The sequence below is a fragment of the Caulobacter sp. GW821-FHT09A05 genome (assembly GCF_059418465.1).
In genome coordinates this window covers 108,690-155,358 of record NZ_JBWKPX010000012.1, presented here as the reverse complement: position 1 = coordinate 155,358, position 46,669 = coordinate 108,690, and the positions used below count along the sequence as shown (strand labels likewise).

51 protein-coding genes and 1 riboswitch (1 of these 52 running past the window's edge) are annotated in these 46,669 nt (G+C 70.1%); of the genes, 33 read left to right on the top strand and 18 right to left on the bottom strand.

What is annotated here, in order from left to right:
• The first annotated feature begins 272 nt into the window (after window positions 1-272).
• The 11 genes from AC07NX_RS13825 (at window position 273) to AC07NX_RS13775 (ending at window position 9,320) form a co-directional block, all read left to right on the top strand.
• Window positions 273-698, top strand: a complete 426-nt coding sequence (locus tag AC07NX_RS13825; protein ID WP_494642488.1) for a Dabb family protein — start codon at window positions 273-275, stop codon at window positions 696-698.
• Between the two features lie 61 nt (window positions 699-759).
• Window positions 760-1,224: a hypothetical protein gene (locus tag AC07NX_RS13820; protein WP_494642487.1), complete on the top strand. Its 465-nt coding sequence runs from the start codon at window positions 760-762 to the stop codon at window positions 1,222-1,224.
• Window positions 1,221-1,505, top strand: coding sequence for a DUF1294 domain-containing protein (locus tag AC07NX_RS13815; RefSeq protein WP_494642485.1), 285 nt, complete (start codon window positions 1,221-1,223; stop codon window positions 1,503-1,505). Before AC07NX_RS13820 ends, AC07NX_RS13815 begins: the two co-directional genes overlap by 4 nt.
• A gap of 122 nt (window positions 1,506-1,627) precedes the next feature.
• The gene (locus AC07NX_RS13810) at window positions 1,628-1,828 is read left to right on the top strand and encodes a hypothetical protein (RefSeq protein ID WP_494642483.1); all 201 of its coding nucleotides are present in this window, start codon (window positions 1,628-1,630) and stop codon (window positions 1,826-1,828) included.
• On the top strand, window positions 1,825-3,294 hold the full coding sequence (locus tag AC07NX_RS13805; RefSeq protein WP_494642481.1) for a hypothetical protein: 1,470 nt from the start codon (window positions 1,825-1,827) through the stop codon (window positions 3,292-3,294). Before AC07NX_RS13810 ends, AC07NX_RS13805 begins: the two co-directional genes overlap by 4 nt.
• Window positions 3,295-3,559: 265 nt before the next feature.
• Window positions 3,560-4,222, top strand: a complete 663-nt coding sequence (locus tag AC07NX_RS13800; RefSeq protein WP_494642480.1) for a glutathione S-transferase family protein — start codon at window positions 3,560-3,562, stop codon at window positions 4,220-4,222.
• A 224-nt stretch (window positions 4,223-4,446) separates the two neighbouring features.
• Entirely contained in the window at window positions 4,447-4,920 is a 474-nt protein-coding gene (gene greA / locus AC07NX_RS13795; RefSeq protein WP_018061146.1) for a transcription elongation factor GreA, read from the top strand.
• Between the two features lie 90 nt (window positions 4,921-5,010).
• The gene (locus AC07NX_RS13790; RefSeq protein WP_494642478.1) at window positions 5,011-6,306 is read left to right on the top strand and encodes a mitochondrial fission ELM1 family protein; all 1,296 of its coding nucleotides are present in this window, start codon (window positions 5,011-5,013) and stop codon (window positions 6,304-6,306) included.
• A gap of 218 nt (window positions 6,307-6,524) precedes the next feature.
• Window positions 6,525-7,238: a cytidylyltransferase domain-containing protein gene (locus AC07NX_RS13785; RefSeq protein ID WP_494642477.1), complete on the top strand. Its 714-nt coding sequence runs from the start codon at window positions 6,525-6,527 to the stop codon at window positions 7,236-7,238.
• 94 nt (window positions 7,239-7,332) lie between these two features.
• Window positions 7,333-8,409, top strand: coding sequence for a UDP-2,4-diacetamido-2,4,6-trideoxy-beta-L-altropyranose hydrolase (pseG, locus tag AC07NX_RS13780; protein WP_494642475.1), 1,077 nt, complete (start codon window positions 7,333-7,335; stop codon window positions 8,407-8,409).
• Window positions 8,410-8,456: 47 nt separating this feature from the next.
• Window positions 8,457-9,320 carry an SDR family oxidoreductase gene (locus AC07NX_RS13775; RefSeq protein ID WP_494642474.1) on the top strand — a complete coding sequence of 288 codons (864 nt, stop codon included), beginning with the start codon at window positions 8,457-8,459 and terminating at the stop codon, window positions 9,318-9,320.
• Between the two features lie 27 nt (window positions 9,321-9,347).
• Here the strand turns inward: AC07NX_RS13775 and pseI are convergent, their stop codons facing one another.
• Window positions 9,348-10,400 carry a pseudaminic acid synthase gene (gene pseI, locus AC07NX_RS13770; protein ID WP_494642472.1) on the bottom strand — a complete coding sequence of 351 codons (1,053 nt, stop codon included), beginning with the start codon at window positions 10,398-10,400 and terminating at the stop codon, window positions 9,348-9,350.
• A gap of 72 nt (window positions 10,401-10,472) precedes the next feature.
• Window positions 10,473-10,847: a hypothetical protein gene (locus AC07NX_RS13765; protein ID WP_494642471.1), complete on the bottom strand. Its 375-nt coding sequence runs from the start codon at window positions 10,845-10,847 to the stop codon at window positions 10,473-10,475.
• A 68-nt stretch (window positions 10,848-10,915) separates the two neighbouring features.
• Here AC07NX_RS13765 and trxB point away from each other — a divergent pair, with 68 nt between their 5' ends.
• The gene (gene trxB / locus AC07NX_RS13760; RefSeq protein ID WP_494642470.1) at window positions 10,916-11,923 is read left to right on the top strand and encodes a thioredoxin-disulfide reductase; all 1,008 of its coding nucleotides are present in this window, start codon (window positions 10,916-10,918) and stop codon (window positions 11,921-11,923) included.
• A 50-nt stretch (window positions 11,924-11,973) separates the two neighbouring features.
• Here the strand turns inward: trxB and AC07NX_RS13755 are convergent, their stop codons facing one another.
• Together AC07NX_RS13755 and AC07NX_RS13750 are read right to left on the bottom strand one after the other, a co-directional pair.
• Window positions 11,974-13,209 (bottom strand): cell wall hydrolase, encoded by a 1,236-nt coding sequence (locus tag AC07NX_RS13755; protein ID WP_494642468.1) that lies wholly within the window; start codon window positions 13,207-13,209, stop codon window positions 11,974-11,976.
• 22 nt (window positions 13,210-13,231) lie between these two features.
• Window positions 13,232-13,711, bottom strand: a complete 480-nt coding sequence (locus AC07NX_RS13750; protein ID WP_494642466.1) for a Dps family protein — start codon at window positions 13,709-13,711, stop codon at window positions 13,232-13,234.
• 74 nt (window positions 13,712-13,785) lie between these two features.
• On the opposite strand from AC07NX_RS13750, the gene AC07NX_RS13745 reads away from it, so the two are divergent.
• The 9 genes from AC07NX_RS13745 (at window position 13,786) to AC07NX_RS13705 (ending at window position 22,785) form a co-directional block, all read left to right on the top strand.
• Complete coding sequence (locus tag AC07NX_RS13745) at window positions 13,786-16,203, top strand: hybrid sensor histidine kinase/response regulator (protein ID WP_494642465.1); 2,418 nt, start codon at window positions 13,786-13,788, stop codon at window positions 16,201-16,203.
• Window positions 16,204-16,408: 205 nt separating this feature from the next.
• On the top strand, window positions 16,409-17,506 hold the full coding sequence (nadA, locus tag AC07NX_RS13740) for a quinolinate synthase NadA (protein ID WP_494642463.1): 1,098 nt from the start codon (window positions 16,409-16,411) through the stop codon (window positions 17,504-17,506).
• A complete protein-coding gene (locus AC07NX_RS13735) occupies window positions 17,506-17,823 on the top strand; it encodes a hypothetical protein (RefSeq protein WP_494642462.1) in 318 nt (105 codons plus the stop codon). Before nadA ends, AC07NX_RS13735 begins: the two co-directional genes overlap by 1 nt.
• The gene (locus tag AC07NX_RS13730; protein WP_494642460.1) at window positions 17,820-19,343 is read left to right on the top strand and encodes an L-aspartate oxidase; all 1,524 of its coding nucleotides are present in this window, start codon (window positions 17,820-17,822) and stop codon (window positions 19,341-19,343) included. Before AC07NX_RS13735 ends, AC07NX_RS13730 begins: the two co-directional genes overlap by 4 nt.
• Window positions 19,344-19,372: 29 nt before the next feature.
• A complete protein-coding gene (locus AC07NX_RS13725) occupies window positions 19,373-20,011 on the top strand; it encodes a Uma2 family endonuclease (protein ID WP_494642459.1) in 639 nt (212 codons plus the stop codon).
• A 47-nt stretch (window positions 20,012-20,058) separates the two neighbouring features.
• Window positions 20,059-20,859 (top strand): carboxylating nicotinate-nucleotide diphosphorylase, encoded by an 801-nt coding sequence (gene nadC, locus AC07NX_RS13720; protein WP_494642498.1) that lies wholly within the window; start codon window positions 20,059-20,061, stop codon window positions 20,857-20,859.
• 67 nt (window positions 20,860-20,926) lie between these two features.
• Window positions 20,927-21,601: a DUF4328 domain-containing protein gene (locus tag AC07NX_RS13715; RefSeq protein WP_494642457.1), complete on the top strand. Its 675-nt coding sequence runs from the start codon at window positions 20,927-20,929 to the stop codon at window positions 21,599-21,601.
• A 120-nt stretch (window positions 21,602-21,721) separates the two neighbouring features.
• On the top strand, window positions 21,722-22,315 hold the full coding sequence (locus tag AC07NX_RS13710) for a response regulator (protein ID WP_494642456.1): 594 nt from the start codon (window positions 21,722-21,724) through the stop codon (window positions 22,313-22,315).
• Window positions 22,312-22,785, top strand: coding sequence for a hypothetical protein (locus AC07NX_RS13705; RefSeq protein WP_494642455.1), 474 nt, complete (start codon window positions 22,312-22,314; stop codon window positions 22,783-22,785). The genes AC07NX_RS13710 and AC07NX_RS13705 overlap by 4 nt, the downstream gene beginning before the upstream one ends.
• Window positions 22,786-22,798: 13 nt before the next feature.
• On the opposite strand, the gene AC07NX_RS13700 is transcribed toward AC07NX_RS13705, so the two are convergent.
• A complete protein-coding gene (locus AC07NX_RS13700) occupies window positions 22,799-23,923 on the bottom strand; it encodes an acyltransferase family protein (RefSeq protein ID WP_494642497.1) in 1,125 nt (374 codons plus the stop codon).
• A gap of 158 nt (window positions 23,924-24,081) precedes the next feature.
• Window positions 24,082-24,429, bottom strand: a complete 348-nt coding sequence (locus AC07NX_RS13695) for a gamma-glutamylcyclotransferase family protein (protein WP_494642453.1) — start codon at window positions 24,427-24,429, stop codon at window positions 24,082-24,084.
• Window positions 24,430-24,563: 134 nt separating this feature from the next.
• On the opposite strand from AC07NX_RS13695, the gene ygiD reads away from it, so the two are divergent.
• The gene (gene ygiD, locus AC07NX_RS13690) at window positions 24,564-25,337 is read left to right on the top strand and encodes a 4,5-DOPA-extradiol-dioxygenase (protein WP_494642452.1); all 774 of its coding nucleotides are present in this window, start codon (window positions 24,564-24,566) and stop codon (window positions 25,335-25,337) included.
• Between the two features lie 50 nt (window positions 25,338-25,387).
• Window positions 25,388-26,125 (top strand): glutathione S-transferase, encoded by a 738-nt coding sequence (locus AC07NX_RS13685; RefSeq protein WP_494642451.1) that lies wholly within the window; start codon window positions 25,388-25,390, stop codon window positions 26,123-26,125.
• Between the two features lie 141 nt (window positions 26,126-26,266).
• Here the strand turns inward: AC07NX_RS13685 and AC07NX_RS13680 are convergent, their stop codons facing one another.
• From AC07NX_RS13680 to AC07NX_RS13670, 3 genes are all read right to left on the bottom strand, one after another.
• A complete protein-coding gene (locus AC07NX_RS13680; RefSeq protein ID WP_494642449.1) occupies window positions 26,267-26,728 on the bottom strand; it encodes a DUF2147 domain-containing protein in 462 nt (153 codons plus the stop codon).
• An 87-nt stretch (window positions 26,729-26,815) separates the two neighbouring features.
• Entirely contained in the window at window positions 26,816-27,226 is a 411-nt protein-coding gene (locus tag AC07NX_RS13675) for a hypothetical protein (RefSeq protein WP_494642447.1), read from the bottom strand.
• A gap of 38 nt (window positions 27,227-27,264) precedes the next feature.
• Window positions 27,265-27,963, bottom strand: coding sequence for a DJ-1/PfpI family protein (locus AC07NX_RS13670; RefSeq protein ID WP_494642445.1), 699 nt, complete (start codon window positions 27,961-27,963; stop codon window positions 27,265-27,267).
• Between the two features lie 95 nt (window positions 27,964-28,058).
• On the opposite strand from AC07NX_RS13670, the gene AC07NX_RS13665 reads away from it, so the two are divergent.
• Window positions 28,059-29,033, top strand: a complete 975-nt coding sequence (locus AC07NX_RS13665) for a GlxA family transcriptional regulator (protein WP_494642443.1) — start codon at window positions 28,059-28,061, stop codon at window positions 29,031-29,033.
• A 39-nt stretch (window positions 29,034-29,072) separates the two neighbouring features.
• Complete coding sequence (locus AC07NX_RS13660) at window positions 29,073-29,582, top strand: DUF6196 family protein (RefSeq protein ID WP_494642442.1); 510 nt, start codon at window positions 29,073-29,075, stop codon at window positions 29,580-29,582.
• Here AC07NX_RS13660 and AC07NX_RS13655 read toward each other — a convergent pair.
• A complete protein-coding gene (locus tag AC07NX_RS13655) occupies window positions 29,542-30,105 on the bottom strand; it encodes a DUF1003 domain-containing protein (RefSeq protein WP_494642440.1) in 564 nt (187 codons plus the stop codon). The two genes, AC07NX_RS13660 and AC07NX_RS13655, sit on opposite strands and share 41 nt — an antisense overlap.
• A 140-nt stretch (window positions 30,106-30,245) precedes the next feature.
• Here AC07NX_RS13655 and AC07NX_RS13650 point away from each other — a divergent pair, with 140 nt between their 5' ends.
• Both AC07NX_RS13650 and AC07NX_RS13645 read left to right on the top strand, forming a co-directional pair.
• The gene (locus AC07NX_RS13650) at window positions 30,246-30,425 is read left to right on the top strand and encodes a YegP family protein (protein ID WP_035074511.1); all 180 of its coding nucleotides are present in this window, start codon (window positions 30,246-30,248) and stop codon (window positions 30,423-30,425) included.
• Between the two features lie 115 nt (window positions 30,426-30,540).
• The gene (locus tag AC07NX_RS13645) at window positions 30,541-31,350 is read left to right on the top strand and encodes an SDR family oxidoreductase (RefSeq protein ID WP_494642438.1); all 810 of its coding nucleotides are present in this window, start codon (window positions 30,541-30,543) and stop codon (window positions 31,348-31,350) included.
• Here AC07NX_RS13645 and AC07NX_RS13640 read toward each other — a convergent pair.
• Complete coding sequence (locus tag AC07NX_RS13640; protein WP_494642436.1) at window positions 31,307-32,446, bottom strand: cell wall hydrolase; 1,140 nt, start codon at window positions 32,444-32,446, stop codon at window positions 31,307-31,309. The two genes, AC07NX_RS13645 and AC07NX_RS13640, sit on opposite strands and share 44 nt — an antisense overlap.
• A gap of 386 nt (window positions 32,447-32,832) precedes the next feature.
• Between AC07NX_RS13640 and AC07NX_RS13635 the strand changes: the two genes are divergently transcribed.
• Entirely contained in the window at window positions 32,833-33,012 is a 180-nt protein-coding gene (locus AC07NX_RS13635) for a hypothetical protein (RefSeq protein WP_494642435.1), read from the top strand.
• A gap of 12 nt (window positions 33,013-33,024) precedes the next feature.
• On the opposite strand, the gene AC07NX_RS13630 is transcribed toward AC07NX_RS13635, so the two are convergent.
• The 3 genes from AC07NX_RS13630 to AC07NX_RS13620 all read right to left on the bottom strand — a co-directional run bounded on the left by AC07NX_RS13630 (window position 33,025) and on the right by AC07NX_RS13620 (window position 36,145).
• Window positions 33,025-34,008 (bottom strand): HAAS signaling domain-containing protein, encoded by a 984-nt coding sequence (locus AC07NX_RS13630; protein ID WP_494642434.1) that lies wholly within the window; start codon window positions 34,006-34,008, stop codon window positions 33,025-33,027.
• Between the two features lie 14 nt (window positions 34,009-34,022).
• A complete protein-coding gene (locus AC07NX_RS13625) occupies window positions 34,023-34,355 on the bottom strand; it encodes a PadR family transcriptional regulator (protein ID WP_494642433.1) in 333 nt (110 codons plus the stop codon).
• A 170-nt stretch (window positions 34,356-34,525) separates the two neighbouring features.
• Window positions 34,526-36,145 (bottom strand): sensor histidine kinase, encoded by a 1,620-nt coding sequence (locus tag AC07NX_RS13620; protein WP_494642431.1) that lies wholly within the window; start codon window positions 36,143-36,145, stop codon window positions 34,526-34,528.
• 184 nt (window positions 36,146-36,329) lie between these two features.
• Window positions 36,330-36,559, top strand: a riboswitch (cobalamin riboswitch).
• 117 nt (window positions 36,560-36,676) lie between these two features.
• Here AC07NX_RS13620 and metE point away from each other — a divergent pair.
• Both metE and AC07NX_RS13610 read left to right on the top strand, forming a co-directional pair.
• Window positions 36,677-39,019: a 5-methyltetrahydropteroyltriglutamate--homocysteine S-methyltransferase gene (gene metE / locus AC07NX_RS13615; protein ID WP_494642430.1), complete on the top strand. Its 2,343-nt coding sequence runs from the start codon at window positions 36,677-36,679 to the stop codon at window positions 39,017-39,019.
• Window positions 39,020-39,119: 100 nt separating this feature from the next.
• Window positions 39,120-39,518 (top strand): DUF1801 domain-containing protein, encoded by a 399-nt coding sequence (locus AC07NX_RS13610; protein ID WP_494642429.1) that lies wholly within the window; start codon window positions 39,120-39,122, stop codon window positions 39,516-39,518.
• A 20-nt stretch (window positions 39,519-39,538) separates the two neighbouring features.
• On the opposite strand, the gene AC07NX_RS13605 is transcribed toward AC07NX_RS13610, so the two are convergent.
• Window positions 39,539-39,970 carry an Lrp/AsnC family transcriptional regulator gene (locus tag AC07NX_RS13605; protein WP_494642428.1) on the bottom strand — a complete coding sequence of 144 codons (432 nt, stop codon included), beginning with the start codon at window positions 39,968-39,970 and terminating at the stop codon, window positions 39,539-39,541.
• A 114-nt stretch (window positions 39,971-40,084) separates the two neighbouring features.
• Here AC07NX_RS13605 and AC07NX_RS13600 point away from each other — a divergent pair, with 114 nt between their 5' ends.
• The 3 genes from AC07NX_RS13600 to AC07NX_RS13590 all read left to right on the top strand — a co-directional run bounded on the left by AC07NX_RS13600 (window position 40,085) and on the right by AC07NX_RS13590 (window position 44,383).
• A complete protein-coding gene (locus AC07NX_RS13600; RefSeq protein ID WP_494642427.1) occupies window positions 40,085-41,497 on the top strand; it encodes an FAD-binding oxidoreductase in 1,413 nt (470 codons plus the stop codon).
• 168 nt (window positions 41,498-41,665) lie between these two features.
• Window positions 41,666-43,186 (top strand): L-piperidine-6-carboxylate dehydrogenase, encoded by a 1,521-nt coding sequence (amaB, locus tag AC07NX_RS13595; RefSeq protein ID WP_494642426.1) that lies wholly within the window; start codon window positions 41,666-41,668, stop codon window positions 43,184-43,186.
• Window positions 43,187-43,354: 168 nt separating this feature from the next.
• Window positions 43,355-44,383 carry a 2-oxoadipate dioxygenase/decarboxylase family protein gene (locus AC07NX_RS13590; RefSeq protein ID WP_494642425.1) on the top strand — a complete coding sequence of 343 codons (1,029 nt, stop codon included), beginning with the start codon at window positions 43,355-43,357 and terminating at the stop codon, window positions 44,381-44,383.
• Between the two features lie 39 nt (window positions 44,384-44,422).
• Here AC07NX_RS13590 and AC07NX_RS13585 read toward each other — a convergent pair whose 3' ends face one another.
• The 3 genes from AC07NX_RS13585 to wrbA form a co-directional block, all read right to left on the bottom strand.
• The gene (locus AC07NX_RS13585; protein ID WP_494642423.1) at window positions 44,423-44,806 is read right to left on the bottom strand and encodes a response regulator; all 384 of its coding nucleotides are present in this window, start codon (window positions 44,804-44,806) and stop codon (window positions 44,423-44,425) included.
• Window positions 44,803-45,915: a sensor histidine kinase gene (locus AC07NX_RS13580; RefSeq protein ID WP_494642422.1), complete on the bottom strand. Its 1,113-nt coding sequence runs from the start codon at window positions 45,913-45,915 to the stop codon at window positions 44,803-44,805. Before AC07NX_RS13580 ends, AC07NX_RS13585 begins: the two co-directional genes overlap by 4 nt.
• Window positions 45,916-46,140: 225 nt before the next feature.
• Window positions 46,141-46,669, bottom strand: partial view of an NAD(P)H:quinone oxidoreductase gene (wrbA, locus tag AC07NX_RS13575; protein WP_035074551.1) — the 3' portion only. It continues 71 nt past the right edge of the window; 529 of the gene's 600 nt are visible here — the last part of the coding sequence; the start codon falls outside the window, past its right edge; it ends in the stop codon at window positions 46,141-46,143.

The window sequence follows — 46,669 nt, the reverse complement described above, 5'->3', positions numbered from 1 at the left end:
GTCACCGCCACGGGCCGGGCCATGCCCCGGCCCGTGGCGACCACAACTCTGACAGATCCCGGACACACAAGGGGTCGAAGACCAGATCCGCCGCGATCCGCCGAAAGGCTGGTCGCGGCGGCTTTCGTTCGCGGGCCGCGCCAAGGTTATCCACGCAGGCGGCTGTGACGGGGACGCAGCCCAACAATCCCCAGGGCGTCGGTTGTCTCGGCGCCGCCTGTGCGATAGGCCTGGGATCCGAGCGCCGAACCCTTCATTGGAGCCTCGGAACCATGCCGCCCCTCGACCGCCGCGTCTTCCTGTCCGCGGCCCTGACCACCGCCGCCGGCTCGGCCCAGGCCGCGCCAATCGAGCCCGCGCCCGTCCAGCCCGCGCCCAGGAAGGCGAGCCATCCCGTGATCCACCACGCCCTCTTCTGGCTGAAGAACCCGGACTCCAAGGAAGACCTGAACCGTCTGATCGAAGGCGTGCGGACCTTGAAGGCGGTCGAGGTCGTCCGCCAGCTGTACGTCGGCACGCCGGCCTCGACCGAAAAGCGCGACGTCGTGGACAACAGCTATCACGTCTCGGAGGTGATGATCTTCGACAGCGTCGAGGACCAGGCCGCCTACCAGGTCCACCCGATCCACCAGAAATTCGTCAAGGACTGCGGCCACCTCTGGGCCCGCGTGGTCGTCTACGACAGCATGACGCTCTGACGACGGACCGGCGCTCGACCGCCCGATTGAGCCCCGCGCCGCGCCACGCTATGCCACAGCCATGTCCCACGCCCCCTACACCGACGCGGAAGTCGCAGACCTGGTCCGCCGCCTGCTGGACCACAGCCTGCCCAAGGCCGAGTGGACCCATGCCGCGCACCTGACCGCCACCCTGCGGCTAGTCCGCACCCGCGACGGGGACCTTGAGCGCGACATGCCGCGCATCATCCGGACCTACAACGTCGCGGTCGGCGGGGTGAACGACGACCACAACGGCTATCACGAGACCATCACCCAGGCTTACCTCGCCGCCATCCGGGCCTTCGTCGCCACCCTGCCGGCGGACGTCGGCGACGGCGAGGCCTCGGCCCGCCTGCTGGCCACGCCGATGGGCGACAAGGCATGGCCGCTGACCTTCTGGTCGCGCGAGCGGCTGTTCAGCGTGGAGGCCCGTCGGGGCTGGGTGGAACCGGACCTGCGGCCGCTGGACGCGCCGCCGCTCCACCTCGTGGACGCGCCCGCGTGATCGCCCTGGCCGCCCTGGTCCTGGGCGTCCTGAACCTTCTGACCTTCCTGGTCTTCGGCTGGGACAAGCTGGCCGCCGTCGACGGACGGTCACGGATTCCCGAGCGTCTCCTGCTGCTGCTGGCCGCCCTCGGCGGCAGCCCCGGCGCCCTGCTGGCCCGGCCTATCTTCCGCCACAAGACCCGCAAGCAGCCGTTCGGCGCCTGGCTGACGCTGATCGTGTTCGTGCAGGTGGTAGCGGTCGTGGCGGGAGCGACGGTATGGTTCAGCCGCACCGCCTGACCGGGGTCCAGCGACGCCTGCCTGGGACGCGGAGGCACGTTCGGGCGTAAAAACGCCGCCCATCGAAACCCTTGGTTTACGGACAGGGAGCCACATCTTAAGCTCGGGCGTTGGAGATCATCATGTCAGTCGTGACGACCACGCGAGAGCAGAACAACGCCGCCCGCCTGGCGCGTCGCGTGGGCGGCTACAGCGAACTTATCCGATTGGCCGCCGAGCGCGGTCGTATTGCCGGCGCCGTGCGGATCGAGCGCGACCAGAACGGTCGCCTCACGATTCTCGCCGTCGGAAACAGGCAGCCCGTCGGCCCGTCTGATCGGTGAATTTCACCGTCGGCCTCATCGCGGGCCTGGCCTTGATGCTGCCGGGCCTAAGCGCGCTGGCAACTTGGAATTTCCGCGCGTCGCGTGAAGGCGCCGTTCGACCGGAACTTCCCCTGACTTCCGTTACGGCGCTTTTCCTGGCCATCGGAGTGGCGGCGGCCCTGCATCTCGTAGGCTTCGCCGTGACCCATGCGCTCTGGCCGGCCGTCGAGCATCTCTTGGCGCCGTCTTGGTGGATTCGTCCGCCGCTCGCCGACAATCCCTACGACGCGCTTTGGCGACTTGTGCGCAAGGACGATGCGTCGATCCAAGACCTTATGGTGGTGGCGGCGGCGATCGCCGCCGAATGCGTCCTCGCGGCCGCCATCGTCGCCAGCAGGGGATTCTACCTACTGCTCGATGGCGCGGATCTGCGGGCGCAGGGTTGGGTTCACCAAAACATACTGCGACCCAAGCGCAACGGATACGACCCCTACGCCTATGTCTTGACCACGCCGGCGCAGGGCGATTTCGGCCTGGGGTACGAGGGCATGGTCGCCGACATCCGCCAAGGCGCGGATGGCGAAGTCAAGACGATCTGCCTTAGTCAGCCACAGGCTTTCGTCTACGAAATCAGAAATCCGCGTGCGGCGGAGGGCAGTCCGAAGATCAACCTTGCCCGCCATCGCAACGCCAATCTCAAACGTCACCACAAGCGTTGGATGGGTGGGGTGCTCGCGCTGGAAGCCAGCACGATCCGCAACGTCGTGATCCACAACGTGCCATCCCAGTTCAATCGCGAACTCGTCGAGCTGCTCGCCAGTCTACCGGAGGACGACCCCGCGAACGCGATCTTCGCCGATGAGACGCAGGCTTCCAGCGAGCCGCTCCCCGGCGAAGAGCGGGACGAGGGCCCCATCCCCGAGCGGTCTAGGAAGTCCCCCCGGACGGCAGGTCTGACTTCGCTCCAGCGGATGTGCGACCCGGTGATCCGTTTGGCTCTGGATAACTGGCCAATTATCATGGCGGCGACGATTGGCGTCGTCGTGGCCTTCAATTGGCGTGAGCCCTATCGCCTGCCACGCGAGTGGCTGTTCAACATGGCGCCGGCGTTGTGGCTGAGCGCGGTGGTCGCGTTGATCTGGATGGGATGGCTATGGATCGTGCGCATAGCCGACCTCTTCTGGATGGTGCTTCTCCGGCCTCGGACGACTCTTCCCCTGTTGTTCATCGCGACCTTGGCCATCCTCGTTGTTGCGACGGCGGCGTGCGGCGTCGACGCCGCTGTCGCGCTGGCCCTCTATTTCGCCCCCTTCGTGACCTATCCCGTGGCCAACCTCGCCATCTGGTGGCTGCAGGAACCCGCCGACCGCGCCCCGATCCGCGGGGCGTGGCGTGCGACCGCGTTCAACGTGCAGCAGGCGCGCACCAGGGCCGCCTTCATTCCGGCCCTCACCCTGAAACCCGACGCCGCCTACGACGATTGAGCCCGGTGCTCCTCTCGCGGGGCTTGTCCGCGCGTCTCCCGGCGTCCGGGACGGCATGCGGTCCCTAGAGCGCGTTGGGCGAAAGTGTGAGCGGTTTCGCCCAACGCGCTCTAAATGTTTGAATCTAGAGCCTGTTCATCGGGATCAGATGATTCCATCTGATCCCGATGAACAGGCTCTAGCGGCCAGCACTGATCGCGACGCCCTCTTGACTGACGCGCGGGTACGCCCCGCCAATGACCCTCCAGCCTCGGGGCACCAACGCATGATCGTCGTCCACCACCTGAACAATTCGCGCAGCCAGCGGGTGCTGTGGCTGCTGGAGGAGCTGGGCGTTCCCTACGAGGTCAGGCGCTACCAGCGCGACGCCCAGACCATGCTGGCCCCGCCGGAGCTGCTGGCCGTCCATCCGCTGGGCAAGTCGCCGGTGATTACCGATGGCGACAAGACCCTGGCCGAGACCGGGGCGATCGTCGAATACCTGGTCGAGACCCACGGCCAGGGCCGGCTGGTCCCCGCCGCCGGGACATCCGAACGCCTGCGCTGGACCTACTGGCTGCACTACGCCGAGGGCTCGGCCATGACGCCGCTGCTGCTGAAGCTGGTGTTCACCGCCCTGCCGGCCCGCGCGCCCGGCCTGCTGAAAGGCCTGGTCAAGGCCATCGCCGCCAAGGCCCAGACCAGCTTCGTCGATCCGCAGCTGAAGAGCCACATCGACTACTGGGAGGCCGAACTGGCCAGGAGCGAATGGTTCGCCGGGCCGGAGTTCACCGCCGCCGACATCATGATGAGCTTCCCGCTGGAAGCCGGCGCCGCGCGGGCCGGGGCGGCCTCGCGCCCGCACGTGAAGGCGTTCCTGGACCGCATCCACGCCCGTCCGGCCTACCGCCTGGCGCTGGAGCGCGGCGGCCCCTACGACTACGCCTGAGCCGAAACAGGGACAGGCCCACGAGCCGGTCCCCAGCCATCGCGCCCTCGGTGGAACAAGGACCGCGCGAGCGCGCTTGATCCACGCCGCCAATAGGATCAAGCTTCGCCTTACGGGCGGGTACTTGCTTATCGCTAACGCGGCGCCTATCCTCTCAGCCCCCGGTCGTCGCGCCAACGTCCGGGAGTCTTCCTCCCTTTGGGCGAACCGAGCTAAAATCCGCAATGGAAAAAGTGCCGATGACCGCCGGGGGTTACCAGACCCTCGACGAAGAACTGAAGCGTTTGAAGACTATCGAACGGCCGGCGGTGATCGCCGCGATTTCCGAGGCGCGGTCGCATGGCGACCTGTCGGAGAACGCCGAGTATCACGCCGCCAAGGAACGCCAGGGCTGGATCGAAGGCCGCATCGCCGAGATCGAGGACAAGATCGCCCGGGCCCAGGTCATCGACGTCTCGAAACTGTCGGGCAAGCAGGTGAAGTTCGGCGCGACGGTCAGCGTCGTCGACGAGGACACCGAGGAAGAAGCCCGCTACCAGATCGTCGGCGAGCACGAGGCCGACGTGAAGTCGGGCCGCATCTCGCTGAGCTCGCCGCTGTCGCGCGCCATGATCGGCAAGGAAGTCGGCGAGGTGGTCGAGGTCAACACGCCCGGCGGCGTGAAGGCCTACGAAATCCTCAAGGTCGAGTGGGTCTAGCTTAAGCCCCATTCCAGGGACATTGCAGACGACGCGCCGGCCGCTGAAGCTTGGCCGGCGCGTCGCTTTGCTGTGGCCGGGATCACCGACGTGGTTGAAAAGAAAACACTCGAGGCGACGGAGCCGAAGCCGGCGCGCAAGACCGCCCGCAAGGCTCCGGCCAAGGCGGCCGTCGCGCGCGACGGCGCCCCGAAAGCCGCCTCCCGAGCCGTCATGCCGCCCAAGGCCCCGGCGTCCGCCGAGGCCGACGCCGCGTCCAAGCCCCGCGCGGCCGCCCGGCCGAGGTCGCGTCCGGGCTCGGTGGAGACCGAAATCCCGCCCGAAGCCGAGGTCGAGGCCGCCGCCGTCGCGCCAGCGCCAGAGCCCGTGGCTGAGCCCGCGCCCGAGGTCCCCGCCCGCGCGCCGATCACGATCTGGGCGATCTCGGACGGACGGGCCGGCATCGAGGCCCAGGCCGTGGGCCTGGCCGAGGCCGTGGCCCGCCAAGTCCCCGCGACGATCGTGGTCAAGCGGGTGGGCTGGAGCGGCCGGACCGGCCGCCTGCCCTGGTGGGCCAACTGGCTGCCTCGGCGCTGGCTGACGCCCGAAAGCGAGATCCAGCCGCCCTGGCCCGACCTGTGGATCGCCGCCGGCCGCGCCACCCTGCCCCTGTCGATCCGGGCTCGGCGGTGGTCGGGCGGCAAGACCTACGTCGTCCAGATCCAGGACCCGCGGGTCCCGGCCCACATGTTCGACCTGGTGATCCCGCCCAAGCACGACCGCCTGTCCGGCGACAACGTCCTGCCGATCACCGGCTCGCCGCATCGGGTGACCACCGCGCGGCTGGAGGCCGAATACGCCAAGTTCAAGGACCAGATCGACGCCCTGCCCCGCCCGCGGGTGGCCGTGCTGCTGGGCGGCAAGTCCAAGGCGTTCGACCTGTCGGCCGTGCGGGCCGCCGAGATGGCCCACCAGATCCAGCTGCCGCTGGAGCAGGAGGGCGGCAGCCTGCTGATGACCTTCTCGCGGCGCACGCCCGAACAGGCCAAGGCCTTGCTGACCGCCCGCCTGCGCCACCTGCCGGGGATCATCTGGGACGGCCAGGGCGCCAATCCCTACTTCGCCTTCCTGGCCGCGGCCGACTACATCCTGGTCACCGAGGATTCCACCAACATGGCCGTCGAGGCCGCCTCGACGGGCAAGCCGGTGTTCGTGCTGAAGATGGACGGCCAGAGCCTGAAGTTCCGCCTGTTCCACCAGGAACTGGAGGGCATGGGCGCGGCCCGGCCCTATGGCGGGGCCTTTCACGGCTGGACCTACGCGCCCGTCGACGAGACCGGCCGGGCGGCGGCCGAGGTCGTGGCGCGGATGGACGCGCGGGGCGGAGCGGGCGCAGCAAGCGCCTGAGGCGAGCTGCATCGCCTATTGCGCGCACCGGTTCTTTCGCCATCGCGGGGTTCATTGCACTGCAGGGCGTCGCCCATTATGTTTTGAACCGAGTGGAGGACTGAAGATGGATCCGGTCATCTACATGGTGCTGATCGCGCTGTCGGGTATGGCGCTGACGCTCGGTGTTTCCTGGGTCGTCGGCAAACTGTTCCGCCGCTGACGCCTCCCCTGAACCCTTGATCCTCGCCGTCCTCCAGGCCCGCATGGGCTCCGAGCGCCTGCCGGGCCGGCCGTCGATGCCGCTGGCCCGGGCGCCGCTGATCGTGCGCCAGATCGAGCGGATGGCGCGAGCCCGGCGCGTGGACCGGATCGTGGTCTCGACCACCACCGATCCGGCCGACGACGCCCTGGAGGCCGTGGTCCGGCGCGAGGCGATCGCCGTCCATCGCGGCCCGCCGCAGGACGAGCTGGCCCGGCTGGCCGGGACGCTGGAAGCCCACCCCGCCGACCACGTCGTGCGGATCGGCGACGACAGCCCCCTGGTCGACCCCGAACTGATCGACGCCACGATCGACCTGCACCTGTCCGAACGCGCCGACCACACCACCAACCGCTCGCCCGGCGCGGCCTTTCCGTCCGGCCAGGGGGTCGAGGTGATCACCGCCGACGGCCTGCGCCGCCTGGCGGCCGAAAGCGTGGCGTTGCGGCTGCGGACAGGGGATGGGCGGGAGCCGCCACCGCCCGTCCGCTGGTCGTCCCTGGCCCTTCTGGCCCAACCCGACCAGGGCGAGGTGCGCTGGGCGGTCGAGGGGCCGGCCGACTACGCCTTCGCGGCGGCGGTCTATGACGCCCTTTACCCGGCCAACCGCGCCTTCACCTCGGCCGACGTGCGGCGGCTGCTGGAACAGCGGCCGGACCTGGCGACGTTCGGGGGCGTGAGGCGGCTGTGAGCGGTTTGGGTCGCGATCTTCACCCGGAATTTTCAACCGTCATTCCCACCACAAGGGCGGGAATGACGGCGCGAAAGGGGGCTAGGTGGCGGCCATGACTCCCTATCCCAGCATCCCCAGCATCCTCTTCCTGCCCGACGCCGGCCCCAGCGTGGGCGGCGGCCACATGATGCGCAGCCTGACCCTGGCCCGGGCGCTGGAGGACGAGGGCGCGATCTGCCAGTTCCTCGTCACCCCGGCGGGCAAGGCTGTGTTCGACGCCTTCGGCGGCGGGATTTCGCATATCGAGACCTACGACATCACCCAGGCCGAGCTGGTCGAGTGCGCGGCGAGCGTCGCCCGCAACCACGACGCCGTGGTCATCGATCATTACGGCCTCGCCGTCCCCGAGCACCGCGCCATCGCCGCCGGCCGCCCGACCCTGGTCATCGACGACCTGGCCGACCGCCCGCTGGCCGCCGACCTGGTGCTGGACTCCGGTCCGACCCGCCAGGCGGCGGACTATGACGGCCTGGTCCCGCCGCACGCCGAGCTGCTGCTGGGCCCCAACCACGCCCCCGTCCGCCCCGCTTTCGCCGCCCTGCGCAGGGAGGCCCTGGCGCGCCGCGCCGACGCCCCGCCGGCGCGGCGCATCCTGGTGTCGCTGGGCCTGACCGACGTGGGCGGGATCACCGGCCGGGTCGTGGACCTGATGCTGCCGCGCCTGGGGCGGGGCGGGACGGACGAGGTCGGGCTGGACGTGGTCCTGGGCTCCGGCGCTCCCAGCCTGGCGCGCCTGACCACCCTGGCGGAGACCGAACCCCGCCTGGTCCTGCATGTCGACAGCCAGGACATGCCCCGCCTGGCCCTGGAGGCGGACCTCGCCATCGGCGCCGGCGGCTCGAGCAGTTGGGAGCGCTGCGTCCTGGCCCTGCCGACCCTGCTGCTGGTGCTGGCCGCCAACCAGCGCGAGGCGAGCCAGGCCCTGGCCGAGGCCGACGCCGTCCTGGCCCTGGACGTCGCCGATCCGGACTTCGAGGCGGCCTTCGCGGCCCAGCTGTCCCGCCTGCTCGGGGACCCGGCGTTGCGCGACCGTCTGTCGGCCGCCTCGGCCGCGGTCTGCGACGGACGCGGAGCGGCGCGCGTGGCGGCGCATTTCCTGGACCTGATCGCGCGGAAACAGGCTGGATAACAGCGTTCACCTAGCTCATCCTGCCCGCCAGCAGGGGAGCCAGCAGCATGAACGGCCAAGCCCAGGGATCCGTCGTCGTCACCGGCGCCTCCACCGGCATCGGCTGGGCCGTGGCCCAGGTGCTGACGCAGCGCGGGCTCCACGTGTTCGGCAGCGTGCGCAAGGCCGCCGACGCCGAGCGGCTGACGGCGGCGTTCGGGCCGGCCGTCACCCCGCTGCTGTTCGACGTCACCGACGAGGTCGCCGTGCGCGCGGCGGCCGCCATGGTCGAGGCGACGCTGGACGGGCGGCCCTTGGCGGGCCTGGTCAACAACGCCGGCATCGCCGTGGCCGGCCCGCTGCTGCACCTGCCCATCGACGAGTGGCGCAAGCAGCTGGAGGTCAACCTGACCGGCGTGGTGATCGCCACCCAGGCCTTCGCGCCGTTGGTGGGGGCGCGCCAGCCGGCCGGCGGGAGGCCGGGCCGGATCGTCAATATCGGCTCGGTCGGCGGCCGCAACGCCAATCCCTTCATGGCCCCCTACTGCACCAGCAAGTTCGGGCTGGAGGGCCTGTCGGAATCCCTGCGCCGCGAGCTGCTGCCGTTCGGCGTCGACGTGGTGGTGATCGCCCCCGGCGCGGTGGCCACGCCGATCTGGGACAAGGCCGACGAGACCGACACCAGCGCCTACGCCGACACGGTCTACGGCCCGCCCCTCGACCGCCTGCGCGCCTACATGCTGTCGATCGGCAAGTCGGGCCTGCCCGCCGAGCGGATCGGCGAGGCCGTGCACACCGCCCTGACCACCGCCAAGCCCAGGGTCCGCTACACGATCACCCCGCAGCCGATGCAGATGCTGATGGCTGACCTCCTGCCCAAGCGGGTCCTGGACCGGATCGTCGGCAGGCGACTGGGACTGCTGCCGGAATAGTCTCGCGCCCAGACGGAGAAAGCGGCCCTACCCCACCATGTCCCAGGCCAGCGGTTCCCCCCGCTTCAGCGCTCGCGCCGCCGGCCTTCCCAGCACGGCGTCGTAGTCGGCCGGCGGCAGGCCGTTGCCTGGGCGGACCGAGCGGATATTGGCCCGGGTCAGGGCCTCGCCGGCCGCGACGTCGGCGGTGACATAGAGCGAGCGGCGGAACTGGCGGTTGCCGCGCTCGCTGCCCAGCAGGTCGTAGTTGACGCCGCCCAGGGCCTTCCAGGCGTTGCGGGTGTCGTCGCACAGGGCGCGGAACTCGGCCGGCTCGAGGCTGAAGGCGGCGTCGGGGCCACCGTCCGCGCGGGCCAGGGTGAAGTGCTTCTCCACTGCGCAGGCCCCCAGCGACACCGCCGCCACCGAAGCCGCCGTGCCCGGGGTGTGGTCCGACAGGCCGATCGGGCAGCCGAACCGCTGGGCCATGTCGACCACCGTGCGGACATTGGCGTCCTCGAAGCTGGCCGGGTAGCTGGAGACGCAGTGCAGCAGCAGCACGCCCGCCGCGCCGGCTTCCAGGGCGGTGTCCAGGGCGGTGCGCATTTCCTGGAGGTTGGCCATGCCGGTCGAGATGATCAGCGGCTTGCCCTGGCGGGCGGCATAGCGGATCAGCGGCAGGTCGACGGCCTCGAACGAGGCGATCTTGTAGGCGGGGGCGTCCAGGCCCGCCAGCAGGTCGACGGCGGTCTCGTCGAACGGGCTGGAGAAGATCGTCACCCCGCGCTTCCTGGCTCGCTCGAAGATCGGCGCGTGCCACTCGTAGGGGGTCTGGGCCTCCTGGTAGAGCTCGTGCAGGCTGCGCCCGTCCCACAGGCCCCCATGGATCTTGAACTCGGGCCGGTCGACATCCAGGGTGATGGTGTCGGCGGTGTAGGTCTGCAGCTTGATGGCGTCACAGCCCGTGTCGGCGGCGGCGTCCACCATCTCAAGGGCGCGATCCAGGCTGCCGTTGTGATTGCCCGACAGTTCGCAGATCACGTAGGGCGGATAGTCGGCTCCGATCCGACGGCCGGCGATCTCGATGAAGGGGACGGTCATGGGCGGGGGCTCGTGGTGCTTTGGCCCATATTAACCCTGAATTGGTGGACGAGGCGTCAATCGCCGCGGCCATCAATCTCCGCCACCGCCACCCCCGCTGTCGCCGCCGCTGTCGCAGCTTCCGCCGTCGTCCGAGCTGCTGTCCGACCCGCTGTCGGCGCAGGCGTCGTCGGACGGGGTCGGGTCGCTCGAAGTGCTCGACATCCAGGTGGAAGAGGAGCTGTCGTGGCTCCAGGTCGTATCGTCGTCGCCATCGCTGGAGCCCCCGCCCCCGTCGACGGCCGGCTTGCCGTACAGCACCCGATATCGCGTGACGGCATAGATCACGCCGCCGAACACCACGCCGAAGATCAGGGCCGCGCTGGCCATGCCGGTGATGAACCAGGCCAAGCCCGCGAACGCCAGGCCGACGAGGATCCCCGTCGGCGCTCCCTTGAACCCGATCATCGCCTCGATCCCCCAGAATCCGCGCCGCCCCGTCGCGCCGAAACGGAATCGGCCCTATATCTGCGCCTATGTCGACTCCCGAACCCCGCCACACCCGCTGCCTGATCATCGGATCGGGTCCCGCCGGCTACACCGCCGCCATCTACGCCGCCCGCGCGCTGCTGAAGCCCGTGCTGATCGCCGGCATCCAGCCGGGCGGCCAGCTGACCATCACCACCGACGTCGAGAACTATCCCGGCTTCGCCGACGTCATCCAGGGTCCCTGGCTGATGGACCAGATGAAGGCCCAGGCCGAGCACGTGGGCACCGAGTTCGTCAGCGACATCGTGCTGTCGGCCGACCTTTCCAAGCGTCCGTTCCACATCACCACCGACAGCGGCCAGGAATGGTTCGCCGAGACCCTGATCATCGCCACCGGCGCCCAGGCCAAGTGGCTGGGCCTGGAGAGCGAGGCCAGGTTCCAGGGCTTCGGCGTCAGCGCCTGCGCCACCTGCGACGGCTTCTTCTATCGCAACAAGGAGGTCGTGGTGGTGGGCGGCGGCAACACCGCCGTGGAAGAGGCCCTGTTCCTGACCAGCTTCGCCAGCAAGGTCACCCTGGTCCACCGCAAGGACGAGCTGCGGGCCGAGATGATCCTGCAGGAACGCCTGCTGGCCCATCCCAAGATCGCGGTGATCTGGGACAGCGCCATCGACGAGGTGCTGGGCGACACCAATCCGATGGGCGTCACCGGCGTGCGGCTGAAGAACGTCAAGACCGGCGAGACCCAGACCGTCCCCTGCGACGGCGTGTTCATCGCCATCGGCCACGCCCCGTCGTCGGAGCTGTTCAAGGACCAGCTGGAAACCCACGCCGGCGGCTATCTGAGCGTCAAGCCGGGCACGACCTCGACCGCCGTGGCCGGCGTCTACGCGGCGGGCGACGTCACCGACGACATCTACCGCCAGGCCGTCACCGCCGCCGGCATGGGCTGCATGGCCGCCCTGGAAGCCGTGCGCTTCCTGGCCGAGGAAGACCACAAGAAGGCCCACCACCCCATCAGCCACCACGAGGCCGAGAAGATCGGGGTCTGGTAGGGTTTGTGGTGATCCTTCTCCCCCTTGCGGGAGAAGGATCCTGAACACCCTCAGTTCAGCGGATTGACCAGGCTGGGCGGCCGGGCCCTCGGCTTGGGCTTGGGCGGTTCCGGCGCGGGCGGCGGAGCGACTTCGACTGGCTTTGCCGTCGTGTCGACCACCGGCACCTCCAGCGCGCCCAGCGTCTTGTTGATCCGCTCGATCTCCTCGGGCGTCGGCAGGCGGCGTCCGCCGCGCATCGCGCCGGCGGGGTCGCCGGCGATCGGCGCCAGGATTTCGACCACCCCGTCGGGGCCGACGATCTTGGCGGACTCGCCGGTCGGCGCGGGCGCCACGCCCATGATCTGGGCCGCCGCGAGGGTCTCGGCCTGCGTCTGGGCCAGGATGTCGGCCGGCGCGGCTTCCAGGGTGCGCGGGTCAGCGCCCATCATGATCTCGGCCGAGACGTCCTCGTGGGCCGAATAGCGACCGCGGAACGCCGCCACCTGGCCGGACGGCCCGGTCCAGCGATAGAAGACGTGCGCCCCCACGGTCTTCAGCTTGACCAGGGTCGGCGCCCAATACGGATAGACGTAGTTGGCGTGATAATGAGTAGCCGTGCCGACATCCTTCATCACGAAGCCGGCCAAGGCCCGCTTGGCGATGATCTGGGCGTTGTCCCACACGGTCGGGCTGATCGTCCGCTGCAGTGAGCCGTCGCAGGTGAAGCTGAACTGGCAACCCGTGCCGCGCGCCGCGCCCTCGTAGACCACGCCGCAGATCGACTTGGGATAGCCGGGGTGGCGCACCCGGTTGAGCACCGTCTGGGCCACCGCCCGTTGCCCGGCCAGCGGCTCGAAGCCGGCCTCGAAGTAGACCGCCTGGGTCAGGCAGTGCAGGGCCTTGTCCCGTTCGGCGGCGGGGCCGCTGATCACGAACGGCCGGGCCGCCTCGATCGCCAGCGGCGCGGCCGCCTTGTAGGCGTTGATCACCCGGGCTTCCTCGAAGTCCGGTTCGCGATCGCCCAGCCGCGGGATCCGGTGCAGGTCCAGCCGCTCCCAGCCCCTCACGCGCCCCCAGTAGTCCTGGTGCGGGCGGGGGTCGTGACGCCTGGCCAGGGCCAGCATCGCCGGGTCCATGTCGGCGGCGTAGCGGGCCAGGCCAGCGTCGGACAGGCTGCCCGCCAGGACCGCCACCGCCTTGGTCCGCCCCGCGCCCGCCGGCAGGCGGCCGGTGGCGCACGCGGAAAGGCCGCCGAAGGCGACGAGCGCCACGGCGGCCTTGAGAGCCGTGTTCCGATCTAGCACGGGCGCGTCTGATCCAGGACGATCACTTTCCGCCGAGCGTGGAGCGGATCATCCAGGCGTGCTTCTCGTGGGCGGCCAGGCGCTGGGTGTAGAGGTCCGCGGTGGCCTCGTCGCCGGCGTCGTCGGCGGCCGCGAAGGCGCCGCGCAGGGTGGCGATCACCGTCTCGTTGTCGGCCAGCAATTCCTGAAACATGCCCTCCCACTCCTTCTCGGCGTCGCCGTCCTTGATGCTGGACAGGTTGCCGAACGCTCCGTAGCCCATCGGGGCCAGTTCGCCCAGGGCGCGGATGCGCTCGGCGATGGCGTCCAGCGCCGTCCACTGCTCGGTGTACTGGCCTTCCAGCAGCACGTGCAACGCCTGGAAGTTGGGCCCGCGCACGTTCCAGTGATAGCCGTGGGTCTTCAGGTACAGCGCATAGCTGTCCGCCAGGACCTTGTTGAGGCCGGCCACGACGTCGGCGCGTTGTTTCGCGGTGAAGCCGGTGTTCAGGTTCGCGGCCATCATGATCTCCCGTGTTGCGTGTCCTAGGTAAGCGTGTCCATGCTTCAAGCAAGCCGTTATGCGCCTGGAGTCCCATGAAGATTGAAGATCCCCACGCAAAAGCTGGTGGGCGCGCTTGGCCGGACACGATAAGCGCGTGGCTCATCCCGGGGATCCCGCCGCCGGCCTGGCGGGCGGCCCTGGTGACGGCCGCGGCGATCCTGGCGGCGATCGGCCTGAGGCTCGCCCTGCTGGGCCTGACCGCCGGCGTCGGCGCGACCCAGACCTTCTTCCCCGCCATGATCCTGGTCACCCTCTATGCCGGCTGGCGGTGGGGCCTGGCGCCGATCGCGGCCGGGGTGATCTTCGCCGGCTGGCTGCTCGGCGGCTTCCGGGGCGAGGCCATGAACCGCAGCCAGGTCGCCACCCTGGTGCTGTTCGTGGTCTCGTCGCTGATCACCACCGCCGTGGCCGCCGGCCTGCGCGCCAGCATCCTCAAGCTGGCCGAGGCGCGCCGACGGCAGTCCGAGGCCGAATCCCGCCTGCGGGTCACCCAGACCTCGGCGGGGGTCGGCCCGTGGGAATGGGACATCCGCAACAACGTCCTGGATCTGTCGATCACCGCGCGCCGCAACCTGGGCCTGCCGCTCGAGGGGCCGCTCGACCTGGATCGGCTGGTCGAGGTGATCCACCCCGACGACCGCGCCCGGGTCCAGGCCACGCTGCGCGACGCGGTGAAGGGCGGGCACTACGAGGTCGAATACCGGCTGGCCGGCCATCCCGACGGCGAGCGCTGGATTCATGGCCGCGGCGAGGTGATCCGCGACGACGCGGGCCGCGCCGTGCGCATGCTGGGCGTCAATTTCGAGGTCACCCAGCGCCGCCGGGCCGAGGAGAGCCTGCGCGAGAGCGAGGCCCGCTTCCGCGCCCTGGCCGACAGCGCCCCGGCCCTGATGTGGATCAGCGGCGACGACGGCCTGCGGGTGTTCGTCAACGCCGCCTATGTCGACTTCGCGGGCGTGACCTATGACGAAGCCCTGGTGCTGGACTGGCGCTCGCGCCTGCACGCCGACGACCTGCCGGCCATCCTCAAGGCCCAGATCGCCGGCGAGGCCTCGCGCAAGCCGTTCAGCCTGCAAGGCCGCTACCGCCGGGCCGACGGCCAGATGCGCTGGCTCAAGTCGTTTTCGCAGCCGCGCCTGGGACCGGGCGGCGAGTTCATCGGCTTCATCGGCATCGCCTTCGACGTCACCGAGGCCAAGGAGGCCGAGGCCAAGCTGACAGGCCTGAACGAGCTGCTGGCCGATCGGGTGCAGGAGGCCCTGGCCGAGCGCGACGCGGCCCAGGCCGCCCTGACCCAGTCGCAGAAGCTGGAGGCGATCGGCCAGCTGACCGGCGGGGTCGCCCACGACTTCAACAACCTGCTCACCGTGATCATCGGCGCGTTGGACGTGCTGCAGCGCAATCCCGAGGACGACAAGCGGCGCGAGCGCATGCTGAACGCGGCGCAGTCGGCGGCCCGGCGCGGCGAGAAGTTGACCCAGCACCTGCTGGCCTTCGCCCGCCGCCAGCCGCTGAATCCCGAGATCTGCCGGATCGACGCGATGATCGCCGAGAGCGAGAGCCTGCTGCGCCGCGCGGTCGGGGAAGGCGTCGATCTGGCCCTGGACCTGAAGGCCGGCGGCCGCACCACCCTGACCGACTCCGGCCAGTTCGAGGCCGCCCTGCTGAACCTGGTGGTCAACGCCCGCGACGCCACCCCGGCCGGCGGCCGGATCACGGTCGCCTCGCAGGGCGTCGACCTGGCGGAGCCCCAGGGCGAGCTGCCCGCCGGCCGCTATCTGCGCGTGGCCGTGCGCGACACCGGCGCGGGCATGGACGCCCAGACCCTGGAGCGGGCCTTCGAGCCCTTCTACACCACCAAGCCGGTCGGCAAGGGCACGGGCCTGGGCCTGTCGCAGGTCTACGGCTTCGTCCGCCAGAGCGGCGGCGAAGTCAGCATCGAATCCGAGCTGGGCGCGGGCACGACCGTGGCCATGATGCTGCCGGTGCGCGAGGCCTTCTCGCCGATCGAGGTGCTGGCGGTCCAGCCGCCGGCCACCCGCGCCACCTCGCACGTGCTGCTGGTCGAGGACGACGCCGAGGTCGGCGACCTGATCGCGGCGATGATCGACGAGCTGGGCCACATGGTCAGCCGCGCCGCCAACGCCGACGAGGCCCTGGCCATCGCCCGCGCCGACCCGACCCTGGCCCTGGTGATCACCGACGTGATCATGCCGGGCGGCAAGAGCGGGGTGGATCTGGCCGTCACCCTGTCGCACGAGCGGCCGGAACTGCCGATCCTGCTCAGCTCGGGCTACACCGGCCAGGAACTGGTCCGAGCCCACGAGACGCCATGGCCCCTGCTGCGCAAGCCCTACGCCCTGGACGCCCTGGCCCAGGCGATGGCGGACGCCTGGGACCGGCACGTGCCGGTCAAGGCGGCGAGGAAGGGCGGCAAGGCGAAGGGGTAGGAGGCGCTGGCCTCGCCCTCGTCCCTTTCGCGCCGAACACGGATTTTCACGCCCTCTCTTTGCAAGCCGTCCCAGAAGGTCTATATGTGATCCATCCCTTTTGCTCAATTTCAGCATAAGGGGCGACGCCGAGGCGGGGAACCCTCCGTTTCCGGCGTTTTTTGAGGCCCTTGAAATGCTCAGTTTGAGCATAAGTGAGGTTCACATGGCTGACGGTTTCGCGCCTACCCTGGGGTCCTTGCCCTTCACGCCCGACATCGAAGCCCAGACCGCGGCGATGTGGGACAAGGTCAAGCATCACGTGACGCCTCTGGAATGGCGAACCCACGCGCCGCTGATCGCCGAGATCAACCGGCTGAAGCGCGAGAAGAACGCCGTCATCCTGGCCCATAACTACATGACGCCCGAGATCTTCCACGGCGTCGGCGACTTCGTCGGCGACAGCCTTGCCCTGGCCCGCGAGGCGGCCAAGTGCGACGCCGCCGTGATCGTCCAGGCCGGCGTGCACTTCATGGCCGAGACCAGCAAGGTGCTGGCCCCCGACAAGCGCGTGCTGATCCCCGACCTGCGGGCCGGCTGCAGCCTGGCCTCCTCGATCACCGGCGCCGACGTGCGGCTGATCAAGCAGCGCCACCCGGGCGTGCCGGTGGTCACCTATGTCAACACCACCGCCGATGTGAAGGCCGAGACCGACATCTGCTGCACCAGCGCCAACGCCGTGCAGGTGGTGGAGTGGGCCGCGCGCGAATGGGGCGTCGACAAGGTGATCCTGATCCCCGACGAGTTCCTGGCCCGCAACGTCGCCCGCCAGACGGCGGTGAAGATCATCGCCTGGGCCGGCCGCTGCGAGGTGCACGAGCGCTTCACCGCCCAGGACATCGCCGACATGCGCTTCGCCTGGCCCGAAGCCGAGATCCTGGCCCACCCCGAGTGTCCGGCCGAGATCCTGGAGGCCGCCGACTTCGCCGGCTCGACTGCGGCGATGAACGACTATGTGGCGCTGAGGAAGCCCAAGCAGGTGGTGCTGATCACCGAATGCTCGATGGCCTCCAACGTCCAGGCCGAAAGCCCGGGCACCCAGTTCATCGGCCCCTGCAACCTGTGCCCGCACATGAAGCGGATCAGCCTGCGGAACATCCACGACGCCCTGGTCCACGACCAGTACGAGGTGACGGTAGACCCGGCCGTCGCCCTGCGCGCCCGACTGGCCGTTCAGCGGATGATCGACTTGCCGCCGCCGCTGGTTCCGGCGCGGTACGACCTGGTGAAGGCCCAGCACCACGTGGATGTGGAGCTGATCTGATGGTTGCCATCACAAGAGAGAACGCCTGGGCTCTTGTGCGCGCCGACGCGAAAGTCGGTGAAAGATTGCAAACCTGGTCGGCGAAGAAGGGCGATTTAGATGTTTGGTTCACCGTCACCGAGTTGCACGACGACCATCTGTTTCTCATCGCCGATGGCAGCGAAAAGCCTCGTCGAATTTCAAATCGGACCTGCAGCAAACTCGGGGGCGTCTGGGATCAGTATTCAAGGGGTTTGACGCCACGCAAAGAGCTGCGAGGGCTGTCCTTCCATACGTCGTATGTCCTGGCGCTTCTGAATAGGGCGGCAAACGCATGACCGACCGCATCACCTTCGACGGCCCCGTGATCCTCGGGGCGGGCCTGGCGGGGCTGACCGCCGCTCTTGCCGCGACGCAAGCCGGCGGCAAGGCCCTGGTGCTGTCGCCCACGCCCTTGGCCACCGGCTGCTCCAGCGCCTGGGCCCAGGGCGGCATGGCCGCGGCCCTGTCGGACGAGGACGCCCCGGCCCTGCACGCCGCCGACACCCGCGCGGCCGGCGCGGGCCTGTGCGACCCGGCGGCGGTCGAGTTGCTGACCACCGAAGGCCCCGCCGCTGTCCGCGCCTTGGCCGCGCTGGGCGCCCCCTTCGACCGCAAGACCGACGGCGGTTTCGTGCTCAGCCTGGAAGCCGCCCACGCCAAGGCCCGGGTCGCCCGGGTCGGCGGCGACGGGGCCGGGGCGGCGATCATGGCCGCGGTCATCGCCGCCGTCCGCGCCGCGCCGACCATCGAGATCCGCGAGCACGCCCGCGCCCGACGGCTGCTCCAGGACGCGACCGGCCGCGTGGTCGGGCTGATCGCCGAGATCGACGGCGTCCTGATCGAGATTCTCGCCCCCGCGGTGATCCTGGCCACGGGCGGGGTGGGCGGTCTCTACGCCGTGACCACCACGCCCGCCGAGGTGCGCGGCGAAGGCCTGGGCCTGGCCGCCCTGGCCGGCGCCGAGATCGCCGATCCGGAGTTCGTGCAGTTCCACCCCACGGCCATCGACATCGGCCGCGACCCCGCCCCCCTGGCCACCGAGGCCCTGCGCGGCGAGGGGGCGATCCTGCGCAATGCAGACGGCCGCGCCTTCATGGCCGACTACCACCCGGCCCGGGAACTGGCCCCGCGCGACGTGGTGGCCCGGGCCATCCACGCCGAGCGCGCGGCGGGGCGCGGCGCCTTCCTCGACGCCACGGCGGCCGTCGGCGCCCACTTCCCACAGGAGTTCCCGGCCGTGTTCGCCGCCTGCGCGAGCGCCGGGATCGACCCGCGCGTCCAGCCGATCCCGGTGACCCCGGCCGTGCACTACCACATGGGCGGCGTGGCCACCGACCTGGACGGCCGCACCAGCCTGGACGGCCTGCTGGCCGCTGGGGAGTGCGCCAGCACGGGCGTGCACGGCGCCAACCGCCTGGCCTCCAACAGCCTTCTGGAAGCGGCGGTGTTCGGGGCCCGGGCCGGCCGGGCCGCTCGCGACCTGACGCCGGGCGGCGAACCGCTGGCCGCCCAGCCCGCCCCCGACCTGCCGGACGCCGCCCTCCAGACCCTTCGCCAGGCCATGAGCCGCGACGCCGGGGTGATCCGCGACGCCGACGGCCTGGCCCGCCTGGTCGCGGTGCTGGACGCCCTGGAGGCGGCCCACGGTCCCGCCCCTACCCTGGTCGCCGCCCAGCTGATCGCCCGCGCCGCCCTGGCCCGCCGGGAAAGCCGGGGGGGCCACTTCCGCGCCGACTTCCCCGCCACGGCCCTGCCGGAGCGGACCTTCGTCACCTTGCCTCCCCCCGAAGCCGGCTTGCGCTATGCCGCGGAATAGCGGCACATAACGGGAACGGAGACGTGACCATGACGGCGACGAACCCAGGCTTCGAGGAGCGCGGCGACTTCGCTTGGGACTTCGACGCGCCATGGGTCGATGAGCTGGGGCGCCGGGATTTCCTGTTCGACTTCGACCAGTTCGAACGGATGGAAGAAGCCGGAGTCTTCGAGGGTGTCGCGGGGCGCTTCGAACTGATCGAGGGGAAGATCATCCAGATGGCGCCGGCCTCAGCGGATCATGGCGAAGTCAGCATCAATGTCGGCGTCGCCATCAAGAACGCCACGCAGGCCGTCCTGGCGGTTCAAGAGTTCAAGGTGCTCGCGGGCTCCACCTTGCGCATCGACCCTCACAACGCCCCCCTGCCCGACGTGCTCGTCATCAACGCCGGCGCTTCCGAAAAATTCGCCCAGGCCGAGCAAGCCGTGCTGGCGGTCGAGGTCTCGATCGCGACCCGTCGCTACGATCTCAACGAGAAGAGCCGTCTTTACGCCCTGGCCGGCGTGCCGGAATACTGGGTGGTCGAACCCAAGGCGCGTCGCGTGACCATCTTCCGTGCCCCGCGGCCGGACGGGACATGGACCTCGACCGAGGCCTTCGACGGCGACGCCAGCGTCTCGCCGCTTTTCGCACCGGACTTTCACATTCCTCTGTCGGACCTGTTTTGACCTTGCTTTCCCCCCTGCCCGACCTGCTGGTCCGCCCGATCATCGACATGGCCCTGGCCGAGGACCTGGGCCGGGCCGGCGACATCACCGCCCAGGCCTGCATCGACCCCGACGCGAGGCTGTCGGTGGTCTGGGCCGCGCGCCAGGACGGCCGGGTGGCCGGCCTGTCCTGCGCCCGCCTGGCCCTGGCCGCCCTGGACCCCACGGCGTCGTTCGAGGTCGTCACCCCCGACGGCGCCGACGCAGCGCCCGGCGCGATCCTGGCCCGGGCCGAGGGCGACGCCCGCGCCGTTCTGGCCGCCGAGCGCACGGGGCTGAACCTGCTGGGCAAGCTGTCGGGCATCGCCACCCTGACCCGCGCCTATGTCCGCCTGGTCGAGGGCACGGGGGCGACCATCGTCGACACCCGCAAGACCACGCCCGGCCTGCGGGCCCTGGAGAAGTACGCCGTGCGCTGCGGCGGCGGGATCAACCACCGCTTCGGCCTGGACGACGCCATCCTGATCAAGGACAACCACGTCGCCGCTTGCGGCGGGGTGGGCGAGGCCGTCCGCCGGGCCCGCGCCTTCGCCGGCCACCTGGTCAAGGTCGAGGTGGAGGTCGATGGGCTCGACCAGCTGGAGGACGCGCTGAAGCACGGCCCCGACGTGGTCATGCTCGACAATTTCAGCCTCGACGACCTGAAGACCGCCGTCGCCCTGGCCAAGGGCCGGGCCGTTCTGGAGGCCTCGGGCGGCGTCAACCTGACGACCGTACGGGCCATCGCCGAGACCGGGGTCGAGGTGATCAGCGTCGGCGCCCTGACCCACTCGGCTCTGGTCATGGACATCGGCCTGGACGCGGTCTGAACCCAGCGCGCCCGTTGTCGGATCGCCCGAACGTCGCTAGACGCAAGGCGGGGCTTTAGGGGCGGGCATGGCGAAGACAAAGACGTATGTCGCGCGCGATCCGCGCGCGCTGGGCCGCGTGGTCGTGCTGTGGCTGTACGTGCGGCTGGCCGCGTCGGCCCTCAACATCATCGCCGACGTTCTCCAGCTTAGCGGCCTGTCGCGCTTCCCGTCCGATACGCCGGTGTCGATGTCCGAAACCCTGCCCGGCATGGAAACGGCCGACCTGGTCTCCGCCCTGACCGGTCTTGGCCTGGTGACGACCATGCTGGTCAGCAGCTTCCTGACGCTGAAATGGATCTACCGCGTCACCATGAACAGCCACACCCTGGCCAGCGACCTGAACGTGTCGCCGCCCTGGTCGATCGGCTGGTACTTCGTGCCCTTCGCCAACCTCTACAAGCCGTTCCAGGCCCTGAACGACGCCTGGTGCGTCAGCCTTTCGCCGTCGTCCTGGCGCGCGCAGGACACGCCGCCGATCCTGCGCTGGTGGTGGGGCCTGTGGATCGTCACCTCGACGCTCGACAACGCCAGCTTCCGCCTGCAGCTGCGCGCCAAGGCGGTCGGCACGGCGCTGTTCACCTCGGGCCTGGACCTGGTCAGCGACACCCTGTGGATCGCGCTTTGCCTGGTCCTGATCCGCATCGTTCGCCGCCTAAGCGCCCAGCAGTCCGACGCCCTGAGCACGAAGGCCTTCGACTGACCGACCGCGGGCGCCGCGACACGGCGCCCCAGGCCCCGTTGCGGCAGCGCTTTCTTAACCGCGTTCAGGCATAGGTTGAGGCGCCCGTCGCGTTGCGGGACAACGGGAGCGTGGCGGGCCTTGCAGCCAAGTCAGTACATCAATCTCGACAAGGCTCGGGCGTTGATCGTCGACGACAATCCACAGTCGCTCGACATCATCGTCGGCGTGCTGACCAGCTTCGGGCTGCGGAATGTCGTGCGCAAGGCCACCGGCCCGGAAGCCCAGGACGAGCTGAGATACCAGGCCTTCGACCTGATCCTGACCAACGACACCCTGCCGACCCTGGACGGCTACGACCTGACGCGATGGCTGCGCCGCGAGGCTGACGAGGCCCATCGCCACACGCCCGTGATCGTCGTCACCTCCCACACCCGCCGCGACCAGGTCGAGAAGGCCCGTGACTGCGGCGCCAATTTCATCATCGCCAAGCCGGTGTCCCCGGCCGTCATGCTGGAGCGCATCCTCTGGGTCGCCAAGGGCGACCGGCTGTTCATCGAATGCGAAGCCTATGCCGGGCCCGACCGTCGCTGGCGCAACCAGGGCCCGCCCGTGGAGTTCCCGGACGGCCGGCGCCGCGACGACAAGTCCATCGAACTGGGCGAGGTCGGGGGGCAGAACATGTCCCAGGACGAGCTGGACGCCCTCATCAAGCCGATGAGGTCGATCGCATGAGCGAAGTCAAAAAGAGTCGCATGAAATCGCGCCTGGGTCAGTTGATGACCGAGAAGGGCGGCATGTACGTGGCCGAGGCGCTCAAGCGCGCCGACGCCACGATGGAGACCCTGCGCGAGCCGTCGCTGACCGGCATCGACGCCTATATCGCCGCGCTGGACGGCTTGCTCGCTTCGGACCTGGATGACGCGGCCCGGATCGAGGCGCTGTACGCCCGGTCCAGCGACATCGTCAGCCTCAGCGGCGCCGAGCGCAACAAGGCCGTCCAGGTCGCCGCACGCTCGCTGTGCGACCTACTCGACGAGGCCGACGGTCTGACCCCTTCGGCCCTGGCCGGGGTCAAGGTGCATGTCGCCTCGATCAAGCTGCTGCACCGCGCGCCCGACAATCCCGCGCTCCACGCCCCCATCCTGCAAGGCCTGGCCAGCGTGCTGGAAAAGCGCCGCGGCGAGGGCAAGGGACAGGACTGACGCGGCGCGGAGCCTACCGCCTGCCCCGCAGCCACGGCGCCAGGCGGTCCTGCAGCGGCTGGTCAATATAGGTGTGGAACAGCCACGCCGCGCCCATGGCGATCGGGAACGAGGCCAGCCACATCAGCCACTGCCAGCCGATGCCGATCGGCACGGTCTCGATCAGCTTGTGCACCGCGCTCCAATAGATCACGCCCACGAAGATGTGGGTGATGAACAGGGCGAACGACAGCTTGGCCCCCTCCTCGATCCAGGCCCTGGGATGGCGCACCGGCAGCCGGCCCGCGCCCAGCACGATGGCGGCGATGGCGGCCAGGCAGGGCACGTCGAAGATCACCTCGTCGGGCAGGGCGTAGCGGTCCAGCGGCTGCATGAGCGCCAGCAGCAGGACGCCGCCGGCCAGCAGGGCCTTGGCGGCCTTCTCCGACGGCCAGTCCATCTCGACCGCCCGCGCCAGGCAGACGCCCAGGATGAACAGCGGCAAGGCCCGCACGACGCCGAAGCGGAACTGCAGGTCCGACAGGGCATGGTCGAACACGATCCGCGCCACCACCTCGCAGGCGGCGAAGGCCAGGGCGCCGATCAGCGGCAGGACCCACGGACGCCGCACCTTGTCGACGGCGCGCCACAGCCAGGGAAACACCGCGTAGCAGACGATCAGGGCCGACAGCGACCAGCTGGGCAGGTTCCAGCCGTCGCTGTTGAAGCCCCAGGCGTGGACCAGCAGGGCCTGGACCGGAAGCTGGTCCCAGGCGAAGCGCGAAGGCTTGTGGGCGTCGGTGCCCAGGGCGTTCAGCACCAGCACCAGCACGGCCATCATGGCCAGCACGATCAGGTGTCCCGGCCAGACCCGGCCCACCCGGCGCACCCAGAAGCGGCCGTGACTGATCCGTCCGGTCAAGGTCGAGGCGCCATAGGCCCGGCCCAGCACGTAGCCCGACAGCATCAGGAAGAAATCCGTGGCCAGGAAGCCGCGCGAGAACACCTGGCCGAAACGCTCGATGCGCATCGGGCCCTCGGCCCCGAAATGGTAGATGACGATCAGCAGCGAGGCGAGCAGCCGCAGCAGGTCCAGCGCGCCGCCGCGCGTGGCGATCCGGGAGGGACGCCGTCCGGCCGGCGCATCCGCGACCGGCATGGCCTCGGCGGCTTGCGGCGACTGGGGAGGGAGGGCGGAAGCGTTCACGATCCATCCGCCTTAACAAAGCCCGGCCCGAGGGGAAAGCACGCGCCGCGCGCATCAGCGAGACCAGACGACGCGAACGCCGGACTGTCGCCCAATGGCGACAGATCCGATCAGGCCCTGGTCTCCGCGAGGACGTAGATGCACGCGTCGATCTCGCCGTCGGCCGTCAGAACCGAGGCGATCACGCGCCGGTAGCCATCGCCCTCGAAGGCGTCCAGGCGAGACCAGTGTTCCGGCAGGTCGTCGGACTGGAACAGCTGGACGTCCAGTTCCGCGCCATCCTGGTCCAGGACCAGCCCGGGATAGCCCAGCGACGCCCCCCAGCCGGCCTCGACGAGCTTGCCGCGCACCCTCCCCCGGCTCCATTGGCCGCTGAGGGCGGCGAGCTGGTGGTGGTTGGGTCTGCCGGGCGCGAGAGTGCCGTAGGTCGCCAGGCGCGTCTCCGCGGCGATCGACATGGGAACCTCCAAGTTCGCTCGATCCGACAGCTAACCGATCGACGACGAGCGGGCCAGCGGTCGACGCCGATATTGCATCACGTCGGCGCAGGCTTATCTGTAACCATGAAAGTATCAGATTGGAGCCGCTCTCGATGCCCGCCCGCCTGCCCGTCCTGTTCCTCGGCCACGGCTCGCCGATGAACGCCATCGAGGACAACGCCTGGAGCCGCGCCTGGGCGGCGCTGGGGGCCGAGCTGCCGCGTCCGAAGGCCGTGCTGATGGTCAGCGCTCACTGGGAGACGCGCGGCGCCAGCGCGGTCAGCGCGGCCGAGCGCCCCGAGACCATCCATGACTTCGGCGGCTTTCCCCAGGCCCTGTTCGACGTGCGCTACGACGCCCCCGGCGATCCGGCCCTGGCCAACCGGGTGGCGCAGCTGCTGTCGCCCGATCCGGTCGTCCAGCACCCGACCCGGGGCCTGGACCACGGGGCGTGGGGCGTGCTGCGGCCGATGTATCCTCATGCCGACGTGCCGGTGGTGCAGCTCTCCCTGGACCGCGGCCGCCCCGACCGATGGCACTACGAGGCCGGCAAGCGCCTGGCCGCCCTGCGCGACGAGGGCGTGCTGATCGTCGGCAGCGGCGACATCGTCCACAACCTGCGGGCCGTCAACTTCCGCACCGGCGAGACTCCCGACTGGGCCCCGCGCTTCAACGATCGGGCCAAGGCCCTGATCGCGGCCGGGGACCACGACCCGCTGATCGACTGGCGGAGCCTGGGACCCGATGCCGACGCGGCGATCAACAGCGCCGAGCACTACCTGCCTCTGCTCTACGTTCTGGGCGCCCAGACGCCGGGCGAGCCGGTGTCGTTCTTCACCGACGCGGTGTTCGCGGCGGTCTCGATGACGAGCGTGCGGGTGGGGTAGATCGGACAGGGCCCACGCATCCTTTCGCCCGCCCGCCTGTTCTCCCCCGCATGACCTACCAACTGCATTACTGGCCCACGATCCAGGGACGCGGCGAGTTCGTGCGCCTGGCGCTGGAGGAGGCCGGCGCGGCCTATGTCGACGTGGGGCGCGGCGATCCCGACGCCGGCGGCGGCCAAGACGCCCTGATGGCCGACATGACGGGCCACGACCATCCGCCCTTCGCTCCGCCCTACCTGGTCGACGGCGACCTGCTGATCGGCCAGACGGCCAACATCCTGCTGCACCTGGGCCTGCGCCACGGCCTCGCGCCGCGCGACGAGGGCGGGCGGCTGTGGGTCAACCAGCTGCAGCTGACGATCGCCGACCTGGTGGCCGAGGCCCACGACGTCCACCATCCGGTGGGCATGGGCCTCTATTACGAGGACCAGAAGGACGAGGCCGCCCGCCGGGCCAAGGAGTTCCGCACCGGGCGGATGAAGAAGTACCTGGGCTGGTTCGAGACGGTGCTGGCGCGGGCGCCGCCAAAGATCAGAAATGGGGGCGGATGGCTGACGGGCCAGGCCCTGACCTATGCCGACCTGTCGCTGTTCCAGGCGGTGGAGGGCCTGCGCTACGCCTTTCCCCGCGCGATGAAGCGCCTGGAGCCCGGGCTGGGCCGGGTGATCGCCGTGCGCGACGCGGTGGCGAAGCGGCCGAACATCGCCGCCTACCTGACGTCGCCCCGCCGGATCCCCTTCAGCACCGAGGGGATCTTCCGGCGCTATCCGGAGCTGGATCCGGCCTAGGGTCTATCAGTTCAAGAGCGGGGAGCGCTCAAAATCCAAATCCGTTGTCATCCCGGAAGCCTCGCAGAGGCTTGCGGTTCACCTGGGTCCCGGACAAGCGCTGCGCGCTTTCCGGGATGACAACAGGAACCAGAACAGGCCCTAGCTCGACGGCGTCGTCCGCGCCGCCATGTCCACCCGCCGCCAGGTCTGCGACTTGCACAGGAAGCCGCCGATCAGGCAGCCCTTGGCCTTCATGGTGGTGGCGTCGGGGAAGTCGGCCGTGCCGTTGAAGTTCATGTTGAGGTCGGGCACGAACACCTTGCCCTTCCAGCTGCCGTTCTTCTGCAGCTGGAAATCGCGCAGCAGCTGCAGGCCGACCAGCTCGGGCGTGCCGCCCTTCTTGGCGTCGGCCTTGGCCTCGTCATTGGCCCAGACCACGACGCCGCAGGCGCGGCCGCCGCCACAGGGCTTGATCTCGACATGGACGCTGTTCTTGGGATTGCGCCAGACGCCGTAGGTGAACGGCACGTCCTGGGCCGAGGCGGGCGAAACGGCCGCCAGGCCAGCCGCCAGACCAGCGGCGGCGGTCAGCCCGACGAGAAACGACTTGATCCGACGCATTCACGATCTCTCCGCTTGAGAGCTTTGTGGGGCAGGTTCGTGTCCGGATCAAGTCTGGGCGGTCCGGCCGGGAGGCCCAAGCCCCCGCTAAAGGCAGGCGGTTTGCGACACGACGGCGTCGACCCGGGTCAGCCGGCCCGCCGCGTCGACCGACCAGTCCACCTTGACAGCCTCGTTGCAGGGCAGGCCGTTGACCTGCCTGTCGGCCGTCCTGGCGCGCGCGTCCACGGCGAAGCGGTTCTTCTCCAGCCAGGCCGTCAGATCGCGTTCCGGCGTCCCGGCGGGGAACCGGTGATGGAAGCGCGCGGCCGAGGCGGGCACGTCCCACTCGGCGTCCTTCAGCAGCGCCGGACGATGTTCGGCGGTCAGGATCGCGACGATCAGCGCGATCCCTTGCCAGTTGGCGATCAGCAGCGCCGCCGCGAACACGCCGGCCAGCACTGCGACGAAGCGCGCGACGTCGCCCTTCTCGGATTTCCGCTCGCTGGTCCCCGCCATGGATCGAGCATGACCGTGGGCCGGTCGTTCCGCAACCTCTAGGCGCCCCGCGCCAGCGCCGCGCCCGCCTTGCGCGCCGCCGCCCAGCGCTCGTCCATGCCGCGGCCGTAGATCCCCTGGACGCGCTCCAGCACGGCCGGCGGAGCGGTCTCGGGGCGGCCGGCGTGGAACGGCGGGTCGGGGGCGTATTCCACCGCCAGCTGGATGGCCTGGGCGGTCTCGTCGCCGGCGATCTCGGCCACGACGGTCAGGGCGAAGTCGATGCCGGCCGTCACGCCGCCGCCGGTGAAGACATTGCCGTCGCGCGCCACCCGGGCCGGGTCGGGCGTCGCGCCGAACAACGCCAGCTGGTCGCGCCAGGCCCAGTGACAGGCCGCACGCTTGCCCTGCAGCAACCCGGCCGCGCCCAGCAGCAGCGAGCCCGTGCAGACCGAGGTCACGTAGCGCGCGCCGGCCGCCAGCCGTCGCAGCTGGGCCAGAAAGGCTTCATCGGCCATCGCCTGGGTCACGCCGAAGCCGCCGGGCACGCACAGCAGGTCGCAGCGCTCGATGTCGGCCAGCCGCGCCACCCGGCTGAACACCAAGCCCTCGGCCTCGATCTCGCCGCCCGCCTCGCTGGCGATCACCACCTGGGCGCCGGGCAGGCGGCTGAGGATCTGGTGCGGACCGGTGAAGTCCAGGTGGGTGACATCGGGAAACAGGGCGAAGACGATGTGGAACGGCGGTGGTTTCGGCATGGGAGCCCTCCTGTTGACGCCGGAGCATCGCTCGCCTAGCGTCCGGCACAAATGACATAGTTCCCTCGAAATCCGCCAAACCGAAAGACAGCGCCATGGTCCGCGACATCGGTTTTCTGATCTTCCCGGACTTCCAGTTGCTGGACGCGGCGGGGCCGATCGCGGCGTTCGAGATCGCCGACCGGTTCGCGCCCGGCGCCTATCGCCTGCATGTCCTGGCCCGCGCGCCAGGGAGAGTGGCCAGCTCGTCCGGGGCGGCGATGTATGCGGAGACCTTCGACGACGCGCCGCCGCTGGACACCCTGATCGTCTCCGGCGGCGAGGGCACGCGGTCCCCGGCGATCTGCGAGGCGACCCTGGCCTTCGCCCGCGCGACGTTCCACACCGCCCGCCGCACGGCCAGCGTCTGTTCGGGGACCTATGTCCTGGCCGCGGCCGGCCTGCTGGACGGCCGACGGGCGACGACGCACTGGCGGCGCTCGAAGGACTTCCAGCGGCGCTATCCGGCCGTGCGGCTGGAGCCCGACCGGATCTTCGTCCAGGACGGGCCGCTATGGAGCTCGGCCGGCATCACCGCCGGCATCGACATGGCCCTGGCGATGATCGGCGCGGACCTGGGCGAAGACATCGCCCGCGGCGTCGCCCAGCAGTTGGTGGTCTATCATCGCCGCCCAGGCGGCCAGTCGCAGTTCTCGGCCTTGCTGGAGATGCAGGGCGGACGGTTCGACGACCTGCTGGCCTGGGCGCGCGAGAACCTGGCCCTGCCCCTGACCGTCGACCAGCTGGCCCAGCAGGCGGCGATGAGCCCGCGCAACTTCGCCCGGCTGTTCGCCGTCGAGACGGGGACCACCCCGGCCAAGGCGGTCGAGCGCCTGCGCGTCGAGGCCGCCCGCGCCCTGCTCGACAGCCAGCCCCTGCAGGTCGAAGACGTGGCCCTGGAGACCGGCTTCGGCGACCCGGAACGCATGCGCCGAGCCTTCCTGCGGGCGTTCGGGCAGCCGCCCCAGGCGCTGCGGCGGACGGCGCGGTCGATACGCCCCGCGCTTGAGACGAGCCCTGGCCCGTCCTGACGGCCAAGCTAGGCTATCTTGAAGTCACCGGAGCCGATGATGGTCAGCATCTCGCACGAAACCCACGAACAAACCGAACGTCGCCTGCTCGCCGTGACCTCCCAGGCACGGCTGCAGACCTATGAGGGCGGCTACGCCTTCCTGGAGTTTCCGTTGGCCGAATTCCCAAAGGCGGTCCGCGCCGACGCCCTGGCTCTGGTTCGCGACGACATGGTCTGGAGCCAGCTCGTGCCCTGCGACGACCCGACCGAAGAGCGCTTTGGCCTGTTCCGCGTCCATTTTCCGGCTGGCGCGGACAATAGCGGCTTTGTCGGCTGGCTGGCCAGCCGGCTGAAGCAGCGGTTCGGGACCGGTCTGTTCGTCACCTGCGGGCAGAACCGGAAGGACGGCGGCATCTTCGACTATTGGGGCGTGCCCATCGCCCTGGCGGCGGAGGTCATCGCCGAGGTCGAACGACTTGTCGCGGGGAGCCCGGATAAATCAGCCCGGTCCGCGACTGCTCCCCCGCCTAGCCCCGCTCCGCCGCCATCCGCGCCACCTGGGCCTTGAGGATCTCCAGCGTCTCGGTGTTGCAGCGCAGGATCTGAACCATCTCGGTCTCGCGCAGGGCGTCCAGCTTGTCGTGCAGGCGCATGATCTCCAGCTCGGCGCGCAGGTTGACCACATAGTCGTGCTCGGCGTTCAGTCGGTCCTTCGTGGCCTGGCGGTTCTGGCTCATCATGATCACCGGCGCCTGGATCGCGGCCACGGTCGACAGGATCAGGTTGAGGAAGATGAACGGATAGGGATCGAACGACAGGTGGAAGGGCTTCAGCCCGACGTTCAGCGCGATCCACAGCGCCAGGCAGGCGCAGAAGCCGCCGATGAAGGCCCAGGAGCCGCCGATCGCCGCGACGCGGTCGGCCAGCCGGTCCCAGAAGGTTCGGTCGTCCACCAGAAGCGCCTTGTTGAGCCCCGTCGGAGCCTCGGCGGCGATCAGGTCGATGACGCTCTTCTGAACCGCCGTCAGATCGCCATAGGGCGTGGCCAGCAGGTCGCGCGACAGCTGGTCGAGGCGTTGGTCGGGGGTCATGGGCGGCTCGTCCGTGAAGGTTTGTAAAAGATATGTCTTCCAAAGGCCGGAGGAAGTCTTGGGCGATTGACGCCAATCTTCGCCGGAGCGAGGTTGCCGGGTCGGCTCGTCGACACAACAGAGAGTCTCAAGGAGCGCCCATGGCTCACAAGTTCCAGATCAAGAAGAACAAGGCCGGCGAGTTCGTCGCCTACTTCGTCTACAACAGCGAGACCATCTTCTGGACCGAGGGCTACGCCTCGAAGGCCTCGGCCAAGAACGCCATCGAATCGATCAAGAAGAACGGCCCGGACGCCGAGATCGACGACCAGACGGACTAAGGCGCGCGCGGAGCCCCTCCGGCCCTGTCGGAGGGGCCCCGCGCCCCAAACCCTTGACCGAGCCTCCCTCCCGGGTTTCTGATCGGCGATAACCAACAAGAACGGGAGGGGTGTGATGGGTTCGGCAGGGAGCCGCAAGGCCGTCTTCATCACCGGGGCCGCCAGCGGCATCGGCCTGGCCAGCGCCAAGCGCTTCGTCGCCGAGGGCTGGTTCGTCGGCCTGTCCGACATCAATGCGGCGGGCCTGAAGGCCGCCCTCGCCGTGATCGGCCCCGACAACGGCGCCGCCTTCCAGCTGGACGTCCGCGACCGCGCCGCCTGGACCGCGTCCCTGGCCGACTTCGTCAAGCTGACCGACGGTCGCCTGGACGTGCTGCTCAACAACGCCGGGGTGGCCCGGTTCGGGCCGTTCGACAGCCACGAGGACGCCGAGGTCGACCTGCAGCTGGACATCAACGTCAGGGGCGTGATCAACGGGGCCCGCGCCGCCCTGCCCTGGCTGAAGGCCACGCGGGGCTCGCGGCTGATCAACATCTCGTCCTGCGCGGGCCTGTACGGCTCGCCCGGCCTGGCGATCTATTCCGCCACCAAGTTCGCGGTGCGGGGCCTGTCCGAGGCCCTGGATGTCGAATGGAAGCCGTACGGCGTCAGCGTCGCCTGCGTGATGCCGTGGTTCGTGGAGACGCCTATCCTCAACGCCGGCGCGCCGGGATCGAACCAGAACATGGCCGACGTCCTGCGAAGCGATGGCCTGCCGGTCTATTCCGTGGAGGACGCCGCCGAAGTGATCTGGCGCGCCGTCCACGGCAAGGACCTGCACTATTTCGTGGGCAAGCGGGCCCGGCAGTTGCGCTTCGCCAGCAGCCACATGCCCGGCGCGGTCAGGAAGCAGCTCCGCTCGCGACCGGTCCTCCAGCAGCCTTGACCGCGTCGCCCGCGGGGGACGAGGCCTTGGTCGGGTGCATGGCGGGGGCGGAGGCCGGCTCGGAGACCGGACCCAGCGGGCCGCCCATGCCGCCGGCGACGGTGGCGGGCTTGTCGGGCGAGGAGACCACCACCGCGCTGGCCAGCTGGATCGGCGCGGGCTTGCCGTCGGCGGTGGTCCCGCCCAGCTGGGTGGGCGGTAGGCTGGCCAGGGTGATGACCGGCAGCTCGTCGGCCGTCGACGGGCGCGGCGTGCGGCTGAAGGCGTCCGGAGCGCCCGAACGACCGCCGAAGCGGTAGAACACGTGCATGCCCACCTGGGCGACCCGCAGCAGACGCGGCCCCCAGCCCGGCGCGACGCCGGTGGTGTGGAAGTGGGTGGCGGCCCCGACCTCGTTCATCACGGCGCCCGAAAGCGCGCGGGCGGCGACCTTCTGGGCGCGTCTCCAGGCGCCGGGCTCGCGCGAGCGACGCATCGAGCCGTCGCAGGCGAAGCTGAACTGGCAGCCGCTGTGGGCGTAGGCCCCCTGGAACACCACGCCGCAGATCGATTTCGGGAACGAAGGATGGCGAACGCGGTTTAGAACCACTTGAGCCACGGCCGCCTGGCCGCTCGGGGTCTCGCCGCGGGCCTCGTAATAGACCGCCTCGGAAAGGCACTCGAGTTCACGCGAGCTTTCCAGGGCGTTGGTCAGGCGGAAGGGCGCGACGGCCGGATTGAACGGCCCGCCGAAGCTGGCGCGGAGCAGCAGTGGCTGGCGCTTTGAATCGGACTGCTGGCGCTGTTCGAGGCGCTCGACCAGCAGCGCCGACTGCCGGTCGCGCTGGGCGCCGCCGGCGACGGTGTAGGGGTCGTGGCGACGGGCGATGGCGAGGGCGCTGGCGTCCATCCGCGACGCGGCCTGATACAGCGCCGCGTCGGAGAAATTCCCCTCGGCGCCGTCGGCCAGGCGAGAAACGCGAGCGTGCTGACTGGCGGCCTGGGCCATGCCCCCCGCAAGGTAAACGCCGCCGAGGGCCAGACCCGTGGCCGACCCAACCAATACGGCGCCGATCAGCGCGCGCGCGTCTGCGCACGTCTGCGACTTGATATTCAAAACTCGTGTCCTGCGCGGCGAGGGCGGTCCGCCCCCCGACAAAAACGCCCTCAAAGACCCGGAAAAAACACTGTCGGGCAGCTCTGAAAGCGGAGGTTCGGCCGGTTCACGATAGTGGCCGAAGTCCTGCTTATGACCGCCTTATGACGCATCCCGCCACGAGTCGCAAGCGCACGCGGCGCCGCAGCCTGAATTTTGGCCGCTCGTCCGACAGATGGAGTGGTTAATTCTTTGATTCTAACGAAAAAACGCGACAGTCCCGAAATTCCGCTTCGTGGTGAATATTCACCGCTCGGGATAGACTTCCGCCGCGCCGCTCTCAACGGAACCCGAGGCCCACGCCATCGTTACTCTAGCGGACAGATGTAATTGTCCTGGAGGACATAATGACTGCTCTGCGCTGGGTTCCGCTGTGGGTTGCGGTGGCGTTAAGCCTGTCGGCTTGCGGACACGACATGGAGCAGCGCGCGGCCAGCGGGGCCCTCGCCGGAGCGGTGGTCGCGGGCCCCGTCGGCGCCGTGGTGGGCGCCGGCGCCGGGGCGGTGGTCAACACCGTCGCGAAGTAGGATCCAGCCTCGCTAGGCGGTCGCCGGCGCCCCCCGCGCCAGCCGCCAGACGCCGACGGCCAGCTTGCTCAGGAACACCACCGCCATCACGCCCACGGTGATGTGGAAGCTGAGGTCCAGCGCCGCCTGCAGGCCGGCGATGTCGGTCGCCTTCGTCTCCGCCGCGCCGGAAGGGACCACCGTGAACAGCCGCCCGGCCGGCCACAGGGCGGCGATCAGTCCCACCCCGCCCAGGTCGGAGACGATCTCCAGGACGGCCCTGGCCCGGACCGCGTCGGGGCGGACCAGGGTCACCAGGCACCCGGTCGCCTGCAGCACCGCCAGGGCCAGGATCGGCAGGTGCAGCGTCGTCCAGATCGGTGCGCCCGCCAGGAGAACGCCGTGCTGCCCCACGACCGGCGACCAGGGCGCCTGGACGAGCCCCGTCCACCAGACGATGAACAGCAGCAGGATGCCCAGTTCGAACGCGGCCTCGAAGCGGGTCTTAGCCTTGCGGGCCGGCCGCCCCAGGTTCGGCAGGTCGGCGACCTTCCAGTCCAGCAGGTCGCCGACCGGGATCCAGCCCCGCTCGATCCCGGCCGCCAGGATCGTCGCGGCGCCGATCAGGGTCATGGCCGTGGCCAGGAAGCCGGACAGGAAACGCGCCAGCCCGCCCGCGGCGTCCTCGCCGCCGATGATGATCGAGATGACCAGGGGAATGGCCGTGACGGCCGCCGCCAGGACCAGCAGGCCTTTCACCGCGAACATGTAGAACGGGTAGAGCTCGGGCCCGATCAGCGTCCGCGACGCGCCATAGCGCCCGGCGACAGCGATGGGATGGCCGAAGGCCCGCAGGACGGCCTCGCGTTCCTTGTCGTCCAGGGGCCGGCCCAGTTCGGCCTCCTTCTCCTCCAGCCGGTTCAGCAGGATGTCGCGCAGCTCGGCGACGATGTCCTCGCGCTGGGCCTTGGGCAGCAGGGCCGCGACGGCGGCCAGGTAGCGATCGAGCAGGTCCATGGTCACGGCCTCCCTCATCGGATCAGGTTTTGCAGGGTGTCGTTCATCGCCCGCCACTCGGCGGACAGGCGGGCCAGCACGCCCTCGCCCTCGGGCGACAGGCGGTAGAAGCGCTTGCGGCGCTTGTCTTCCTCGCGCCACTCGCTGGTCAGCAGCCCCTGGCTCTCCAGGCGGCGCAGCATCGGATAGAGCGCGCCCTCGTCGATCTCCAACCCCACCTCGGCCAGGGCCTGGCGCAGGCTGTAGCCGTAGCGTTCGACCTGAAGCTGGGCCAGGACCGCCAGGATCAGCGTCCCACGCCGAAGCTCCTGGCGCAGGGTTTCAAAAATGTCGGCGTCCGCTGGCATGGTGTATGTCGCATGGTGTGCGCCACTTGGTGTGTGACATACACTGTATGGCACACAGGTTATAGGCAAGTCAATCCGGCGACCGATGGTCGCCTTGCGCGGTGCGGCTCACCTGGTTCGGACGAATGCTGCACGCCTTCCCGGATGAGGGCCGTCCTGGGAGAAGGCCCCTATGCCGACCTCGAACGCCGCAGCCGCGGCGTCGCCGGCGGGTCCGCCTCGGCTTCGGGTTCGACGACCGGAAACGCCATCTCGACCGTGAAGCGGCTGCCCTGGCCCGGGGTGCTCTCGACGCGGATCTCGCCCTGCATCAACGCCACGATCTGCTGGCTGATGCTCAGGCCCAGGCCCGTGCCTTCGTGACGCCCGGTCGTGTCCCCCACCTGCTCGAAGGGGCGGAAAATGCTTTCCAGCTGGCTCGGCTTGATGCCGACACCGGTATCATCGACGAGGAAGCGCAGGCGGGCCGTTTCCCCCACGGGGCCGACCACGCTGACCCGCAGGCGGACCCCGCCGTCGGCCGTGAACTTGATCGCATTGCCGATCAGGTTGATCAGGACTTGCCGGACCCGCTTTTCGTCCGCCGCGATCCGGCGCGGCACGTCCGGGTCGAGGCTGACGGCAAAGTCCAGGCCCTTGTCCCGCGCCGGCAGCCGGAACATCTCGCCCACACCCGTCACGCAGTCGTGCAGGTCGAAGGGCGCGGCCAGCAGCTCGAACTTGCCGGCCTCGATCTTGGCCACGTCCAGGATGTCGCTGATCACGGCCAGCAGGTGTTCGCCGCTGGCCTGCACCGTCTTGACCGCCGCCCGTTGCCTGGCGTCCAGGGCGGTGCGTTCCAGCCAGTAGGCGTAGCCGATGATGGCGTTGAGCGGCGTGCGCAGCTCGTGGCTCATATTGCCCAGGAACCGCGACTTGGCGCTGCTGGCGGCCTCGGCGGCGGCGTGGGCGTCGGCCAGCAGCCGGGCCTCCTCCGTCTGGCGGCGCTGGCGCGCCTCGTAGTCGCGACGAATGCGCAGGAAGCGCAGAACCAGGAAGCCCGCCGACAGCACCAGCCAGACGCCCAGGATCACCAGGTAGAAGGCCTCGGTCGACAGGTACGAGCCCTCGAACGTCAGGCCGTCGACCGACACCGTGATCCGGCCCGGCTCCGGATTGCTGGTGGCGATGGCGACCGAATGGATCGCCTTGAGGTTGGGCGCGGCCTCATCCGCCGAAAGACCGCGGCTGGCCGCCCACCATTCCTCGGTGGCCAGCTGGCTCAGCGGCAGGCGGACCTCGTTGCGGCCCTGGACCACCGGGATCTCGACGGCCAGGGGCGCCAGCTCGCCCTTCAGCCTGCCCCGCACGGCGGGGTCCGGCGAGGCCTTGAGGGCGAGCCTCAGGTGGTCGCTCGCCCCCCGGTACGAAAAGCGCAAGGTGACGGTCTGGAAGCGCGACAAGTCCAGGCCCTTGTCCTCGCGCCCCAGGTCCAGCTGCAGGCCGTAGCCGCAATAGGGATAGGCCGCGCCCTGGCGGATGTCGCACGACCAGGACAGGGGCCTGCGCGGATCGACGGACACGATCGAGCGACCGCCGCCCTCCGAGTCGGAATAGCTGTAAGCCACGAACCGTCCCGCCTCCGGCGACAGAACCAGCGTCTGGCTGGTGATGGCGCTCTTGCCCAGCACGGCGGCGAACGACACGGCCACCAGCAGGAAGACCGCGGCTTCGAGGCGGAGATTGGCGTAGCCCAGCCAAGGCTTGCGCGCGCCCAGGACGGCGGCGTCGAGATCCTTTGGTTTCCGCAAGACGCCCTCCCCGCTTCCCCCACTCACACAGGAAGCCCCCAAACCGAAGCAAAGCCTTAGGCCAAGCATCGTTTCCCCGAGGTTTAAGGATGGACAGGTGCGACATTTTGTTAGGGCCGCCGCCCGTTCCCGAAGTCATATAAAGATATCCTTATATCCATCTTGACGCCGGACGGGAACGCGGGCCTTCTAGGCGGGTCGTGGTCTGCGGGCGTTCGCGCGCCCGGAGCTAAGAGGGAAGTCGGTGAGGGCGTGAAACCCCGAATCCGGCGCTGCCCCCGCAACTGTGAGCGGCGAGCCGCTGTCCAATACGTGTCACTGACGCGCCGAAGCTGGATCGGTGGCGTGTCGGGAAGGCCAGGACAGGGGCGCTGACCCGTGAGCCAGGAGACCTGCCCCGACAGATAACGTCCTCCGGCGGGGTGCCCGGTCTGGTCGCATGCAAAGGCGTGACCGGACCCTGTGCCGTGCGCGCGGCCGCGCGCGTCCCCGATCAGCCTCCGCCCTCATACCGGCAGAGGCTTTTTGAAGATGACCGTCACCGTCGCCACCCTGGGCTTTCCCCGCATCGGCCCGCGCCGCGAACTGAAGTTCGCGCTCGAGGACCATTGGGCCGGCAAGACCGACGCCCAGGCACTGTTGGCCACGGCCGCGGCCCTGCGCGCCGCGGCCTGGACCCGTCAGGCCGCCCTGGGCGTGACCCATGTGCCCAGCAACGACTTCTCGCTGTACGACCACGTGCTGGACACCAGCGTGATGGTCGGCGCCATCCCGGCGATCTACGGCTGGACGGGCGGCCCGATCGACACCGCCGCCTACTTCGCCATGGCCCGCGGGACGCAGGGCGCCGCCGCGGAGGACGCCTGCGCCCATGGTCACGCCCATGGCCAAGGCCACGGCCTGCCGGCCCTGGAGATGACCAAGTGGTTCGACACCAACTACCACTACCTGGCCCCGGAGGTGTCGCGCGACCAGGCCTTCGCCCTGTCCTCCACCAAACCCGTCGACGAGTTTCTTGAGGCGAGGGCGCTGGGCGTCCACACCCGCCCGGTGCTGCTGGGCCCGGTCACCTTCCTCAAGCTGGCCAAGACCAGGGACGAGGGCTTCTCGCCGCTGTCGCTGCTGCCCGCCCTTGTCCCGGTCTATGCCGAGGTCCTGGCCAAGCTCCAGCAGGCCGGCGCCGACTGGGTGCAGGTCGACGAGCCCTGCCTGGCGCTGAACCTGACCGACTTCGAGCGCGCCGAACTGCGCCGCGCCTACGGCGCCCTGGCCCACGCCACGCCCGGCCTGCGCCTGATGCTGACCAGCTATTTCGGCGGCTACGGCGACAACCTGGCCACGGCGGTCAACCTGCCGGTCGACGGCGTCCATATCGACCTGGCCCGCGCGCCGGAGGAGCTCGAGGCCGTCCTGGGGAACGCGCGCGAAAGCCTGGTGTTGTCGCTGGGCGTGGTCGACGGCCGCAATGTCTGGCGAGCCGACCTGCCAGCCCTGCTCGATCGCCTGGAGCCGATCGTTTCCCGCCGCGGCGGCGACCGGGTGGTCCTGGCCCCGTCCTGCTCGCTGCTGCATGCGCCGATCGACCTGGACCTGGAGACGGCGATCGATCCGGAAATCCGCCAGTGGCTGGCCTTCGGCGTCCAGAAGATCGAGGAACTGGTGGTCCTGGCCACGGCGCTGAACGAGGGCCGGGCCAGGGTCGCGCCCCAACTGGCCGCCAGCGCCGCGGCGGCGGCGGCTCGGCGCGCCTCGCCTCGGATTCACGACCCGGCGGTGGCCGCGCGGCTGGCCGCCACGACCCCGGCCATGGCCCGCCGCCGCTCGCCGTTCGGCCGTCGGCAGGCGGTGCAGATCCCGCGCCTCGACCTGCCGGCCTTCCCCACCACCACCATCGGTTCGTTCCCGCAGACCGAGGCGGTGCGCCAGGCGCGCTCGGCCCATGGCAAGGGCCAGTTGAGCGACGCCGACTACGCCGCCTTCCTGCGCGCCGAGACCGCCCGCGCCGTGGCCTGGCAGGAGGAAGTCGGCCTGGACGTGCTGGTGCACGGCGAGTTCGAGCGCAACGACATGGTGCAGTATTTCGGCGAGCAGCTGGCGGGCTTCGCCTTCACTCGGCACGGCTGGGTGCAGTCCTACGGCTCGCGCTGCGTGCGCCCGCCGATCCTGTTCGGCGACGTCTCGCGGCCGGCCCCGATGACCGTGGACTGGTGGGCCTACGCCCAGTCTCTGACCGACAGGCCGATGAAGGGCATGCTGACCGGACCGGTGACCATCCTCAACTGGTCGTTCGTGCGCGACGACATTCCGCGCTCGCTGGCCTGCCGCCAGATCGCCCTGGCCGTTCGCGACGAGGTGGTCGATCTGGAGGCGGCCGGCGCCAAGGTGATCCAGATCGACGAGGCGGCGCTGCGCGAAGGCCTGCCCCTGCGCCGGGGCGACTGGGCGGCCTATCTGGACTGGGCGGTCGAGTGCTTCCGCCTGGCGGCCTCGAGCGTGGCCGACCACACCCAGATCCACACCCACATGTGCTATTCGGAGTTCAACGACATCATCGCCGCCATCGGGGCGATGGACGCCGACGTCATCTCCATCGAGACCGCCCGCTCGAAGATGGAGTTGCTGGACGCCTTCGAAGCCTATGCCTATCCGGCGCAGATCGGCCCCGGAGTCTACGACATCCACTCGCCGCGCGTGCCGTCGGTCGAGGCGATGACCGACCTGCTGAAGGCGGCCCAGGCCCAGCTGTCGGCCGGCCAGCTGTGGGTCAACCCCGACTGCGGCCTGAAGACCCGCAAATGGCCCGAGACGAAGGCCGCCCTGGCCAACATGGTCGAGGCCGCCCGGACCGTCCGCCGGGCCGTCGGCGCGGCCTGACGGCGGCGAAGATCTCCGCGCGTCGGGCCGGAGACGGCTTGGCGGGCGGAGGCGTCGCCGGGGTTTCGACAAGCCCGGGCGGCGCTGGCATTCTGGTCGGATGACGGACCTCTTCCGACTTGCCGGCGCCGTGCGGAGGGACCCCGGGGTCGACGCCTGGTTCGCCGCGCCCGAGCACGACCTGCGGCGCCTAGCCCAGCCGTGGTTCGACAGCCTGCGCGCCTGCGGGCCCGATGTGCGCGAACGGCTGCACGACGGACATCCCACCGCGTGCGCGGGCGACGCGGCGTTCGCCTATGTCGACGCGCTCAGCGCCCATGTGAACCTTGGCTTCTTCCACGGGGCCGCGCTGGACGATCCCTCCGGCCTGCTGGAGGGCGCGGGCAAGCGCATGCGGCACGTGAAGATCCGCTGGGGCCGGCCGGTCGACGCCGTCGCGCTGAACGCCCTGATCGCCGCGGCCTACCGGGACGTTCACGCGCGGCTGCGGTCCGACTAGATCCGTTCGAACCGGCGGGATCAGCGGTCGAACTTGGTCGACAGGATGATCGACGAGGTCGTGCGCTCCACCCCGGCCACGTGGCCGATCCGGTCCAGCACCTGGTCCATCTCGGCGACCGTGGCGGTGGCGGCGATGGCGATCATGTCGTAGTCGCCGCTGACCGAGTGCAGCAGCCGCACCTGCGGGATGGCGCGCAGGGCCGCCTCGACGGCGCGGGCCTCCTTGGGGCCGATCTTGATCATCACGTGCACCCGCACCGCCCCGTGGGCGTGGTCCGGCGCCAGGCGGGCGGCGTAGCCGACGATCACCCCGTCGCGCTCCAGCCGCTCGATCCGGCTCTGCACCGTGGTGCGCGAACGGCCGACTCGCCGGGCCAGGTCGGCGGTCGAGGCCCGGCCGTTCTCCCGCAGGGCGGCGATCAGCTTTTCGTCGATGGCGTCTAACGGCATTATGAAGGCTCAACTCGGCGTTTCGCCGAAATCCTGCCGTCAAACCGACGATCTTGCCACTAGGATTCGACGGAACGGCGAAGATGATGGCCGCCCCTGGAGTTTGCCCCGCCCGTGCTGGACCAAGTTCACCAAGACGCCCTGGCCGCCCTGGTCGGCCCCGGCGGCCTGATCCTCGACCCGGCCGGGCGCGCCGCCTACGAGACCCCGGCCCGCTACGCCGGCGGATCGGCCGCGGCGGTCGTCCGCCCGGCCACGACGGCCCAGGTCTCGGCCGTCGTCGGCTACTGCGTGCGCCACGGCCTGACCTTCACGCCGCAAGGCGCCAATACTGGCCTGGCCGAGGGCTCGACGCCGGACGCCAGCGGGACGCAGATCGTGCTGTCGCTGGACCGCCTGACCGCCCCGCTGGAGATCGACGCGGCCGACCGCACGGCGACCGTCGGCGCGGGCGTGCGGCTGTCGGCCCTGAACGCGGCGCTAGAGCCGCACGGCCTGTTCCTGCCCATCGACCTGGGCGCCGATCCCACCCTGGGCGGCATGGCGGCCACCAACACCGGCGGGGCGCGGTTCCTGCGCTACGGCGACATGCGCCGCCACGTCCTGGGGCTGGAGGTGGTGCTGGCCGACGCGGCGGGCACGACCCTGACCCTGTCGCACGGCCTGCGCAAGGACAACGCCGCCGTCGCCCTGCGCCAGCTGTTCGTCGGCGGCTGCGGGGCGTTCGGGATCATCACGCAAGTCACCGTCGAGGTTCACCAGCGCCCGCGCCAGACGGCCGCCGCCCTGCTGGTCCCCCGCGACATCGACGCGGTCCTGCCGCTGCTGCAGGCCTTCGAGGTCGAGGCAGGATCGACCCTGACCGCCTTCGAGGGCCTGTCGAAGGCCGCCATGACCCGGGCCATCGACCACGTGCCGTCGCTGAGCAACCCGTTCGCCGGCGGCATGCCGGACTACGCCGTCCTGGTCGAGCTGACCCGGACCTGGGCCCCGCGCGAGGGCGAGGCCTCGCTGGACGAGGTGTTGCAGCAGATCGCGGCCGAGCTGCTGGAGCGCGACGACGGCCTGCTGGTCGACGCGCTGTTCGGCCCTGTGGAAAGGATGTGGGCCCTGCGCCATGCGCTGTCGGAGGGCCTGCGGGCCAGCGGGCCGGTGGTGGGCTTCGACCTGAGCTTCCGCCGCCGCGACCTGGCCCGCTTCCGCCGCGAGGCCGTGCTGATGCTGGAGGCCGACTTCCCCGACTACGCCCTGTGCGACTTCGGCCACGTGGCCGACGGCGGGGTGCACTTCAACCTGGTCGGCCCCGCCGACAAGGACCGCCGCGCGGCCCTGCGCGAGGCGGTGCTGACCCTGGCTGTCGACGGCTTCGGCGCCAGCTTCAGCGGCGAGCACGGCCTGGGCCGGGCCTTCCAGGACGCCTACGACCGGTTCACGCCCCGGCTGATCCAGGACTACAGCGCGGCGGTGGCGGCGGTGTTCGGGACGGGGTCGGCTGCGGTTCGGCTGGGATCGGCTTTGAAATCATGAGCATTCCCCTTACCACCGCTCATCCCGGCGAATGCCGGGACTCAGATGGAATGGCTTTGAGGCGGGTTCCTCGAACTCTGAGCCAATCCAACCCGACACACCGCTAAAGGATCTGGGTCCCGGCATTCGCCGGGATGAGCGGATCGAAAAAGAGTTCCAGGACTGCCCATGACCACCCTGCCCTCCGCCATCGCCGAAGCCCGCGCCATCCTGCAGCGCCTCGGCGTGACCGCCGCCCTCGACGGCGGGACCCTGGCCGCGCGCTCGCCGGTCACCGGCGAGGTGGTGGCCCAGCTGTCCGAACACACCCCCGACCAGGCCGTCGCCGCCATCGACGCCGCCCACGAGGCCTACCTCGCCTGGCGCAAGGTCCCCGCCCCGCGCCGTGGCGAGCTGGTGCGCCTGCTGGGCGAGGAGCTGCGCGCCGCCAAGACCGACCTGGCCGCCCTGGTCACCCTGGAGGCCGGCAAGGTGGTCTCCGAGGGCCTGGGCGAGGTGCAGGAGATGATCGACATCTGCGACTACGCCGTGGGCCTGTCGCGCCAGCTGTTCGGCCTGACCCTGGCCACCGAGCGGCCGTCGCACCGGATGATGGAGACCTGGCACCCGCTGGGCGTGGTGGGCGTGATCAGCGCCTTCAACTTCCCGGTCGCCGTCTGGTCGTGGAACGCGGCCCTGGCCTTCGTCTGTGGCGACAGCGTCGTGTGGAAGCCGTCCGAGAAGACCCCGCTGGTCGCCCTGGCGGTCCAGGCCCTGTTCGAGCGCGCCGCCGCCCGCTTCGGCCCGGACGCCCCGGCCGGCCTGTCGACCCTGCTGATCGGCGGCCGCGCGGTGGGCGAGGCCCTGGTCGACCACCCGAAGGTCCCGCTGGTCTCGGCCACCGGCTCGACGGCCATGGGCCGGCAGGTTGGCCCGAAGCTGGCCGCCCGCTTCGCCCGCGCCCTGCTGGAGCTGGGCGGCAACAACGCCGCCATCGTCGCCCCGTCGGCGGACCTCGACCTGGCCCTGCGCGGCGTCGCCTTCGCGGCCATGGGCACGGCCGGCCAGCGCTGCACCACCCTGCGGCGGCTGTTCGTGCACGACAGCGTCTACGACGCCTTCGTCGGGCGGCTGAAGAGCGCCTATCCCAGCGTGCCGGTCGGCGACCCGCGCGCGGCCGGCGTGCTGGTCGGCCCGCTGATCGACGAGGCCGCGTTCGAGGCCATGCGGTCGGCGCTGGAGGCGGCCCGGGCCGCCGGCGGCCGGGTGGTGGGCGGCGACCGCGTCGAGGTCGCCGGGCCGGACGCCTACTATGTCGCCCCGGCCCTGGTCGAGATCGACCACCAGGCCGGCATCGTCAAATACGAGACCTTCGCGCCCATCCTCTACGTGATGCGCTACGCCGAGCTGGCCGAGGCCATCGCCGCCCAGAACGACGTGGCCCAGGGCCTGTCGTCGTCGATCTTCACGCTCAATGTCCGCGAGGCCGAGCTGTTCGTGTCGGCCGAGGGCAGCGACTGCGGCATCGCCAACGTCAATATCGGTCCCTCGGGCGCCGAGATCGGCGGGGCGTTCGGCGGCGAGAAAGAGACCGGCGGCGGCCGCGAAGCGGGTTCCGACAGCTGGAAGGCCTACATGCGCCGCGCCACCAACACCGTGAACTACGGGACCACCCTGCCCCTGGCCCAGGGGGTCACGTTCGACGTGTAAGTCCCTTGTTTTCCACCACCGTTGTCATCCCCGAAAGCGCGCAGCGCTTGTCGGGGACCCAGGTGAACCGCAAGGCCTCAGCCCAGTCCCCTGGGTCCCCGACAGCCTCTGCGAGGCTCCCGGGATGACAACGGTTTCAATCGCTCAAGCCCATCACTGGACCACCCCATGAGCCACCTTTCCACCCTCGTCGCCTCGGTCGTCGGCCAGAAGGCCGCCGCCGCGATCCTCGACGTGCTGGACATCGCCCCGCCCCTGGTGGCCGAGGCCGACGGCCCGGTCTCGCGCGCGGTCTTCGCCATGGCGCTGAACGCGGCGTTGTTCCACGACATCATGGGCCGCGTGCCGCTGGGCGCGGCCTATGTGTCCGAACGCCGGGCGGCGGGCCACAAGGTGCTGTTCGACCACGGCGCCCTGCGCACGATCCATTTCGGTGACGGCCCGACCGGCGCCCTGCCCGGCGGCCACCTGGCCTTCGCGCGGATCCTCGAGCCGCTGGGCTACGCCGTGGCCGACCTCTATCCGCTGGACCGGCTGAAGATGACCGGCCGGGCCTACGCCCACCTGGACCGGCCCGAGGCGATCCCGCAGTTCTTCGTCAGCGAGCTGCATGTCGAGCGCTTTTCGCCGGCGTTCCAGGTGATCGCCCACGCGGTGTTCGACTCCACCGCCGACGCCCTGGGCGTTGAGGCCCAGCGCGCCCTGGCCGCCTTCGCCAGCGAGGGAAGCTGCGACCTGGACGCGGCCCGCGCCGCCCTGCCCCAGGTCATCGCCGCCTTCGCGCGCACCCACGGCGCCCTGCGGCTGGAGCACTACAGGGCCTTGCTGGCCGAGTCGGCCGAGGCCGCCTGGATCGCCACCGAGGGCCAGGCCTTCAACCACGCCACCGACCGGGTGATCGACGTCGAAGCCGTGGCCGAGGGCCAGAAGGCGCTGGGCCGGCCGGTCAAGGACGCCGTCGAGGTCTCGGCCTCGGGCCGTGTGCGCCAGACCGCCTTCAAGGCCCAGCCGGTCGAGCGGGTGTTCGTCGCCGACGCCAAAGCCGCCGGGAGCGAGGTGACCCTGACCGTGCCCGGCTCGTTCCACGAGTTCATCTCGCGCGACCGGTTCGTGGACGCCGACGGGACGGAAAGGCTGGACCTGCGGTTCGACAGCTCGAACGCCCAGGGCATCTTCAAGATGACGCGGACGGGGTGACCCTCGCAGCGTCCGTCCGAACGCCGGGCGCCGTGATCGTCATTCCTCCAGCGCCGTGGCGATCGCCATGCGCAGCTGGCGGTCCGACACGGGCTTGAACAGCACGCCGGCGGGATGGTCCTCGTAGATCCGGGCGATGGTCGACTGCTCGCGCGAACCGGTGATGAAGATCACCTTCGAGCCGACCTCCGCGTGGATGGCCAGGGCGGCGTCGACGCCGTCCTTCTCGCCGCGCAGCCGCATGTCCATCAGCACCACCTCCGGCCGGTGCATCATGGCCAGGGCCACGGCCTCGTCGGCGTTGGTGGCCGTGCCGCAGACGGCCATGTCCATGTCCTCGACCTGCAGGCACAGGCCCTCGGCGATCAGGAATTCGTCATCGACGACCAGCACCGTGGATTTCCGAAGGGTCAGGGCGTTCATGCGGCCACCTGCCCGGCCATCGGCCCCGCCATGGGAAGCGCCGGTGGAACCGTCTGGGGCGCCGCGACGCGAATCTCGCTGCGGGTCAGGCCCGGCTTGCTTTCGACCATGATCGTTCCCTCCATCTGCGCGACCAGTCCCTTGATGATCGTCGAGCCCAACGCGACTTTCGGGCCGCCCGGCCTGGGCGGCTCGCCGTCGTAGCCCTTGCCGTTGTCGGCCACGACCAGCAGCAGGTCGCCGCCGTCGGCCCGGCTGAGATTGACCTCGATCTCGCCCCCGCCGTCCGGGAAGGCGTGCTTGAGCGAATTGGTGACCAGCTCGTTGACCAGCAGCCCCAGCGGAATGGCGAAATCCAGGTCGACGTCCAGCGGGATGGCCTCGACCGACAGGGCCACCCCGCCGCCGGCCCCGCCGTCGACGATGTTGCCGGACAGTTCGCTGAGGAAGGGGGCGATGTCGAAGGTCTTCAGGTCGCTGGAGCTCATCAGCTGCTGGTGCACCAGTCCCAGGGCGAAGATCCGGTCGCGCAGGCCACGCAGCGCCTTGCGGGCGTCGGGATCGGTGATCTGGCGCGACTGCATGACCAGCAGGCCGTCGACCATCTGGAGGTTGTTCTTCACCCGGTGATAGACCTCGCGCAGCAGCAGGTCGCGCTGGGCCAGGGTGACCTGCTGCTCCTCGACCACCCGCGCCAGCTCGGCCGTGCGCTCCTCGACCCGGCGTTCCAGCTCGGCGGCGGACGGCAGGGCGGCGATCTTGGGCAGCAGCGGCCACAGCAGGGCCGCCGTGGCGATAGACAGGATCGCGGTGACCAGCTTGATCACCCCCTCGATCCCGTAGGCGGGGACCCAGAGGGTGAGGATAGCCATCAGGTGAGTCGTCCCGCAGGCCAGGATGAAGGCCACGAACAGATAGGCCACCCAGCTGTACTTGATGTCGGGCCGCATCTTGACGAAGGCGGCTATGGCCAAGGGGATCGACAGGTAGGCCAGGCCGATGACCACGTCGGATCCGGCGTGCAGGGCCACCAGCCCCGGCGCCCAGCTCAGGCAGAAGCCGTGGGGCGTCAGCCCCGTTGGATTGAGCAGCCAGTCGAGCAGCGACATGTCCACACTCCCCGCGACCAGGCCCGTTCGCACCCCGCGGCGCCCGAGCCGTTTCCAGCATGAAGGCAGAAAAACACCGCCTCAGGTAGCGCTTTCGCATGGCCTTTGGTTAGCGCGGCGCGAGCGCCGCCCATGCGGAAAGCCGGCTGGCTCCACGGGGAGGAGCCAACCGGCCGGCCGCGGCGCGGGTCTGGGGAGAGTTCGAGGCGCGCAAGGCGCCCCGCGCTAGCCGAACAGCTTGGCCGCCGTCCGGGCGACCAGCTCGCCCTGGTGACGGGCGCCGGCCAGCTCCAGCTCGCTGGGCTGGCGGCTGCCGTCGCCGCCGGCGATGGTGGTGGCGCCGTAGGGCGCGCCGCCGGTGATCTCCTCCAGGGTCATCTGGCCCTGGTGGCTGTAGGGCAGGCCGACGATGGTCATGCCGAAATGCAGCAGGTTGGTGATGATCGAGAACAGGGTGGTCTCGTTGCCGCCGTGCTGGGTGGCCGAGGAGGTGAAGGCCCCGCCAACCTTGCCGTTCAGCGCGCCGCGGGCCCACAGGCCTCCGGCTTGGTCGAGGAAGTTGGCCATCTGCGAGGCCATGCGTCCAAAGCGGGTGCCGACGCCGACGATGATGGCGTCGTAGTTTTCCAGCTCGGCGATCGTGGCGACCGGCGCGGCCTGGTCCAGCTTGTAGTGCGACTTCACCGCGATCTCCTGCGGCACCAGTTCCGGCACGCGCTTGACGTCGACGGTCGCGCCGGCGGCGCGGGCGCCT

Bases quoted from the DNA above. Each gene is read 5' to 3' on its own strand.
- AC07NX_RS13825 (WP_494642488.1), top strand. From the start codon at position 273: ATGCCGCCCCTCGACCGCCGCGTCTTCCTGTCCGCGGCCCTGACCACC.
- AC07NX_RS13820 (WP_494642487.1), top strand. From the start codon at position 760: ATGTCCCACGCCCCCTACACCGACGCGGAAGTCGCAGACCTGGTCCGC.
- AC07NX_RS13810 (WP_494642483.1), top strand. From the start codon at position 1,628: ATGTCAGTCGTGACGACCACGCGAGAGCAGAACAACGCCGCCCGCCTG.
- AC07NX_RS13800 (WP_494642480.1), top strand. From the start codon at position 3,560: ATGATCGTCGTCCACCACCTGAACAATTCGCGCAGCCAGCGGGTGCTG.
- greA (WP_018061146.1), top strand. From the start codon at position 4,447: ATGGAAAAAGTGCCGATGACCGCCGGGGGTTACCAGACCCTCGACGAA.
- pseG (WP_494642475.1), top strand. From the start codon at position 7,333: ATGACTCCCTATCCCAGCATCCCCAGCATCCTCTTCCTGCCCGACGCC.
- AC07NX_RS13775 (WP_494642474.1), top strand. From the start codon at position 8,457: ATGAACGGCCAAGCCCAGGGATCCGTCGTCGTCACCGGCGCCTCCACC.
- pseI (WP_494642472.1), bottom strand. From the start codon at position 10,400: ATGACCGTCCCCTTCATCGAGATCGCCGGCCGTCGGATCGGAGCCGAC.
- AC07NX_RS13765 (WP_494642471.1), bottom strand. From the start codon at position 10,847: ATGATCGGGTTCAAGGGAGCGCCGACGGGGATCCTCGTCGGCCTGGCG.
- trxB (WP_494642470.1), top strand. From the start codon at position 10,916: ATGTCGACTCCCGAACCCCGCCACACCCGCTGCCTGATCATCGGATCG.
- AC07NX_RS13750 (WP_494642466.1), bottom strand. From the start codon at position 13,711: ATGGCCGCGAACCTGAACACCGGCTTCACCGCGAAACAACGCGCCGAC.
- AC07NX_RS13745 (WP_494642465.1), top strand. From the start codon at position 13,786: ATGAAGATTGAAGATCCCCACGCAAAAGCTGGTGGGCGCGCTTGGCCG.
- nadA (WP_494642463.1), top strand. From the start codon at position 16,409: ATGGCTGACGGTTTCGCGCCTACCCTGGGGTCCTTGCCCTTCACGCCC.
- AC07NX_RS13735 (WP_494642462.1), top strand. From the start codon at position 17,506: ATGGTTGCCATCACAAGAGAGAACGCCTGGGCTCTTGTGCGCGCCGAC.
- AC07NX_RS13730 (WP_494642460.1), top strand. From the start codon at position 17,820: ATGACCGACCGCATCACCTTCGACGGCCCCGTGATCCTCGGGGCGGGC.
- AC07NX_RS13725 (WP_494642459.1), top strand. From the start codon at position 19,373: ATGACGGCGACGAACCCAGGCTTCGAGGAGCGCGGCGACTTCGCTTGG.
- nadC (WP_494642498.1), top strand. From the start codon at position 20,059: ATGGCCCTGGCCGAGGACCTGGGCCGGGCCGGCGACATCACCGCCCAG.
- AC07NX_RS13715 (WP_494642457.1), top strand. From the start codon at position 20,927: ATGGCGAAGACAAAGACGTATGTCGCGCGCGATCCGCGCGCGCTGGGC.
- AC07NX_RS13705 (WP_494642455.1), top strand. From the start codon at position 22,312: ATGAGCGAAGTCAAAAAGAGTCGCATGAAATCGCGCCTGGGTCAGTTG.
- AC07NX_RS13700 (WP_494642497.1), bottom strand. From the start codon at position 23,923: ATGCCGGTCGCGGATGCGCCGGCCGGACGGCGTCCCTCCCGGATCGCC.
- AC07NX_RS13695 (WP_494642453.1), bottom strand. From the start codon at position 24,429: ATGTCGATCGCCGCGGAGACGCGCCTGGCGACCTACGGCACTCTCGCG.
- ygiD (WP_494642452.1), top strand. From the start codon at position 24,564: ATGCCCGCCCGCCTGCCCGTCCTGTTCCTCGGCCACGGCTCGCCGATG.
- AC07NX_RS13685 (WP_494642451.1), top strand. From the start codon at position 25,388: ATGACCTACCAACTGCATTACTGGCCCACGATCCAGGGACGCGGCGAG.
- AC07NX_RS13680 (WP_494642449.1), bottom strand. From the start codon at position 26,728: ATGCGTCGGATCAAGTCGTTTCTCGTCGGGCTGACCGCCGCCGCTGGT.
- AC07NX_RS13675 (WP_494642447.1), bottom strand. From the start codon at position 27,226: ATGGCGGGGACCAGCGAGCGGAAATCCGAGAAGGGCGACGTCGCGCGC.
- AC07NX_RS13670 (WP_494642445.1), bottom strand. From the start codon at position 27,963: ATGCCGAAACCACCGCCGTTCCACATCGTCTTCGCCCTGTTTCCCGAT.
- AC07NX_RS13665 (WP_494642443.1), top strand. From the start codon at position 28,059: ATGGTCCGCGACATCGGTTTTCTGATCTTCCCGGACTTCCAGTTGCTG.
- AC07NX_RS13660 (WP_494642442.1), top strand. From the start codon at position 29,073: ATGGTCAGCATCTCGCACGAAACCCACGAACAAACCGAACGTCGCCTG.
- AC07NX_RS13655 (WP_494642440.1), bottom strand. From the start codon at position 30,105: ATGACCCCCGACCAACGCCTCGACCAGCTGTCGCGCGACCTGCTGGCC.
- AC07NX_RS13650 (WP_035074511.1), top strand. From the start codon at position 30,246: ATGGCTCACAAGTTCCAGATCAAGAAGAACAAGGCCGGCGAGTTCGTC.
- AC07NX_RS13645 (WP_494642438.1), top strand. From the start codon at position 30,541: ATGGGTTCGGCAGGGAGCCGCAAGGCCGTCTTCATCACCGGGGCCGCC.
- AC07NX_RS13635 (WP_494642435.1), top strand. From the start codon at position 32,833: ATGACTGCTCTGCGCTGGGTTCCGCTGTGGGTTGCGGTGGCGTTAAGC.
- AC07NX_RS13630 (WP_494642434.1), bottom strand. From the start codon at position 34,008: ATGGACCTGCTCGATCGCTACCTGGCCGCCGTCGCGGCCCTGCTGCCC.
- AC07NX_RS13625 (WP_494642433.1), bottom strand. From the start codon at position 34,355: ATGCCAGCGGACGCCGACATTTTTGAAACCCTGCGCCAGGAGCTTCGG.
- metE (WP_494642430.1), top strand. From the start codon at position 36,677: ATGACCGTCACCGTCGCCACCCTGGGCTTTCCCCGCATCGGCCCGCGC.
- AC07NX_RS13610 (WP_494642429.1), top strand. From the start codon at position 39,120: ATGACGGACCTCTTCCGACTTGCCGGCGCCGTGCGGAGGGACCCCGGG.
- AC07NX_RS13605 (WP_494642428.1), bottom strand. From the start codon at position 39,970: ATGCCGTTAGACGCCATCGACGAAAAGCTGATCGCCGCCCTGCGGGAG.
- amaB (WP_494642426.1), top strand. From the start codon at position 41,666: ATGACCACCCTGCCCTCCGCCATCGCCGAAGCCCGCGCCATCCTGCAG.
- AC07NX_RS13590 (WP_494642425.1), top strand. From the start codon at position 43,355: ATGAGCCACCTTTCCACCCTCGTCGCCTCGGTCGTCGGCCAGAAGGCC.
- AC07NX_RS13585 (WP_494642423.1), bottom strand. From the start codon at position 44,806: ATGAACGCCCTGACCCTTCGGAAATCCACGGTGCTGGTCGTCGATGAC.
- AC07NX_RS13580 (WP_494642422.1), bottom strand. From the start codon at position 45,915: ATGTCGCTGCTCGACTGGCTGCTCAATCCAACGGGGCTGACGCCCCAC.